This is a genomic window from Pseudoalteromonas sp. MMG013 (genome assembly GCF_018100885.1).
GTDB lineage: Bacteria > Pseudomonadota > Gammaproteobacteria > Enterobacterales > Alteromonadaceae > Pseudoalteromonas > Pseudoalteromonas aurantia.
Genome location: NZ_JAGJEE010000027.1, coordinates 1 through 57,671, shown reverse-complemented (window position 1 = coordinate 57,671; position 57,671 = coordinate 1). Strand labels below are relative to the sequence as shown.

The 57,671-nt window shown below is 41.5% G+C and carries 50 protein-coding genes and 1 pseudogene (1 of these 51 running past the window's edge); 35 read left to right on the top strand and 16 right to left on the bottom strand.

Annotation, left to right across the window (positions count from 1 at the left end; genetic code table 11):
• The 5 genes from carB to J8L98_RS19065 form a co-directional block, all read left to right on the top strand.
• Positions 1-2,994, top strand: the 3' portion of a protein-coding gene (gene carB, locus J8L98_RS19085; RefSeq protein WP_210997749.1) for a carbamoyl-phosphate synthase large subunit. Its footprint begins 225 nt before the window's first position; only the last 2,994 of its 3,219 coding nucleotides appear in the window; its start codon lies off the left edge, out of view; its stop codon occupies positions 2,992-2,994.
• 45 nt (positions 2,995-3,039) lie between these two features.
• Positions 3,040-3,516, top strand: coding sequence for a transcription elongation factor GreA (gene greA / locus J8L98_RS19080; RefSeq protein ID WP_192507972.1), 477 nt, complete (start codon positions 3,040-3,042; stop codon positions 3,514-3,516).
• A 537-nt stretch (positions 3,517-4,053) separates the two neighbouring features.
• Complete coding sequence (locus J8L98_RS19075; RefSeq protein ID WP_210997748.1) at positions 4,054-4,629, top strand: PepSY-associated TM helix domain-containing protein; 576 nt, start codon at positions 4,054-4,056, stop codon at positions 4,627-4,629.
• A 27-nt stretch (positions 4,630-4,656) separates the two neighbouring features.
• Positions 4,657-5,145 carry a DUF2271 domain-containing protein gene (locus tag J8L98_RS19070; RefSeq protein WP_210997747.1) on the top strand — a complete coding sequence of 163 codons (489 nt, stop codon included), beginning with the start codon at positions 4,657-4,659 and terminating at the stop codon, positions 5,143-5,145.
• Positions 5,146-5,150: 5 nt separating this feature from the next.
• Positions 5,151-5,963, top strand: coding sequence for a DUF4198 domain-containing protein (locus J8L98_RS19065; protein ID WP_210997746.1), 813 nt, complete (start codon positions 5,151-5,153; stop codon positions 5,961-5,963).
• Between the two features lie 43 nt (positions 5,964-6,006).
• Here J8L98_RS19065 and J8L98_RS19060 read toward each other — a convergent pair whose 3' ends face one another.
• Complete coding sequence (locus J8L98_RS19060; protein WP_210997745.1) at positions 6,007-6,948, bottom strand: hypothetical protein; 942 nt, start codon at positions 6,946-6,948, stop codon at positions 6,007-6,009.
• A 376-nt stretch (positions 6,949-7,324) separates the two neighbouring features.
• Between J8L98_RS19060 and J8L98_RS19055 the strand changes: the two genes are divergently transcribed.
• Together J8L98_RS19055 and J8L98_RS19050 are read left to right on the top strand one after the other, a co-directional pair.
• Positions 7,325-7,807: a hypothetical protein gene (locus J8L98_RS19055; RefSeq protein ID WP_210997744.1), complete on the top strand. Its 483-nt coding sequence runs from the start codon at positions 7,325-7,327 to the stop codon at positions 7,805-7,807.
• A gap of 13 nt (positions 7,808-7,820) precedes the next feature.
• Positions 7,821-8,693 (top strand): LysR family transcriptional regulator, encoded by an 873-nt coding sequence (locus tag J8L98_RS19050; RefSeq protein WP_210997743.1) that lies wholly within the window; start codon positions 7,821-7,823, stop codon positions 8,691-8,693.
• A gap of 51 nt (positions 8,694-8,744) precedes the next feature.
• On the opposite strand, the gene J8L98_RS19045 is transcribed toward J8L98_RS19050, so the two are convergent.
• The 3 genes from J8L98_RS19045 to pabB form a co-directional block, all read right to left on the bottom strand.
• Complete coding sequence (locus J8L98_RS19045; protein WP_210997742.1) at positions 8,745-10,121, bottom strand: L-serine ammonia-lyase; 1,377 nt, start codon at positions 10,119-10,121, stop codon at positions 8,745-8,747.
• 89 nt (positions 10,122-10,210) lie between these two features.
• Complete coding sequence (locus tag J8L98_RS19040; RefSeq protein WP_210997741.1) at positions 10,211-10,774, bottom strand: CoA pyrophosphatase; 564 nt, start codon at positions 10,772-10,774, stop codon at positions 10,211-10,213.
• 18 nt (positions 10,775-10,792) lie between these two features.
• Complete coding sequence (pabB, locus tag J8L98_RS19035; RefSeq protein ID WP_210997740.1) at positions 10,793-12,151, bottom strand: aminodeoxychorismate synthase component I; 1,359 nt, start codon at positions 12,149-12,151, stop codon at positions 10,793-10,795.
• 157 nt (positions 12,152-12,308) lie between these two features.
• Here pabB and J8L98_RS19030 point away from each other — a divergent pair, with 157 nt between their 5' ends.
• From J8L98_RS19030 to J8L98_RS18985, 10 genes are all read left to right on the top strand, one after another.
• Positions 12,309-13,835: a fumarate hydratase gene (locus tag J8L98_RS19030; protein ID WP_192507962.1), complete on the top strand. Its 1,527-nt coding sequence runs from the start codon at positions 12,309-12,311 to the stop codon at positions 13,833-13,835.
• Between the two features lie 329 nt (positions 13,836-14,164).
• Complete coding sequence (locus tag J8L98_RS19025; RefSeq protein WP_192507961.1) at positions 14,165-15,205, top strand: Glu/Leu/Phe/Val dehydrogenase; 1,041 nt, start codon at positions 14,165-14,167, stop codon at positions 15,203-15,205.
• A gap of 90 nt (positions 15,206-15,295) precedes the next feature.
• Positions 15,296-15,922 carry a CatA-like O-acetyltransferase gene (locus J8L98_RS19020; RefSeq protein ID WP_210997739.1) on the top strand — a complete coding sequence of 209 codons (627 nt, stop codon included), beginning with the start codon at positions 15,296-15,298 and terminating at the stop codon, positions 15,920-15,922.
• Between the two features lie 411 nt (positions 15,923-16,333).
• Entirely contained in the window at positions 16,334-17,104 is a 771-nt protein-coding gene (locus tag J8L98_RS19015) for a DUF3450 domain-containing protein (protein ID WP_192507959.1), read from the top strand.
• A gap of 7 nt (positions 17,105-17,111) precedes the next feature.
• A complete protein-coding gene (locus J8L98_RS19010) occupies positions 17,112-18,476 on the top strand; it encodes a MotA/TolQ/ExbB proton channel family protein (protein WP_192507958.1) in 1,365 nt (454 codons plus the stop codon).
• Positions 18,476-19,000 (top strand): MotA/TolQ/ExbB proton channel family protein, encoded by a 525-nt coding sequence (locus tag J8L98_RS19005; protein ID WP_138593585.1) that lies wholly within the window; start codon positions 18,476-18,478, stop codon positions 18,998-19,000. Before J8L98_RS19010 ends, J8L98_RS19005 begins: the two co-directional genes overlap by 1 nt.
• A gap of 14 nt (positions 19,001-19,014) precedes the next feature.
• The gene (locus tag J8L98_RS19000; RefSeq protein ID WP_192507957.1) at positions 19,015-19,419 is read left to right on the top strand and encodes a biopolymer transporter ExbD; all 405 of its coding nucleotides are present in this window, start codon (positions 19,015-19,017) and stop codon (positions 19,417-19,419) included.
• Entirely contained in the window at positions 19,419-20,033 is a 615-nt protein-coding gene (locus tag J8L98_RS18995; protein ID WP_192507956.1) for an energy transducer TonB, read from the top strand. Before J8L98_RS19000 ends, J8L98_RS18995 begins: the two co-directional genes overlap by 1 nt.
• An 11-nt stretch (positions 20,034-20,044) precedes the next feature.
• A complete protein-coding gene (locus J8L98_RS18990; protein WP_210997738.1) occupies positions 20,045-21,304 on the top strand; it encodes a tetratricopeptide repeat protein in 1,260 nt (419 codons plus the stop codon).
• Between the two features lie 56 nt (positions 21,305-21,360).
• Positions 21,361-22,371 (top strand): hypothetical protein, encoded by a 1,011-nt coding sequence (locus J8L98_RS18985; RefSeq protein WP_210997737.1) that lies wholly within the window; start codon positions 21,361-21,363, stop codon positions 22,369-22,371.
• Here J8L98_RS18985 and J8L98_RS18980 read toward each other — a convergent pair.
• Complete coding sequence (locus J8L98_RS18980; RefSeq protein WP_192507953.1) at positions 22,358-22,711, bottom strand: conjugal transfer protein TraR; 354 nt, start codon at positions 22,709-22,711, stop codon at positions 22,358-22,360. The two genes, J8L98_RS18985 and J8L98_RS18980, sit on opposite strands and share 14 nt — an antisense overlap.
• 35 nt (positions 22,712-22,746) lie before the next feature.
• Positions 22,747-23,733 (bottom strand): tRNA-dihydrouridine synthase, encoded by a 987-nt coding sequence (locus tag J8L98_RS18975; RefSeq protein ID WP_192507952.1) that lies wholly within the window; start codon positions 23,731-23,733, stop codon positions 22,747-22,749.
• Between the two features lie 153 nt (positions 23,734-23,886).
• Here J8L98_RS18975 and J8L98_RS18970 point away from each other — a divergent pair.
• The 9 genes and pseudogenes from J8L98_RS18970 to J8L98_RS18930 all read left to right on the top strand — a co-directional run.
• Positions 23,887-24,213: pseudogene (locus J8L98_RS18970) on the top strand (hypothetical protein); the annotation flags it as partial.
• A gap of 56 nt (positions 24,214-24,269) precedes the next feature.
• Positions 24,270-25,112, top strand: a complete 843-nt coding sequence (locus tag J8L98_RS18965) for a DUF692 domain-containing protein (protein ID WP_210997735.1) — start codon at positions 24,270-24,272, stop codon at positions 25,110-25,112.
• Positions 25,112-25,852, top strand: coding sequence for a putative DNA-binding domain-containing protein (locus J8L98_RS18960; protein ID WP_210997734.1), 741 nt, complete (start codon positions 25,112-25,114; stop codon positions 25,850-25,852). The genes J8L98_RS18965 and J8L98_RS18960 overlap by 1 nt, the downstream gene beginning before the upstream one ends.
• Before the next feature lie 366 nt (positions 25,853-26,218).
• A complete protein-coding gene (gene apt / locus J8L98_RS18955; RefSeq protein WP_192507949.1) occupies positions 26,219-26,764 on the top strand; it encodes an adenine phosphoribosyltransferase in 546 nt (181 codons plus the stop codon).
• Position 26,765: 1 nt separating this feature from the next.
• Positions 26,766-29,162: a DNA polymerase III subunit gamma/tau gene (gene dnaX / locus J8L98_RS18950; RefSeq protein ID WP_210997733.1), complete on the top strand. Its 2,397-nt coding sequence runs from the start codon at positions 26,766-26,768 to the stop codon at positions 29,160-29,162.
• A 59-nt stretch (positions 29,163-29,221) separates the two neighbouring features.
• Positions 29,222-29,548: a YbaB/EbfC family nucleoid-associated protein gene (locus J8L98_RS18945; protein WP_010365021.1), complete on the top strand. Its 327-nt coding sequence runs from the start codon at positions 29,222-29,224 to the stop codon at positions 29,546-29,548.
• A 319-nt stretch (positions 29,549-29,867) separates the two neighbouring features.
• Complete coding sequence (locus J8L98_RS18940) at positions 29,868-31,379, top strand: SH3 domain-containing protein (RefSeq protein WP_210997732.1); 1,512 nt, start codon at positions 29,868-29,870, stop codon at positions 31,377-31,379.
• 131 nt (positions 31,380-31,510) lie between these two features.
• Positions 31,511-32,287, top strand: a complete 777-nt coding sequence (locus tag J8L98_RS18935; RefSeq protein WP_210997731.1) for a hypothetical protein — start codon at positions 31,511-31,513, stop codon at positions 32,285-32,287.
• 308 nt (positions 32,288-32,595) lie between these two features.
• Positions 32,596-33,546, top strand: a complete 951-nt coding sequence (locus J8L98_RS18930) for a DUF1015 family protein (protein ID WP_210997730.1) — start codon at positions 32,596-32,598, stop codon at positions 33,544-33,546.
• Between the two features lie 65 nt (positions 33,547-33,611).
• Here the strand turns inward: J8L98_RS18930 and hisC are convergent, their stop codons facing one another.
• The 9 genes from hisC to J8L98_RS18885 are packed head-to-tail and all read right to left on the bottom strand — an operon-like array spanning position 33,612 to position 45,273.
• A complete protein-coding gene (gene hisC, locus J8L98_RS18925) occupies positions 33,612-34,754 on the bottom strand; it encodes a histidinol-phosphate transaminase (RefSeq protein WP_210997729.1) in 1,143 nt (380 codons plus the stop codon).
• A complete protein-coding gene (locus J8L98_RS18920) occupies positions 34,751-36,136 on the bottom strand; it encodes an MATE family efflux transporter (protein ID WP_210997728.1) in 1,386 nt (461 codons plus the stop codon). The genes hisC and J8L98_RS18920 overlap by 4 nt, the downstream gene beginning before the upstream one ends.
• Positions 36,130-37,116, bottom strand: coding sequence for an ornithine cyclodeaminase (locus tag J8L98_RS18915; protein ID WP_210997727.1), 987 nt, complete (start codon positions 37,114-37,116; stop codon positions 36,130-36,132). The genes J8L98_RS18920 and J8L98_RS18915 overlap by 7 nt, the downstream gene beginning before the upstream one ends.
• A 14-nt stretch (positions 37,117-37,130) precedes the next feature.
• Positions 37,131-38,177, bottom strand: coding sequence for a cysteine synthase family protein (locus tag J8L98_RS18910; RefSeq protein ID WP_210997726.1), 1,047 nt, complete (start codon positions 38,175-38,177; stop codon positions 37,131-37,133).
• A gap of 41 nt (positions 38,178-38,218) precedes the next feature.
• The gene (locus tag J8L98_RS18905) at positions 38,219-39,571 is read right to left on the bottom strand and encodes a lysine/ornithine decarboxylase (protein WP_210997725.1); all 1,353 of its coding nucleotides are present in this window, start codon (positions 39,569-39,571) and stop codon (positions 38,219-38,221) included.
• Positions 39,568-41,034: a DUF3526 domain-containing protein gene (locus J8L98_RS18900; protein ID WP_210997724.1), complete on the bottom strand. Its 1,467-nt coding sequence runs from the start codon at positions 41,032-41,034 to the stop codon at positions 39,568-39,570. Before J8L98_RS18900 ends, J8L98_RS18905 begins: the two co-directional genes overlap by 4 nt.
• A complete protein-coding gene (locus J8L98_RS18895; protein ID WP_210997723.1) occupies positions 41,031-42,431 on the bottom strand; it encodes a DUF3526 domain-containing protein in 1,401 nt (466 codons plus the stop codon). The genes J8L98_RS18900 and J8L98_RS18895 overlap by 4 nt, the downstream gene beginning before the upstream one ends.
• Positions 42,425-43,159, bottom strand: a complete 735-nt coding sequence (locus J8L98_RS18890; protein WP_210997722.1) for an ABC transporter ATP-binding protein — start codon at positions 43,157-43,159, stop codon at positions 42,425-42,427. The genes J8L98_RS18895 and J8L98_RS18890 overlap by 7 nt, the downstream gene beginning before the upstream one ends.
• An 11-nt stretch (positions 43,160-43,170) precedes the next feature.
• Positions 43,171-45,273 (bottom strand): TonB-dependent siderophore receptor, encoded by a 2,103-nt coding sequence (locus tag J8L98_RS18885; RefSeq protein ID WP_210997721.1) that lies wholly within the window; start codon positions 45,271-45,273, stop codon positions 43,171-43,173.
• 368 nt (positions 45,274-45,641) lie between these two features.
• Here J8L98_RS18885 and recR point away from each other — a divergent pair, with 368 nt between their 5' ends.
• The 6 genes from recR to J8L98_RS18855 all read left to right on the top strand — a co-directional run bounded on the left by recR (position 45,642) and on the right by J8L98_RS18855 (position 53,945).
• Positions 45,642-46,244, top strand: a complete 603-nt coding sequence (gene recR / locus J8L98_RS18880) for a recombination mediator RecR (RefSeq protein ID WP_210997720.1) — start codon at positions 45,642-45,644, stop codon at positions 46,242-46,244.
• Between the two features lie 462 nt (positions 46,245-46,706).
• A complete protein-coding gene (locus J8L98_RS18875) occupies positions 46,707-49,508 on the top strand; it encodes a TonB-dependent receptor (RefSeq protein WP_210997719.1) in 2,802 nt (933 codons plus the stop codon).
• Positions 49,509-49,567: 59 nt separating this feature from the next.
• Positions 49,568-50,899 carry a DUF5690 family protein gene (locus J8L98_RS18870; protein WP_210997718.1) on the top strand — a complete coding sequence of 444 codons (1,332 nt, stop codon included), beginning with the start codon at positions 49,568-49,570 and terminating at the stop codon, positions 50,897-50,899.
• An 11-nt stretch (positions 50,900-50,910) separates the two neighbouring features.
• Complete coding sequence (phnX, locus tag J8L98_RS18865) at positions 50,911-51,720, top strand: phosphonoacetaldehyde hydrolase (RefSeq protein WP_210997717.1); 810 nt, start codon at positions 50,911-50,913, stop codon at positions 51,718-51,720.
• Positions 51,720-53,126: an FAD-dependent oxidoreductase gene (locus J8L98_RS18860; protein WP_210997716.1), complete on the top strand. Its 1,407-nt coding sequence runs from the start codon at positions 51,720-51,722 to the stop codon at positions 53,124-53,126. Before phnX ends, J8L98_RS18860 begins: the two co-directional genes overlap by 1 nt.
• Before the next feature lie 126 nt (positions 53,127-53,252).
• The gene (locus J8L98_RS18855) at positions 53,253-53,945 is read left to right on the top strand and encodes a UTRA domain-containing protein (protein WP_210997715.1); all 693 of its coding nucleotides are present in this window, start codon (positions 53,253-53,255) and stop codon (positions 53,943-53,945) included.
• Between the two features lie 131 nt (positions 53,946-54,076).
• On the opposite strand, the gene J8L98_RS18850 is transcribed toward J8L98_RS18855, so the two are convergent.
• Positions 54,077-55,171, bottom strand: a complete 1,095-nt coding sequence (locus J8L98_RS18850; protein WP_210997714.1) for a 2-aminoethylphosphonate--pyruvate transaminase — start codon at positions 55,169-55,171, stop codon at positions 54,077-54,079.
• A 379-nt stretch (positions 55,172-55,550) separates the two neighbouring features.
• Here J8L98_RS18850 and J8L98_RS18845 point away from each other — a divergent pair, with 379 nt between their 5' ends.
• From J8L98_RS18845 to J8L98_RS18835, 3 genes are all read left to right on the top strand, one after another.
• The gene (locus tag J8L98_RS18845) at positions 55,551-56,036 is read left to right on the top strand and encodes a hypothetical protein (protein ID WP_210997713.1); all 486 of its coding nucleotides are present in this window, start codon (positions 55,551-55,553) and stop codon (positions 56,034-56,036) included.
• Between the two features lie 437 nt (positions 56,037-56,473).
• Positions 56,474-56,926, top strand: coding sequence for a hypothetical protein (locus J8L98_RS18840; RefSeq protein ID WP_210997712.1), 453 nt, complete (start codon positions 56,474-56,476; stop codon positions 56,924-56,926).
• 119 nt (positions 56,927-57,045) lie between these two features.
• The gene (locus J8L98_RS18835) at positions 57,046-57,372 is read left to right on the top strand and encodes a hypothetical protein (protein WP_210997711.1); all 327 of its coding nucleotides are present in this window, start codon (positions 57,046-57,048) and stop codon (positions 57,370-57,372) included.
• Positions 57,373-57,671 lie beyond the last annotated feature (299 nt).

Below are 57,671 nucleotides of genomic sequence, written 5' to 3'. Positions count from 1 at the left end.
AAGATTATTGAAAAAGAAAAGCCAGATGCTGTCCTACCGACTATGGGTGGTCAAACAGCATTGAACTGTGCGCTAGACTTAGATAAATACGGTGTATTAGCTAAGCATGGTGTAGAGCTTATTGGCGCGACAGCAGATGCTATCGATAAAGCTGAAAACCGCGAACGCTTTGACGTTGCGATGAAAAATATCGGCTTGGAGTGTCCTCGCGCAGAAATTGCACATACAATTGATGAAGCACACGACGTGCTTACTCGTATTGGCTTCCCATGTATTATTCGTCCTTCATTCACGATGGGTGGAACCGGTGGTGGTGTTGCTTATAACCAAGAAGAGTTCGATGAAATTTGTACTCGTGGTCTTGACCTTTCACCAACGAGCGAATTGTTAATAGATGAAAGCTTGATTGGTTGGAAAGAGTACGAAATGGAAGTTGTTCGTGACAAAAACGATAACTGTATCATTGTATGTGCTATTGAAAACTTCGATCCAATGGGTGTTCACACAGGTGATTCAATCACGGTTGCTCCAGCACAAACACTGACTGATAAAGAATACCAATTGATGCGTAATGCTTCGATGGCGGTTCTGCGTGAAATCGGTGTTGAAACAGGTGGTTCAAACGTACAGTTTGGTGTTAATCCTGATGATGGCCGTATGGTTATTATTGAGATGAACCCACGTGTATCTCGTTCGTCTGCGCTTGCTTCAAAAGCAACTGGCTTCCCGATTGCAAAAATTGCGGCAAAGCTGGCAATTGGCTATACCCTTGACGAACTGCAAAATGACATTACGGGCGGCGCAACACCAGCTTCTTTTGAGCCGTCAATTGACTATGTTGTTACTAAGATCCCACGCTTTAACTTTGAAAAGTTTGCTGGTGCCAATGACCGTTTAACAACACAGATGAAGTCTGTGGGTGAAGTGATGGCAATTGGGCGCAACCAACAAGAGTCATTACATAAAGCATTACGTGGCTTAGAAGTGGGTGCAAACGGGTTTAACCCGATTGTGGCACTTGATGACCCTAAAGCGAAAGAGAAAATCATTCGCGAATTACGCGAGCCTGGTGCGGAGCGTATTTGGTACATTGCAGATGCAATGCGCCATGGTATGAGTGTTGAAGATGTATTTGAGTTGACTAAAGTTGACCGTTGGTACTTAGTGCAAATCGAAGACATTATCAAAGATGAAGCAACTATTGCGGATGTTGGTCTAGCGGGTTTAACTAAAGACTTCTTGCGTCGTCTTAAGCGTAAAGGGTTTGCTGATGCACGTATTGCTGAGATTGCAGGTGTATCAGAAAAAGAAATTCGTAAAAAGCGTCACCAATTAGAAATTTTGCCAGTATATAAGCGTGTAGATACATGTGCGGCAGAGTTTAGCTCAGACACCGCTTACATGTACTCTACTTATGATGAAGAGTGTGAAGCGAATCCGTCTGATAAAGATAAAATCATGGTGATTGGTGGTGGTCCAAACCGTATCGGTCAAGGTATTGAATTCGATTACTGTTGTGTGCACGCAGCACTTGCATTGCGTGAAGATGGTTACGAAACTATCATGGTTAACTGTAACCCTGAAACGGTTTCAACGGATTATGACACATCTGATCGCTTATTCTTCGAACCAATTACGCTTGAAGATGTCCTTGAGATTGTACGTGTTGAAAAGCCTGTGGGTGTTATCGTTCAGTACGGTGGTCAAACACCACTGAAATTAGCGCGTGAGCTTGAAGCAAACGGTGTTCCAATAATTGGCACATCACCAGATGCAATTGACCGTGCTGAAGACCGTGAACGCTTCCAGCAATTGGTTGACCGTTTAGACCTTTTACAGCCTGAAAATGCAACGGTAACGTCAACGGAAGAAGCGATTGCTAAGTCTCAAGAGATTGGCTTTCCACTAGTTGTTCGTCCATCCTATGTTCTTGGTGGTCGTGCAATGGAAATCGTTTATGACGAAGATGATTTACGCCGTTATATGACAGAGGCTGTACAAGCGTCAAATGAAGCACCTGTATTGCTTGACCGTTTCTTAGATGATGCGATTGAAGTTGACGTAGATGCAATTTGTGATGGCGAGCAAGTTATTATTGGCGGCATCATGGAGCACATTGAGCAAGCGGGTGTTCACTCTGGTGACTCTGCATGTTCATTGCCAGCACATTCTTTACCGCAAGATATACAAGACGTTATGCGTAAGCAAGTAACTGGTATGGCGCTTGAGCTTGGGGTTGTTGGTTTAATGAATACGCAGTTTGCTGTTAAAGATGGCAAAGTGTATTTAATTGAAGTAAACCCACGTGCTGCTCGTACAGTGCCGTTTGTTTCAAAAGCAACAGGTGTGGCATTGGCTAAAGTGGCTGCGCGTTGTATGGCGGGTCAAACCTTAGCAAGCCAAGGTGTTACTGAAGAGATTATTCCACCGTACTACAGTGTAAAAGAAGTGGTACTGCCGTTTGCTAAGTTCCAAGGTGTTGATCCATTACGTGGCCCAGAGATGCGTTCAACGGGTGAAGTGATGGGTGTTGGTGATAATTTCGCCGATGCGTTTGCAAAAGCACAATTAGGTGCGGGTAATGCTTTACCACGCGGTGGCCGCGCGCTACTATCTGTGCGTAACAGCGACAAGTCACGTATTGTTGAATTAGCAAAAACCATGAGAGAAATTGGTTTTGAGCTAGATGCAACAAACGGTACCGCAAAAGCCCTTGAAGAAGCAGGCATTGAAGTTCGCCGTGTGAACAAGGTATTTGAAGGCCGACCTCATATTCTTGACCGTATCAAAAATGGTGAGTATAGCTACATTGTAAATACCACTGAAGGTCGCCAAGCAATTGAAGACTCGAAGGTGTTACGTCGTGGTGCATTAAGACATAAGACAAATTACACCACAACGCTTAATGCAGCGTTTGCTAACTGTACTGCGCATGCTGCAGATGACAGAAATGTAGTGAACTCTGTACAAGAATTACACCAACGATTGAACTAAGGACAAAGCCAAGGCCTAGAAACCTTGGCGATAAGTGAGATACTTATGCAATCAATTCCGATGACAGTACGAGGTGAGCAATTACTTCGTGAAGAACTAAACCATTTAAAATCGGTAGTTCGCCCTAAAATAGTTGCCGATATCGCCGATGCGCGTGAACATGGCGACTTAAAAGAAAATGCTGAATATCATGCAGCGCGTGAGCAGCAAGGTTTTTGTGAAGGCCGCATTCAAGAAATTGAAGCGAAGCTTTCCACTTCTCAAATTATTGATGTCACAAAGGTTGCCAATAACGGTAAAGTGATATTTGGTACAACCGTAACGATCGTTAATGTTGATACTGATGAAGAAGTGAAATACCGCATTGTTGGTGATGATGAAGCTGATATTAAAAGTAATTTAATTTCGGTTAATTCACCTATCGCGCGTGGACTAATTGGAAAAGAGTTAGATGATACAGCGAATATTCAAACACCAAATGGTGCTGTTGAATATGAAATCATCGAAGTTGAATATATTTAAGTATTAAACTAAATCAGTAAAAGGCCGAGCAATGCTCGGCTTTTTTGTTTTTAGTATATCGTGTCTTCTGAAGGAGTAGCTGTGCATATAGGAAATAACTTGTGAGAGTACTTAGTTTCCAAAATAGTTGGCGGGTTAGTTTGGCTAGAAAATACTAAGCAGTGGTGTAGATCTACTGATTGGTTCAGAAAAAATGCTTAATAAGTATGTAAATAGTAAAACCGAATTATATAATTTTCTATGTATTGCTTACCTCAAAACCAGTATTACATTAATGGCTTTTCCATTGAATAAAATAACGTGATAACCCCCATTTTTGTGATTGTTATGTGTTTGTTTTGTAAACTATTTGATAAAAACAACAGAGGGGAAATTAATTCGATGTATTTGGGTTTTTTCTCCTGTATTTTGACGGTTAACAATCGTCTGATCAACATATTGTCGCCTGCAGCAAGCTGCGCATTAGAGTAAATAACCAATCAAAAATGGCTTTAAATTGTATGGACGTGTTCGTCGTACACATTAAGGAAACCCCTCGTGCGGATAAATAAATCTTTTCTCAATTACTCTCGTGTGATCCATGTTTATGTATCTATGGCGTTATTAACACTGATGGTGTTTTTTTCCATTACAGGGGTAACGTTGAATCACCCAGAATGGTTTGCAGATAACGAAGCGTATGTTGATGAATTGGAACTTCAATTGCCTCGTTCATTACTTGGGGTAGAGCACCAAGGTGAACTCATAAAATATTTGCATCAACAAAGTTGGTTTAATGGTAAGAGACTTACATTAGAGCGAGATGAGTATGAGCTGTTTATCAGTGATAAGGGCCCGGGCGCACATTTGGCCATTACAGTGGATCTAGAAAGTGGTGACGCGTTTATAGAAAAAACAAATTATGGCATGTGGGCAAAACTCAATGATTTACATAAAGGCCGTAATAGCGGTGCATTGTGGCGCTTTATAATCGATGCTAGCGCCATATTAATGATTTTATTTAGTATTACAGGTTTTGTTTTGGCACTTGCACAGCGACGCGTAAATAAAACCTTAGCGTTGAGTTTAGTAACGACCTTAGCGGTATTTTTTTGCTACGTATTTTATGTGTAGCACAGTTTGATTTTTCGAGGAGGTAAAGTGATAAAAAAATGGGCGGTTTTAGTTGTAGCGTTATTCCTTATGGGGGAAGCGCAGAGTACAGAAATTGAACTATCAATCAACTTAGCGAAACAAACAGGAGAGTACCACAATCCTTATGTTGCGGTTTGGATTGAGGACGACGCAGGTAAAAGTGTGCGTACGTTATTACTCTGGCGTGAAGGGGCTAAGTGGCTTAAAGATATTCGTACTTGGTGGCGAAAAGTAGGGCGACGAGCACCTGAGCTGGTTGATTCTATCACTTCTGCAACACGTCCAGCGGGAGATTATCGTTTGAATTTTAAAGCGAGTGATGATCAAGGGAATAGACTAGAGAATGACAATTATACCTTGAAAGTTGAAGTCGTTAGAGAGAACGGTGGTCGAGCCATTATTAAGAAAAAGTTTAGCTTAAATGGGCAGGCGCAGACTTATACCCTTAAAGCTACCCCAGAAACAAATATCGCAACATTTTCGATTAAGGAATAAAAAGTATGTCTAAATTAAAGTTATTCGCTATTTTAGTATTTTCAATGGCTACCTCGGCACAGGCACATAACCGTTGGATTTTACCTACTCATTTTAGTGTGTCGGGCGAAGAACAGGTATGGATAATGGCCGATGTTACGGCATCTAACGAAACGTTTGACGTCGATAAGCCAATGGGTTCAGACAGGTTTAGTATTATTAAACCAAATGGTGAACGTGCTCGTCCAAGTTCAAGCTTTCGAGGTCACCGTAAAAGCGTAGTGGACATTAATTTAGTGGAAGACGGAACGTATAAAATGTTTTTGGATAGTGATGTCAGTTACTGGACCAGTTATGAAATAAAAGGAAAGGATGGTACGCAGTGGCTACGCAATACAAGCAAAGCGAATCGTGATGCTAAACTTCCCAAAGGCGCTAAAAATGTCAACACGCTGGCCTCTAAATCGCAAGTTATGACCTTCGTAACACTCAATGCACCCACAGAGAACTACCGTTTAACCAAGCAGGGTTTAGAGTTGAAGCCAATTACACATCCGTCTGACATTGCTCAAAATGAAAAAGCACAACTGCAATTTGTGTTTGATGGCTTGCCACAAAAAGGCGTAGAAGTTGAAATTATTAAAGATGGTGCGCGCTATAGGAACAATTTGGATGCATTGAAATTGACCTCTGATCAAAAGGGGCAGATCTCGTTTACATTACCAGAGGCTGGTAGATACTTATTAATTGCTGAATTTAAAAAATCGCAAAAGAATAACCCATTGGCTGATGAAATGGGTGGCCAAGTATTCTTTACTTTTGAGGCGGTATTGAACTAAGCCTCTGTACATGTACTTTATATCACAGTCATGATTGCCTATATTATTGGCAATCATGTATCGTTTTATTTGTCAGTAAAGAGCGTACAGAAAAAGGTGTTACTTTATTTTTAACATCTACAGTGACTTTGGCGATGTCTAAATACTGAAAGTCACCAGGGCCGTTCAGTTGCCATAACCCAGCAGCTATTTTCGATAAGCAAAATGCTTTTGTATCTCCATGACTGACTAAAATGGGAAAGTCATACGTATTTGCAAGTTTGTTCAATGCCTCTTTATATACTTTAAACCCATCACACTTCTTTTGGCGAGTATCAGTGCAAGCTTTGTCATGTTTTGGAGGAGCAAATATATCTGCTTGCATAAATATCACCGCCGCAGTTAGGTTTTCATTTAAATGAGATGTTAGCCAGTTTAAGTTATGTGAGTCTCTGGCTTGTACTTGCGCGCGTGCGATTTTTTTATCTGAGTTTAAAATTTGCTTACGGCCATTATTAGTGCCAACCACGTGCAAGGTTATAAAACGAACATTATTATGTAGCCAAGCTTGATTCTCAGGTTGCGCTGTTTGCCGTGTGTATTTGTTAAGTTTTGCTGAGGTGTGAGTGAACTCTGTACGAATGAAATCTAATCGTTCGAGCTCGTCATACCTTGGTTTTAGGCTTTTTCTATCGCAGTCAGTCCAATCATTGTCTCCAGGCGTATAAATAAAAGGTTGCGTACTTATCTGGCTAATGAGTGTGTAATTTTCTTTTAGTATCGTGTTTGTGCAAGGTACCGCACCGGATTTAATGTCTCCAACATGTACAACAAAGTCATGAGGTGTACTTTGTGCTGCTTTATAAAGTATGCCGGTAGGTTTACTGAGCATTTTTGCATCCACATCAGAATAAGGCATATCACCATATACAAGAAACTGACTAGGTTGAGCGGAAGTAAACAGGGCCGTGCCAACGAGCGTAAATAACAAGGGTAGCTTGAGCATATGCGTTCTAAGTGGAGAAGTAGAGTTTCTACGATATATCATTAGGCAATGTAAATAAAAGTGTTAAGTGAGAAAAAATGTAGGGTTTGTGCCATCAGAAGCTGGGTTTAATACCAAGGAACTAACGTGGCTATCGCACTTTTAATCGTGAGTAGGAGGGCGGTGTTAGAGTGTTTTTAGTAGATTTTGGAAGTAAGCTCGATAAGATAAACAGTAGAGAAAATCGTTTAGTAAATGCTACCGTTCTATATGCCACCGCTACTCAGGCTTGTCGATGTTGCATATGTGCAACACCGTTATATAAAATCACTCCACGACAGAGGCTACATCGATTGTTATTCTTGTGTCGAAACTTTAATTGGAGCATGAGAAAAATATGAAAGAAATACTGCCTATATTCTGGTTACTTTATATGGCATTAATGTCATTAACAACACAAGCAAAACAAGCTGATGTCATGGAGATTGAAGCGGTATTTGCCGCTTATATGGACAAATATAATGACTATTTACGCCATGGTGAGTTGACGAACAAGACGCAATTGTATCATGATAAAATGATGGTACTTTCTGGCCGAAGTGGGGCAGCAGTTACATCAGCTAATAAATTTAACGAACAGGTTAAAGGCTTTTTAGATAACTTAAAAAAGCAAGGTGTTACACGTGTTTCATGGGAGAAAGTGGGCATTCAACAATTGAGTGACTCAGTTGCAATTGTGAGTAACAGAGCTGTCCGTTATTTGAAAACCGGTGAAGTACATAACCGAGTGGGGGCGACGTATTTTATCAATAAAGTTGGTGCAAGTTGGAAAATATCTGCTTTCACAGTGCACTCACCAAATACAGTATTACCAATATAAAGATAAGGAAAAAATGGAAAACTGGGATGACTATCGGCTGATTTTGGCGTTATATCGAGGCAAAACATTGCGCGGTGCAGCTGAGATATTAACGCTAAATCACTCGACAGTTTCAAGGAGAGTATTGGCATTAAAGAATAAGTACAATGCAGATGTGTTTGAGTCGAATCAATCTGGATTTGTGCTAACCTGTTTTGGCAAAACCTTATTACACTCAGCGCAAGAAATTGAAAAGCTGATATTAAGCGATTTACGCCGAGAGCAAAGTGTCAATGCGGATCTATCGGGTAATATTCATTTATCAGTGCCACCTGCAATTGCGCAATTCTTAATTTTTGACGCGTTACATGATTTTCAATCTCAGCATAAAAATATCTCTTTACATGTACATACTTCATACTCTTTAGCTGATTTAGATAGATCTGAAGCAGACGTTGTTGTGAGGGTATCTAATACACCCGATGAGCATTTAGTTGGACATCGCTTATTTCCCATTTATTTGGGTTATTATGCCAGTGAGGCATATTTAGAAGCGAAGGAGTGTTCACAATATCAGTGGATAACTAATGTGTATCAACAGGCAGCACCGACCTGGATTGCTCAATCTCCCTTCCCTGATGCACCGATTGGATTTACAATCGAAGATTTAGTCTTGCGTCATTACGCGGCTTTAAAAGATCAAGGAATGATACTCGGTGCCTGTTATATTGCAGACACGTTAGGACTTAAGCGTTTAAACGCTCAGTCGTTAATGATACATCAGGATATATGGGTGCTAACTCACCCAGACCTTAAAGATGTTCCACGTATTCGCGCGTTGATGCGCTTTTTAACACACGCGATACGTCAGAAAAAACCGTTAATATTCGGTGAAATTAAACAGTGAAAACCCAAGCACGATTGAGCTTGGGTCAATCAGAACGTTACATTGGCAGCGTTAGCACTCGATAATATTCACAGCCAATCCACCGCGGGCTGTTTCTTTATATTTTGTCTTCATGTCATTACCAGTATCTAGCATGGTTTTAATGACTTTATCGAGCGATACCTTTTGGTCACCAGTACCTCTAATGGCAAGTCGAGAAGCGTTGATGGCTTTGACGGCGCCCATCGCATTTCGTTCGATACAAGGTACTTGCACTAAACCACCAACAGGGTCACAGGTTAAGCCTAAATTGTGTTCCATACCAATTTCTGCAGCATTTTCAACATGTACGACATTGCCGCCCATAATTTCTGTTAATGCGCCTGCGGCCATTGAGCACGCAACGCCGACTTCACCTTGGCAGCCTACTTCAGCACCAGAAATAGAGGCATTTTTTTTGTATAAAATACCAATTGCTGCAGCTGTCAGTAAGTAACGGGTGGCAATTTCTTCGTCAACTTCTCGAATAAATGTGTGATAGTACATTAATACTGATGGTAAAATACCGGCGGCACCATTGGTCGGTGCTGTTACAACACGGCCGCCAGCAGCATTTTCTTCATTAACGGCGAGGGCAAACAAATCAACCCAGTCCATGGCCCGTAATGGATCATTACTGTTTTCTACATTGAGCTTTAAATACAGACTAGGTGCTCGACGCTTAACTTTTAAGCCACCAGGTAAAATACCTTCGGTTCTCATACCGCGCTCGATACACGCTTTCATGACTTCCCAGATATTAAACAATTCAGCTTTAATTTCTGCCTGTGTACGCAATGTTTTTTCATTTGCCATCATTAAAGATGAAACACTCAGGCCAGAGTCTTTACACAAAGCAAGGAGTTCAGCTGCATTTTCAAATAGGTAAGGAGCAGGGTTTTGTTCTCTTATATCTAGCGCCGCTTGCTTTTCACAGTCAAACTGTTCGTCAGTTACAATGAAGCCACCGCCGATTGAATAATATACTTGGCTATGCAGACGTTCGTCACCATTAAAAGCAACAATTTCCATTGCGTTAGAGTGCTTTGGAAGGGTTTTTCTACGGTGAAATACGATGGCGCCTTGCTTAGGAAAAGCTGCTTTGTGGGTTTTATCTAAGTAGATCACTTGTTCTTTTTCGATTTGATCTAAGATAGATGGAACAGTATCAGCGTCGATGGTCTCAGGATCGTAACCTGCAAGACCTAAAATAACCGCTTTACCTGAACCGTGGCCAATACCAGTTTGACCTAATGAGCCGTATAGCTCGACTTTAACAGCAGTAACGTCTTCGATCATTCCTTTAGATTGTAAATCTTGTACGAATAAACGAGACGCGCGCATTGGACCGACGGTATGCGACGACGAAGGTCCAATACCGATACTAAACATATCGAATGCACTAATCATAATTTATACTCAACATTGCCTTTGAACGGGCGCACATCATAACTTTAAAATGCATAATTGTAACCAGTTCAATTATGAATTTATTATGCTTACTCAACCAATTTAACAAAGTTTTTAACGACACTGGCGGTTGCGCCCCATAGGAGACCATATGGTGTTAAAAAGCCGTCCATCTGACGTGACTTACCGGCATATTCAACATGCATAGTTTGCCAGTTATTATGGTCTATCAGGTGCGAGAGCTTGATGGTAAAAGCATGATCAACTTCAGCACTTTTAGTATGCCATATGGCATGTTTTTCAAGTGTTGCCACGATAGGTCTAATACAAAACCCTGTTAAAGTATTATGCTCGTTGAGCTGACCTATGGGGTTTATGTATTGTGATTCTATTCCCAGCTCTTCTTGTGTTTCTCGCACGGCCGTGTGTGTTTTTGATTTGTCACTGGGTTCTACTTTGCCACCAGGAAAACAAATTTGACTTGGGTGATGTGCCAGATAAGCGGGGCGTTTGCAAAATAGTAAAGCAGCTTCACCGTGTTCTTCAATTAAAGGTAACAAAATGGCGCTGTCACGAACGCTGGTATGTGCTTGATGGTCGCTTGTTGTATCAGCATGAATATGAAATCTGGCAATAACATCAGATAGTTTCACTGTTTCTCCAAACGAGATTCATTGTTTACTAAGTATAGGTAAGATTTTTTGTACTTTATGAAAAGTTTCTTGATATTCTAAATCAGCTTCCGAATCTGCAACAATGCCGCCACCGGCCCAACAAAATATTGTATTGTTGTGGCATATTAGTGTTCTGATGGTAATGGATGTATCCATTCGACCACATGCACTTAAATAGCCAATTGATCCACAATATACACTGCGTCGGTGCGGCTCTAGCTCTTCGATGATTTCCATGGCTCTAATTTTTGGTGCGCCTGTTATCGACCCTCCAGGGAATGCTGCATATAATTGATCAACCGCGGTTTTTCCTTGTGCAAGTTCACTGGTAACGGTGCTTACTAAGTGGTGCACCGCGGGGAAGCTCTCAATGGCAAACAGTTTGGGGACAGATACGGAGCCAGGCCGAGCAACTTTACCAAGATCATTTCTTAATAAGTCGACAATCATCACATTCTCAGCACGATCTTTCGCACTATTTTGCAGTGTTATGGCTTGTTGGCGATCTGCATCGGCGTTTGCAAGTCTGGGTAGAGTACCTTTGATAGGTTTTGATTCAACTTTGTTGTGATTAACGAGCAAAAACCGTTCTGGTGATACCGATAAAACAGCGCCATAAGGCAAATTAATATAGGCAGAAAAGGGGGCTTTATTTTGAGTTTGCAAGCGTTTATATGCTGCCCAGGGATTGCCAGAGTATTGTGCACTGAAGCGTTGTGCGAGATTAATCTGATAACAGTCACCACTTTTTAAGTAAGCTTGAATGTGTGAAAATTTATCAAAGTACTCTTGTTGTGTAAGGTTCGATGTCCAATCGCTGTTTAATGAGAAGTCGTTGTTACTCTCAGCGCTGTTTGTCGGTGTAGATAAGTCGAAGTAATCGGATAAGTTATCGACGTTTGGTTGCGACACATAATACCAAGTATCTGTTAAGTTATCTTTGATCAACGCATCTAGGTAGAGGCCAACGACCATATCAGGTAACGCAATATCTTGTTGTGCTGATTCAGGCACTCGTTCTATATAACGGCCTAAATCATAACCAAAATAACCTAACCAACCGCCTGAAAATGGCAATTCAAATGGCGCGGGATGTTTAGATAACATATTTAAGTGGGTATTCATGGCCTCGAACCAATTTAACTCTATTTTATTTCCATCTAGAAAAATTGCTTGAGATTTGGCTTCAAGTATATGTGTCGGGTTAATGCTGATAATGTCATAGCGACTATTTTCATGTTGAGCATGACTAGAATCGAGCAAAATTGCGTATGGTAAGTGGGCAAATTGCTCAAAAAGTGCCACAGTGGAGAGTGATATATCTAATTTTTTACAATTGATTTGCTCATTTATCATTTACTTGAACCTGAAAACTAGCCCGAAACGGGCGGGGAGGGTATCATACTTATCTCGTTTTCTACAGTCACCGAAGGGTCACTGTAAACCGTCATTATCGTCTAGATGTATTCTGTTATTGACTATTGTGGTTAATAGCACAAATTAAGGAACCGTCATGAGTATGATCCGTCAGCAAGATTTCATCGACAGTATTGAAGATGCTTTGCAATATATCTCTTTTTATCACCCGTTGGATTTTGTTCAAGCATTAGAGAAGGCTTATCACAAAGAAGAAAGTAAAGCTGCAAAAGATGCCATTGCGCAAATTTTGATAAATTCTCGCATGTCTGCAGAAGGCAAACGCCCGCTGTGTCAAGATACAGGTATCGTGACCTGTTTTGTTAAAGTTGGCATGGATGTGAAATGGGATCAAACGGATTTAACTGTTCAACAAATGGTTGATGAAGGTACTCGTCGCGCATATTTAAATCCAGACAATCCTCTGCGAGCTTCTATTGTAGCAGATCCAGCAGGAAGTCGTAAAAACACCAAAGACAATACACCATCGGTTGTGCACATTGATATGGTGGCTGGCGCTGAAGTGGAAGTAATGATTGCCGCGAAAGGTGGTGGTTCAGAAAATAAAACAAAAATGGTAATGCTGAACCCATCAGATGATGTGGCTGCATGGGTTGAAAAAACACTGCCAACAATGGGGGCAGGTTGGTGCCCACCGGGTATGTTAGGAATAGGTATTGGTGGTACTGCGGAAAAGGCCGCTGTACTGGCAAAAGAATCGCTGATGGATCCGGTTGATATTCATGAATTACAAGCTCGAGGCGCTGAAACTGCAGAAGAAAAATTGCGTCTAGAGATTTTCGAGCGAGCGAACAAACTAGGGATCGGTGCTCAAGGTCTTGGTGGGCTAACAACAGTGGTTGATATAAAAATCAAAACAGCGCCTACCCATGCGGCATCAAAACCTGTGGTTATGATCCCAAATTGTGCAGCTACACGCCATGTACACTTTACGCTCGATGGTTCAGGACCTGCAGATTTAAAAGCGCCAAAACTAGAAGATTGGCCTGAAGTGACATGGGAAGTGGGTGAAGATACGCGTCGCGTTAACCTTGATACGCTGACAAAAGAAGATACCCATGACTGGAAAATGGGTGAGACAGTATTACTTTCAGGCAAAATTTTAACGGGCCGTGATGCTGCACACAAACGTTTACAAGATATGATCAACTCAGGTGAAGGTTTACCTAAAAATGTAGACTTCAATAATAAATTTATTTATTACGTAGGCCCTGTTGATGCTGTCGGTGATGAAGCGGTGGGCCCTGCTGGTCCAACAACGGCAACGCGTATGGATAAATTCACTGACTTGATGCTCGAAAGTACTGGCATTGTTGGTATGATTGGTAAAGCAGAACGAGGCCCAGCGACCGTTGAATCAATTAAACAAAATAAATCAGTGTATTTAATGGCTGTCGGTGGTGCTGCATACTTGGTTGCGAAGGCAATTAAAAAAGCGCGGGTCGTTGCTTTTGAAGATTTGGGAATGGAAGCTATCTATGAATTTGAAGTAGAAGATATGCCGGTAACTGTTGCGGTAGATAGCACTGGTGCCAATGCGCATGAACAAGGCCCTGCAATCTGGAAAGCAAAAATAGAAGAGTTAGATAGTAAGTTAAAATAAACTTGTTAACAGTTTAATCATAACCGCATATAAGGTCACTTTTATGCGGTTTTTTTTGTAATTATATCTGTACATTGGGGTCGAGCTTTACGTTTACGTAAAGGGTCCTTGCTGATAATTAAGATATTTTAACTGTATAAGTTGTTATTTAAATAAATATTGAATTATTTACCTCTATTTTTGGTTGCATTTAAAATAACAATTTAAATATGCAAGCAATTGTAGGTTGATCATCTCATTTCCTAGTAACACCAAACAGATAGTGATAGAGTTTTGCCAGTTTCAGCGCTACTCACCCCAATGGGGCAAAAATTTCGGAGAACTATAAAGTGGCTGTTTTTAACCAAGTTGAATTTGATAACCATGAACAAGTGGTGTTTTGTGCCGATGAGGCGTCAGGCTTAAAAGCCATTATAGCAGTACATAGCACTAAGCTAGGTCCTGCCGTAGGCGGTTGCCGCTTGTGGGATTATGCAGAAGATGAAGATGCGGTGTATGATGTACTGCGCCTGTCAAAGGGAATGACATATAAAAATGCGGTTGCTCGTTTACCATTTGGTGGCGGAAAATCAGTCATTATAGGTGATGCTAAGACAATTAAGTCGGATGCACTATTTAAGGCTTTTGGCAGACACCTTGAGCGTTTAGGTGGCAGCTATTATTCAGCAGAAGATGTTAACATTACTACCGGTGATGTAATGGTTATGAATCAAGAAACTAATTATGTATTAGGTCTTGAAGGTAAAAGTGGTAACCCATCACCATTTACTGCTCTAGGTACGTTCTTAGGGATCAAAGCGGCATATCAGCATAAGCATGGACATCAAGATTTAGCGGGTGTTAAAGTCGCAGTACAAGGGCTTGGCGCGGTTGCTTATGGCTTGTGTAAGCACTTACATGAGGCGGGCGCAGAGTTGTTCGTGACAGACATAAATATGGCGTCCGTTGATAGAGTGGTAACTGATTTTGGTGCAACTGCTGTTGGTATCGATGAGATTTACGACCTTGATGTGGATGTTTACGCTCCATGTGCTTTAGGCGCAACGGTAAATGATGAAACTATTCCGAGAATTAAAGCGAATATCATTGCAGGCTGCGCTAATAACCAGCTTGCAGAGTCTCGACATGGTGAGATATTACGTGAAAAAGGCGTGTTGTACGCACCTGATTATGTGATTAACGCTGGGGGTATCATTAATGTGTTTTATGAAACCCAACCACAAGGGTACGATGAAGCACTTGCAACTAAGCATGTTGAAGGCATTTTTGAGACATTAGCAGAGATTTTTACTCGCTCTGAGTCTGAACAAAAGTCTACTCACATTATTGCGGATGAATTGGCACAAGAGATAATAGCAAACGGTTTATAATCGATAGACTATAATTTCAATGAAAAATGATAAGGCATGCTCTGGCATGCCTTTTTTATGTGAGAGTGATGAGTATTGAAAACTTTGAATATGAAAACATGGCCTAGAGCAGACCACTTTAGATTTTATCAAGCGTTTTCGGAGCCGTTTTTTAATATAACAGTTGAATTAGAGCTTGGTAAGTTACACGCGTGGTCGAAAGCGCGCAAAGTGCCGTTTTCACACTGTTATTTATATTGTTTGTCACGAGCGATAGATGCTTATGAGCCCATGCGCTATCGAATTGTGGGTGATACGGTGGTGGTGACTGATGATGTGGTTTTGAGTACGGTGTTTTTAAATGATGACGAGACCTTTCGCTTTGTGCCATTGAATAAGGGCACCGACTTATTCGCGTTCTCTCAAAGTACGGTGCTCGCACAACAATTCCATTCAAAACAGCCCTTGATTAACGATGTTTTTTTGTCAAGGTCCACTGATTTAAACCAGGTGTATGTTTCCATTTTGCCTTGGTTCAAGTTTTCCAGTTTTAGCCATGCCCGTACAGCAAGAGATGTAGAAAATGGCATTCCAAAATTTGTATTTGGGAAATATGATTCTATAACTAATACAATACCGTTAAATATTGAAGTCCATCATGGCCTTATGGATGGGCTTCATGTTGCTAAATTCCTCACGGAAATTGAGGTTCAAATAGCGAAAGCAAGTAAAGAATAAGCTCGTTTTTTAGTCGTTTGAAGCACTCTACGTTTGTTGGTGAATAAATTGCAATAATTTTTTTGGAGTTAACATTTTGACCCCTTTAGAATCAGTGAGTTGCATGTGAAATTTACCAAAATAATATATCCATTACAATATTTTGTGCGGTTGTAATAAATTGTAAAGAAGATTGGTTAAGTGCTTTATAATCAACGGCTACAGGCGCTGGGGTAGAAAATCATTGTTAATTTTTTGTTTTCTATCGAGTTTATTTTTTCTTGTCAACAAAAATTGTTTTGCCCGTGAAGTTGACACATGGACTTGCATTTAGCATTATTGGACAGTTGATATCTGTTAAAAGATATCAGGGTTGCTCTTTTAAAGAGTGATAAAATTATAAAAGTAACATTACTTAATTGGTTGGGAACTATGTCTGTTAAAATCAGAAAGAGTCTTGTAGCTACAGCACTTTTAGGTGCTACAGCATTTGCAAGCAGCAATGTGATTGCAGATCCTTTGAACGACGTACAAAAAGTAGGTCAACAAACTCAAAAGGCTGCTCAAAAGTCTCAAGAAAAAATCGACAACATTTTCGGTCAGACGCAAGAATTGGTCGGCGAATATCGCAGTGTTGTAGACGAAACAGAACTTCTTAAAGTTTATAATGATCACGTTGAACGTTTGGTTATGGACCAACGTGCAGGTATCGAATCTTTCGACCGTCAAATCGGAACTATCGAAAAGACCAAACAAGACGTTGTGCCTTTGATGTATCGCATGATCGATACGCTTGAGCAATTCATCAAAGCGGACGTTCCGTTTGATACTGAAACTCGTATGGGTCGAGTTGAAAAACTACGCGGATTACTTTCTAACTCAAAAGTAACGACTTCTGAGAAGTTCCGCCAAGTTCTAGATGCATATACAATTGAAACTGGTTACAGTTCAGGTATTGCTGCATCACAAGGTTCTTTAGAAATCAGCGGAAAGAATATTAACGTTGACTTCGCGCGCTTAGGGCGTATTGCCTACGTTGCTCAATCATTTGATATGAAGCACGCTTGGGTATGGAACAACGATTCAAAGCAGTGGGATGCATTAGGTGAAGAATACCTTAAGCCGATTAAAGATATGATCCGTATCGCTCGTAATCAGGCAGCCCCAGATCTTGTTGCATTACCAATCTTTGGCGCGGAGTAATATAAAAATGAAGAAACTATTTAAAGGTTTTGCAGTTGCTGCAGCACTATCTGTTTCTGCAGGTGCCGCGCTTAACGCACATGCAAACACAGAAGCACTAGACAAAATCCTTCAAGAAGTTAAGCAGTCGCGTATTTCTGAAGGTAATATCAACAAGAAACGTGAGCAAGAGTTCTTATCAGCACGTGCTGATAAGCAAGCTTTGTTTAACAAAGCGAAGCGCGAACTAGCTGCTGAAAAAGCACGTGGCGTTCGTTTAAACAAAGAATTCAAGCAAAACGAAATTACACTTGCTGAGAAAGAAGTTGAACTAAACAATGCAACGGGTACGCTTGGTGAGATGTTCGGTGTTGTTCGTCGTTCTGCATCAGAAGCAATTGGTTCAATTGAAGCGTCTTTAGTGAGTGCTGAAAAACCAGGTCGTGCTGAAGTACTTCGTTCATTAGCGGCGGCAAAAGAGCTTCCGACTACTCGTGAGTTAGAAGAGCTTTGGATTGCTTTCCAAACTGAGATGACTGAGTCTGCAAAAGTTTCTACTTTTGAAGCGCAAGTTGCTGAGTTGAGTGGTGAAGTGAAGGTTAAGCAAGTAACTCGTGTTGGTAACTTCAACCTTGTAACGAAAGACGGTTATGTACTATACGATGCGGCAAATAAAGCAATCGTACCTTTAGGTAAACAACCTGATGGATACGTACTAAATCAAGTTAATGAACTACTAGGTACTTCAGCTGGTTCATATGCTAAGTTTTATGTTGACCCGACTCGTGGTTCAATTTTACGTTTGAACACACAGCGTGCAACAGTTGAAGAGCGTTGGCATCAGGGTGATACAGTTGGTTATATCATTACTGTATTACTTATTATTGGTGCGTTGTTAGCGCTAGTTCGCTTTATTGATTTAATGATCGTTGGCGGCAAAATGAAAGCGCAAATGAAAAACATCAATACACCTAACGCAAATAACCCGCTTGGTCGTATCTTGAAAGTTTACCAAGATAACAAGAACCAAGACGTTGAAAACCTTGAGCTTAAGCTTGATGAAGCTATTTTACGTGAAACACCACGTGTAGAAGCTGGGATCAACATTATCAAGATTCTTGCAGCTATTGCACCTTTACTAGGTCTACTAGGTACGGTTGTAGGTATGATCATGACGTTTGAATCAATCACGTTATTTGGTACTGGTGACCCGAAAATCATGGCAGGTAACATCTCTCTAGCGCTAGTAACTACAGCACTAGGTCTGATTGCTGCTCTACCTCTAATCCTATTACACGCTATCGTTTCAGGTCGTAGTAAATCTGTACTACATATCCTTGACGAGCAAAGTGCTGGCATCGTTGCAGCACATGCGGAGAAGGAGAAAGCCTAATGCTAGTCCTGATGGAGACCTGGGAATCTATCAGGGATTTTGTTGGCACAGGCGGCCAAGTATTATACGTGGTCGCGATAGCACTCTTTCTTATGTGGGTTTTAATGATAGAGCGCTATTGGTTCCTACTTGCTGAATACCCGAGAATGAAAGCGGATATTGTAGCTAAGTGGGACGCCCGCCAAGACACAACGTCTTGGTACGCACACAGAATTCGTGATGCATGGATTTCTGAAGCGTCTGAGAAATTAGATGAGCGTATGTTGATTATCAAAACATTGGTAGCTATGTGTCCATTAATAGGCTTACTAGGAACCGTAACAGGTATGATCACAGTTTTTGAAACTATGGCTACCCAAGGTACTGGTAACGCACGTTTGATGGCATCAGGTATTTCAATGGCAACGGTACCAACGATGGCTGGAATGGTTGCGGCACTGTCAGGTGTTTTCTTTAGCACTCGCCTTGAAGCAAGAGCGAAAATGGCTAAAGCAAGCCTTGTGGACAGTCTGCCACATCACTAGAGAGAGAAATAAATATGGCACGTAAACAACGTTTTCGTGAAGACGAAGAAGCAGCAGTAGATATGACACCGATGCTAGACATCGTATTCATCATGCTGATCTTCTTCATCGTTACCACTTCTTTCGTGAAAGAAGCAGGTATTGAAGTTAAGAAGCCTAAGGCTGCTCAAGCTCAACAGACCAAGAATGCTAATGTCTTTATCGCTATCCGTGAAAATGGTGAGATTTGGATGGATAAGCGTCAAGTAGATGTTGAGCGTGTTAGTGCGAACCTTGAAAGTATCATTGCTGAACAACCGACTGAAACCATCATTATCCAAGCGGATAAAGGTGCTAAACACGGTGTAGTTGTGAAGGTAATGGACCAAATCAAGGCGACTGATGACGGCCTTAAGATTTCAATCGCTGGAGCTAAGTAATGATTCGTTTTCTGTTTTCACTGATTGCAGGTGGGGCAGTTACTTTCGGCTTGTTCTTTTTTATGTCTTATTTGATCTCCGGCGGTGCCGATAGATCAAATGAGCAAAAAGAGCAGATAGTTGTCGAAATTTTGACGAATCCGCCTGAATCAGAGGTGCAGGAGCGGAAACGTGTTCCGCCTCCACCGCCACCTCCACCGAAGCAGCCGCCTAAACCGCAGCCGCCTCAACCTGAAAATGCAAACCCTGCAGCAGGTGCTATTGGCTTTAACATGCCTAGCATCAACTTAGGGGGAACAGCTGGTGGTCTTAGTGGTCCTGGTGCATTTGGACGCGATGGTGATGCTACACCTATCGTTCGAATTGAGCCTAAGTACCCAACACAAGCTGCGCGTGATGGTAAAGAAGGTTGGGTACAACTTTCATTTACAATTAACGAGCTTGGTGGCGTTGATGACGTAAAAGTTATTGCCGCAGAGCCAAAGCGTATATTTAATCGAGAAGCGATTAGAGCGTTACGTAAGTGGAAATACCGACCTAAAATTGTTGATGGAAAGCCACTGGTACAGCCAGGGTTAACTGTTCAACTTGACTTTAAACTTAACCAAGATTAAGGAGGCAAGAAATGACGCACTTAAAGAAAGCTACAGCTCTTGCTTTACTTATGTCTTTATCGGGTACTGTTTACAGCACAGCTGCTGTTGCAGCACCTGATTATGCTAAGATTGAAGAACGTAAAAACGCCAAAACCAAAATCATGGGTGAACGTACAGGTAAAAAAGTGGTTAAAGCTTTTGACTTGTACAACGAAGATAAAGTTGATGAAGCAATCGCATTGCTGAAAGAGCTGGAGCCTTCAAGTGATTTTGATAAAGCAACGGTTAATCGCTATCTAGGTAGCATGTATGCGCAAAAAGAGAACTATGCTGAAGCGATCAAATATGGTCGTTTAGCAATTGCGCCTGATGCACTGAACTTCAAAGATCAAGCTGACTTATATAAGTTACTAGGTGATTTATTAGCTGGTACTGGTAAGTTTAACGATGCGATTAAATCGTACAATGACTGGATGGACTTTACTGGAGAAGAAGACAGTAAAGTGTATGCGCGTATTGCTCAGGGTTATTATGAACTTAAGCAATACAACAAAGTTGTTGAGCCTGCAGATAAAGCTATTGAGCTAGAAAAAGAACCTAACAAACAATATCATATGATAAAGATTGGGGCGTTCTTTGAGCTTAAGCAGTATCAAGAAGCAGTTAAAGTTGGTGAAACTCTCGTTAAGTTATTCCCTGAAGATCCGCAGATGTGGACTCGTTTGGGTTCTTTTTACATGCAGACTGAACAATATAGTAAAGGGCAGACTGTGATGGAAATAGCGTATAAAAAAGGCTATTTTGAAAAAGAAAACCACTACAAGATCTTAGGTAGTTACTATTCTTTAAACGAAATTCCTTATAAAGCGGCGATTGTGTTTGAAAAAGCAATCAAAGAAGGGAAGATTGAGCGTGTTAAAAAGAATGTAACGGCGGTTGCAAGTTACTTTCACCAAGCTAAAAACTTGATTAGTGCAGCTAAGTACTATGAAGAAGCAGCAAAGTTTGACGATGATGCTGAACTTTATAGGAAAGCGGGTAGTCTTTTACTTTCTAAGCAAAAATATAGTGCTGCAGTTAAAAAACTGAATAAGGCACTAGAATTAGGCACTGATAAGAAAGGGATGACATACTCAGACTTGGCTGAAGCTTATTTGTATCAAGAAAAATACAAAAAAGCATACCAGTCTATTGTTAAAGCACAAGAAGATCCTAGAACTCGCAAGTTTGCAAGAGGTTGGGCTACGTTTATTAAAGACAAGGCAGAACGCAAAGGCGTTAAAATCTAGAAATAGAAGCCCCGAAAGGGGCTTTTTTATTGGCTCTGTTTTAATACGATAATATTATGAACCCTAAAATTACTTACCTTTTAACAACCTTGATGCTGTTAGTTGGCTGTGATGCTCATACACCTGCGTCTTTGTCTTTTAATGATGTACGCAATGAGCTTAAAGCGAACAATCGCGTGCTTGATGGCCATACAAAGACGGATGACATCATTACGTTACCATTTAGTGAGGCTTACTTAGCGCGCCGGCATCATTTGTATGGATCGGTTGCTGTTGATGTGTTGACGCAAACACAGCAACAAGAACTTGAATTTCTTCAAATTCAGGAGCGCTACCCTGAGCGTTTTTTACCTTGGCCTGTGCAAGTCAATATGCTCGAGAACTTAGGCACTAACAATGAAAAATTAGCTGCGTGGTCACACTTAGTACAGACGCGATTGCAGCAAGCGATAGGCAGTAAAATTTATTTATCTCGCTATGAACGTGACAGGCTATTGCAATATATCACGACGACAACGCCTCAGGTAGGATCAATAGTTTCGTTGGAAACGTATTTAGACACATATAAGCCCAGAACAGCTCTAGGTTTGTATCAATTGCCAAATGGTAAGGAATGGTATCAAAGTAAGCTAAATTACTACTATGGCCTTACTAAGGCACCTAGTAAAACGCTCAATGTAGTTCAACAAGCATTGGCGAGCCAAGGAAAAAAGAGTTTGATTGATATCGATGATAATACTGGAAGGCATTTTACACTGCACTATTTACAAGCGCACTGCCAGCTGATAAATGGGTTAAATTGGATTGATAGTTATATCAATTTACCTGAAACGGCACGCCACTGCGCATTCAGTATTAAACCAGATACAAAGCACTTGATTTTGGCATTAATGGAGATTGACCTCGGGATTCATTATCAAGGTTGGTCACACAAGCAGGCGAGTGTTACTTTGCAAGCGCGGATAAAACTCGTTGATGAGCAAACAGCGGCACTGATTGAAAGTGTGCTCTTATACCCAGGCAGTATTTTCTCTTTGGCGAACATCGCTGGCTTTAACTCACTTTAGATTGGCATTGATGGCATCGCTGAGTAGCCGCATCTTTTTTGAGTTCTTCGTACGTTAGTGGTACTTCACAGTCACAACAATAGCCAAATTGACCAATGTCGATTTGGCACAGCGCGGCTTCTAATTGCACTAACCGTTGGTAACGTGGAAATTGTTCAGGAGTCACTTTACTTGCAATAAGGTCAAGCCAATCTGCGGGCGCGTTTTGTTCTAATACTAGCGCGAGCTCCCCTGTATATGGATGCTTTGATTGCTTTAGTTCCAATAAAAACCGATTGCGAACGAACTCAAGCTCATTCTTCAATTGAAGTTGATAGTTTCCAGTTTGTTCTGTATTCATAGTTGCTCTCCTGTGAACAACTATTATCATCAGCTTTAGTCAATTATATTATGATTTGAATCAATACTTGGCTGTTTTGCGTATTTTTCTAACACATTCACAACATCTTGTTTGGCTTTTAAGGTTTTTATTTCATCAAATAACTCATGGGCTTGTGGGTATTGACGCTTCAAATAGCCTAACCATTGCTTTGTTCTGGATGAAAAGTATTTCTCGTTAGACGCTGGGTCTTGGTGCATAGATGAGTGCAGTATATGATAAATAATATGCTCCCATTGTAGCGGAGTATAGTCATATCCTTGCATTTTAGCTTTAATTTTTGCCGCTAAATCAGGTGTTGCAAGCGCACCTCGGCCTAACATCAAATCTTTACAACCACTGCGTTGTTGGCACAAGAAAGCATCTTCAACTTGCCAAATTTCTCCATTTGCGACAACTGGTATTGAGAGCCTTGATAATAAGGGAGGGATCTTTTCCCAATAAGCAGGTGGTTTGTAGCCATCTTTTTTGGTTCGGGCATGAATCGCTAAACTAGATGCGCCAGCACTTTCAACGGCATCAATAATCTCGCTGCTGTTACTGTCATCATCGAAACCCAGTCGGATCTTAGCACTCACTTGATGTTCGCTTGGTACTGCGTCACGTACGGCTTTGATGATTTGATACATTTGCTCTGGTTCTTTGAGTAAAACAGCCCCACCTTTACTTTTATTGACCGTTTTAGCTGGGCAACCAAAATTTAAGTCAATGCCATGAGAGCCGAGCATAACGGCTTTTCGGGCATTATTCGCCAAAGCATGTGGTACCTGCCCTAGTAGCTGAATACGAACGGGTGTGCCAGCGCGTGTTTTACCTTTATTGAGCAACTCAGGGCAATAACGAGTGAAAACGCGTCGTGGAAACGTTAGGTCGACAACGCGAATGAACTCGGTGACACATAGATCAAAGCCGCCAATGTCAGTTAATAACTGGCGCATTTTAAAATCGACGACGCCTTCCATAGGGGCTAACACTAGTTTCATCAGGTTACTTCATACAGCAAAAGGGCGGCCATTTTAAACGACTCTGTAGAAGTTTCTAAGTACAAATTTGCTTTTTTTGAGTTTTTAGTGAAAGATTTTAGTAGGGCATATGGTCTATTCAATGAATCAATTATTTCACAGAGAGAATCCAGCATGAACACAATTAAGAAAAACTCTATTGCATTAACACTAGGTGCGGTTGTTGTAGGTACTGCGAGTTTAGCTGCTCCAGAGGCGAGCGCTAACCCATTTGCATTTGAAACAATGACTGCGGGATACCAGTTAGACGCTGGAGAAGGTAAATGCGGCGAAGGAAAATGTGGCGGCGACGCAAAAGGTAAAAAAGAAGGTAAATGCGGCGAAGGCAAATGTGGTGGCGACGCAAAAGGTAAAAAAGAAGGTAAGTGCGGCGAAGGCAAATGTGGTGGCGACGCAAAAGGTAAAAAAGAAGGTAAGTGTGGTGAAGGCAAATGTGGTGGTTCACACTAAGAAATTAACACTGGGGTAGCGCTGGCTGCCCCATTTAAGGAGAAAAGATGCTGCAGTCCCAATTAGGAAAAGTCGGCCTTGGTTTAAGGCGAGAGATGTTAGATGACTTTTTACTTTCTCCACCGTCTGAGGCGCAGTTTTTTGAAGTGGCACCAGAAAACTGGCTTAAGATGGGAGGTAAGTTTGGTCGCCAGTTTAAACAATTAACACAGCGGCATCAGTTTATTTGTCATGGTTTATCACTGTCTTTAGGGTCACCGAATGCTCTTGATGTTGCTTTTGTTAAAGAGTTAAAAGCATTTTTTGATGAGCATAATATTCTGCTTTACAGTGAGCATCTTAGCTACTGTTCCGGTAGCGGGCATATGTACGACTTAATGCCTATTCCCTTTACTGAGGAGGCGGTAACACATGTTGCGAGCCGTATTCGGCAGGTACAAGATATTTTAGAGCGAACTATTGCAATAGAAAATGTCTCGTACTACGCAGCGCCGGGTCAACAGATGTCAGAGCAGGACTTTACTTTAGCTGTTTTAGAAGAAGCAGACTGTGACTTGTTATTAGATGTAAATAACATTTACGTTAATAGCGTAAACCATCAATATGATGCGCTTGAATTCATGCGTGCAATGCCGCAAGCACGCATAGCGTATGGGCATGTGGCAGGGCACTTTGTAGAAGCAGAAGATTTACTTATTGATACACACGGCGCACCGGTTTGTGATCCGGTTTGGGACTTATTGGATAAAACATACCAATATCATGGTGTATTTCCCACTTTACTAGAACGCGACTTTAATATTCCCGACATTGTAGAGCTTAGGGGAGAATTAAATCAAATTCACAGCTTGCAGGCCCAAGCACAACTTAATACGAAAGGGGTTGCATAATGTCATTTGCTGAAGTGCAACAAGCATTTATGGCCCACATTCGAAACCCTGAATTAGTTGCTCGGCCAAAAGGTGTGTCAGAACGGCGAATAAAAATTTATAACGAACTGTTTTTTAATAATATTGAAGGTTTTGTTGCGTCGGCGTTTCCGGTATTAAAAAGCCTGTATGAACGTAAAGATTGGCTGGCATTAGTACGCCAATTTTTTACTGTACATAACTGTCAGAGCCCCTATTTTTTGGAGATTAGCCAAGAATTTTTATCGTTTTTACAGCATAGTTATGAGCTGACACCGAACGACCCTGTCTTTATGCTGGAGCTAGCGCACTATGAATGGGTAGAGCTTGACGTATCTGTGTGCCTAAGTTCAGACAATTATTGTGCAATAAGTGATTGGCAGACGCAGCCTTTATACTTAAAAGACACCGCCCGTAATTTAAGTTATACCTTTGCGGTTCATCAAATTAGTGAGGAATTCGTGCCACAACAGCCAAGTGAGCAACCCCATTACTTTGTGGTATATCGGGACGCAGATGAAGAGGTGGCATTTATTTCTTCTAATCCGATGACGGCTTTACTGCTAAACGAGTTAGAACAAAACCCAGGGATTGTACTGCCCAAGTTAGTTGAAGCAGTGTTGACTCAGGTTCCTCAGTTTACGTATGAACAGCTAAGTGTAGGTGCACAACAAACACTCAGTGCAATGGCCGAATTAGGAGTTGTTGCGTCAAAAAACTAACATTTACATCTTTATTGACTATAGTAGATCGATTATCATGTGCTGCGTTTTGTCGTGCTAAAAATTAAGGTAATTACTATGTCTGAAGGTGATTTCAAAGACCCATTTAATGCAACATATTTTTTTGCATTTTTAGCGGTGTTTGCAGTGGTAGGGTGTTTAAATGGGATTTTAGGTTGGATCAGCCTAAGCGCATAAACCCAATCACATTGTTTATATCATAAGGCTGCCAATGTGCAGCCTTTTTTGTTGTTTGTTTGAGCACTCAAACGTATTAATTTGATAAACATAGCAACGGGCATTTCATGTTCAGCCATTCTTGTTATAATCACTTCTTTGATAATTTATTTAACAAAGTTCCTTATTATGACGAAAGCTAATTTGTCTTTAATTGCAGACAGTATTGTAACTATTCCAGATTACCCTAAGCCTGGGATCATGTTTCGCGATGTAACAACGCTACTCGCTAACCCTGAAGCACTTAAAGCAACCATCGATTGCTTTATTGAGAAATATCAAGGGCAAGGGTTTACAAAAATAATAGGGACAGAATCCCGCGGCTTTATTTTTGGTGCACCTTTATCGTACGCATTAGGTATTCCATTTATTCCAGTACGTAAGCCAGGCAAATTACCACGTGAAGTGATCAGTCAATCTTACCAATTAGAATACGGTGAAGACACCTTAGAGTTACATACCGATGCAATCGTAGAGGGTGATAAAGTACTCTTAGTTGATGACTTACTAGCAACAGGTGGCACAATTGAAGCAACCGCTAAATTGGTAGAGCGCTTAGGCGGTAAGGCAACGGATGGCGCGTTTGTTATCTCATTACCGGGCCTTGGTGGCGAGAAGCGTATTAAAGAACTTGGTATTAACGTGTTTACGTTGGTCGAGTACGAAGGCGAATAATATGAGTTATCAGGTCCTAGCTCGAAAGTGGCGTCCACAAACCTTTCATCAATTAGTTGGCCAAGCGCATGTAAAGCAAGCACTGGTCAATGCACTCAATGAGCAAAGGTTGCACCACGCTTATTTATTCACTGGGACCCGAGGCGTTGGTAAAACGACCATCGCCCGTATTTTTGCAAAAAGCCTTAATTGTGATCAAGGGATCACGTCTAATCCGTGTGGACAGTGCAGTAGCTGCCAAGATATCGAAGCTGGTAAGTTTATTGACCTCATTGAAATCGATGCAGCGTCACGCACAAAAGTAGAAGATACACGGGAAATTTTAGACAATGTACAATATTCACCGACAAGAGGCCGATATAAGGTTTATCTAATAGATGAAGTACATATGCTGTCAAAGCATAGTTTCAATGCATTGCTTAAAACGCTTGAAGAGCCTCCCGAGCACGTTAAGTTTTTATTGGCGACAACCGATCCACAAAAGTTGCCAGTCACGATTTTATCGCGATGTTTGCAATTTAATTTAAATGCATTGTCTCAAGGTGAAATCACTGCTCAACTAGAGCACATTTTACCGCAAGAAAACGTGACCTTTGACGAGCAGTCGTTACAAATATTGGCCAAAGCAGCCGATGGCAGTATGCGAGATGGCCTCAGTTTAACAGACCAAGCTATAGCACAAACCAATGGTGACTTAAATGTGGTTGCAGTCCAACAAATGCTCGGACTGATGGACAGCCGCCATGCTTTACTCTTATTGTCAGCTGTTTTATGTCAAGACGGCGAGTTATTACTCACTGAAGTCGCAAATATAGCTGTAAAAAATGGCAATTTCATTAGTGTGCTAGATGATTTAATTGCGCTATGTCATGTGATCCAATTAGCGCAGCTTGTGCCTCAGGCCGTGCAATTTAGTCAATTTGAAGAAGCTGATGTTCTCGCTATTATGCAGCAAACTGATGCACATCAAGTACAACTATTTTACCAATTATTACTCAATGGTAAAAAAGACTTAAAATGGGCGCCAGAGCAAAAACTGGGTTTTGAAATGGTGATGCTACGTTTGTTGGCGTTTGAACAAAGTGATATATCACAATCAAGCACACCATCCACAGAACACGTCACAACAAGTAAGTCAAAGGTAGGTGATTTACGTGCGTTATTTAATAAGCCAGCAAAACAACAAAGCCAACCACCACAGCCCTCTGTATCCGACTCTCAAGCAGCATCTCAAGTAATACAGTCACAAGTTGATCAGCATACGAAACAGCAAACAGCAGAGCAACAACCACAGCATGAAGTCACTGCACCTGCAATCGCTGAACATGGCGTGATAGAGCACACCTCGGTTAACCAGGCTGCGGCTTTTGAATCAGCAACATCTAACAATGTTAATACAGTTGATATGCACTCTCCAGAGTTGTCAGCTAATGCACCTGACGTAGTTGAAAGCTTTGCAGCCACCCCTGCGCTGGATAAGGCATTTATTGGACAGAATAATGACCAGCCCGCTGAACACAGTGCAGAACAGAATATTGCAAATGAATACAGCGAGCTAATGTCGCAAGCGGTTGAGCTAGGGTTTAGTGAATCTCAAAATACCCAGAGTACTCAGCAGCCTGCAGACAATAGCAATACTCAATCGTCTACAGTGCCTCAGGTAGAGGGTGATTCCTTACAAGCTAAGCAAGCGAATGCGAATTCGGCAATTGCTAAAATATTGCAAAATCGCAATATTTCTGGGGCAGGGCAACTCTTACAGCCAAAAGGCGAAGAGCCAAAAAAGCCGACGGCGCATAGTGCGCCGCATACACACGAGCATAAACGCGCGGTTACTGTTGAAAAACCTGAAAAGAAAATTCCGTTTGCGCAAAAGCATCAAGCGAAAACTGAAAATTTAGCACCGGAACTATTAGAGCAAATAGCGCCAGTGAAAAAGGCAGAGCAACCAGAACCAGCTGCTCAAGTAGTCGAAATACCTGAAGATTTTACCAGTCCAATTAGTGATATTCGTTTTGCTCATCAACAAGATGAATGGGCACATTTAATTAAGCGAATGGGGCTTGGTGGTAGAATGCGACAATTTGCGTTACATTCTATTTTTAATAAAGAAAATAACAGTATTAAGTTGGATGTAGATGCGTCTCAGCAACACTTAGACAGCGCAATTTTACGACAGAAATTGATTGCTTCATTAAGTGAAATATACGGGTATGAAGTTGAGGTAGACATTGTGTTTGCCCCAGGCGTAATAGATTCCCCGTTTTTGATTCAGCAAAAAATAGACGCACAGCGCTACCAGCAAGCTGTGGATGTTATTAACCAAGACGAGAATGTCGTGCAGTTCGTACAAGAATTTGCTGCGATCATTGATGAAAATACGATTCAGGCGTTGTAATTCGTTACAATAGCCCTTATCTTTTAGCCAGTTTTGATTTGATGTAAGAGAGAAAGTTTATGTTTAAAGGTGGAATGGGTAACATGATGAAGCAAGCGCAGCAAATGCAAGAGCGCATGCAAAAAGCCCAAGACGAAATTAAAAATTTAGAAGTAACAGGTGAAGCCGGTGCTGGCCTAGTTAAAGTGACTATGTTAGGTAGCCACAATGTACGTCGTGTTGAAATTGATGAGAGCCTAATGGAAGACGACAAAGATATGATTGAAGATTTACTGGCAGCAGCAGTGAATGACGCAGTACGTCGTGTAGGTGAAGCGTCAGAGAAGAAAATGGCCGACGTAACAGGCGGTATGCAATTACCACCTGGTATGAAAATGCCGTTTTAATAATTTGGATTGATATGAAAGCCCAAGCTAATGCTTGGGTTTTTTTGTAGGTTATTTTAGTAGAGGAAGGTTCATAAAAAACATGCTTCTGTATTAGGGTTTGATTCATTATTGCAGTCTGCATATAGTTTAGTGCTTTGAACGTATGCATTGTTACTTAGCAATAGCCTCGGTATATCTTATCTTCTTGATTTACAACTTGAGAGCGGACTATTCTAAAGACTGAACTTTAACTTAATAAGATTGAATAATTAATTTCACATGGTGATATTTTTAAAATATCATATGTCGATTTTTGACTTTATGGAAGAGGCAGTTTATGAATTTTAAGTGTGTTTGGTTGCTCTGTATTTGTATTCTTTTTGGCAATGCAGCTGTTGCAGCGAGTACAGATTTACAGTGCTCTATCATGGAAGTAGCAAAAAACGTTAATGTACGTTCAATGCCAACTAAGAATAGTAAGAAAATAGGATATTTGCAGGTTGGGCAACAATATGTTGAAACTGAACAGCAAGGAAATTGGAGTCGTGTTTGGTTTAAAAATAAACAATATTGGGTCTATAGAAAGGGTTACTTAAAGTCTGTATCGGGGCAATGTGTTCAAATTATGAATACAGAGACTGGCCATGTTAATGTCAGAGAAAGTAGCAACAAATATACGCAGAAAATAGGCGTGGCTCCTGAAAAATCTTTGTGGGCATTACAAGCGAAAGAAGGGATGTGGGCCAAATTATGGTATGACGCTAAACCAGCATATATACATACAAAGTATGCAAAAGATACCAACCCACTTTTAAAAGATGTAATCGCAGATCCTAACTTCTTAAAATGCTTAAGTGAAAATCACACCCGGGCTTCAGATGTTACAAGTATAAATTGTGCACGAAGAAAAATTGAATCAACTCGCGGTATAGAATTTTTACGTTTACTTATTGAAGCCAGATTAAGCGGTAATCAGATTAAAGAAATTGACACTAAACATAATATTAGATTAGAAGTATTAGACCTTTCAGTAAATCAACTTTCGTCTGTAAACGTGACGGAAAATCCTGAGTTAGTAGAATTGTCTGTTACTTATAATGAACTTGTTGATATTGAACTATATAGGAATCAACGGCTTAAAAATTTATCAGTAGGCAACAACAACCTGCAAAAAATAGATATAACAAATAACGTTCATTTAGTTGAATTTTACGCAGAGTATAACGAGCTTACAACACTTGATGTTAGTAAAAACCTAAAACTAAATAATCTAGATATCAGTAATAACAATATCGCTGAGGTGGATTTGAGCTTGAATGAAAACCTCAAGACTTTAATCGTTGAAAGTAATCAGCTTCAGGAACTTAATGTTAGAAATAATTTAGAGTTAACGTCGATTCTTGCGAATAACAATTTTCTTAATGAAATAGACGTTTTTAATAATGTTGAATTAGTCTTTTTTTATGCTGAGCATAATGCGCTGGAAAGAATAAATGTAGAAAACAATAAAAAGTTGGTCAGTTTATTTCTTGGGTTTAATGCGTTAGCTGAAATAGATGTGAGCAATAATTCTGAACTGAAGAGGTTTAGAGCGCATGTTAACCAGCTAACAAAGATTGACTTAGCTGAAAATAGTAGTCTGATAGAGCTAGTACTAGATAGAAATAAAATTGAGAATATTGATTTCAGTAACAATCTTGAGTTAGAAATTATCGGTCTAGAGCGTAACCGAATTTCACAACTTGATATAAATAACAATATTAAACTTAGGTTGCTAGGGATAGATGAGAACGTAATTTGTGTCGGTGCTCGGTGTGTAATAAGAAAAGTGTGGATGAAGCAGCTGTGAAGAAAAATCCTCTCAATCCCGAGCATGCCGCCTACTTTCTTTTGCAAAGAAATAACGCTGATTAGACTGTTTATGACGTATTGGTATGTGTTTAATATAACTAAAATTAAGTTAACAACAAGGAATATATTTTGAAGTTTGTATGGGTGTTAATTACTGTATTGAGTTTAAACGCATTTGGGTTGACCTATAAGTCAGATAATTTCACGGTGGAATATGATGCAAATGTGTCTAAAGAAATAGTCGCAAAACTTGCGACGCAAATAGAAAAAGAGCGGGCGATTGTTTTGAACTATTTGAATCAGTCGACAAGCTATCATGGTACGCCAATCAAAGAGCCGCTCATTGTTTATATCTCAAAGAAAAAACGTATACCTTATCAAGATTGGAATACCATCCATTTACCTGAAAAAAGAGTGCTTCAAACATTTTCTGAGGAAGTATTATCAGAGAAAGTTAAAGGGACTAACGCAGGGCTCGCCGTTATTCATGAGCTGACTCATGTTTATGCTGTGAGTGCGTATAGGAAGCAGAAGAAAAATGGCTATGAAGATAGGTTCTTTGATGATGGAATTGCGGTATTTTTGCAGCATAGATTTGGTGCTGTGCCTGAGTACCCTGATTTTGGCCACGACCTTTATCGTGCGGTTGCCGTGGCAGCAACGGAATATGGCCAGCTAATTCGCCTTGCTGAGGCTGAAAACATCAGGCACAGTGCTAAAACGGGGTTAGGTAGAAAGCTGGCTTATTTACAAGAGGGGGCGTTCACACAGTTTTTAATTGAGCGATTTGGACTGAGTACTTACCTCGAAATATATGCTGGCGCAGACGTAAAAGTGAAAACAGGGTATTCATTGATTGAGCTTGAAAAGCAATGGGCGACGTTAATATCGGTGTTTATGTCATAGTAATAACAAGGGTGGAGGCATAGTGTACTCGGCTTGAGGGCGCTATAAATAGACTAGGTGGCGGTACTCCTATTAATCTTCAATAACTATTGTTTTTTGTCTGCCTTAGCCATTTAGCCCTTCAAAAGAGGGGCTAAATGGTGCTTGTTTATTCTTTATACGAGCGCTTTTTCATTATTTATCACATGTCTTCTGTTAGGCCATTTAATGTTGGTTAAGTCTGGCTCACTGATCTCGTTTAATTGTATCTTCAGTCATTGATTTGATATGTTATATTGTATCTATATTTGGAAGGATACAATGATAACATGGCAATTAAACCACATAGAGATAAACGCTTTTCATTTTATGAAATTGATATCAATGGGTATAAAGCAGTAGGGATATTGGCACTTTATTCACATCAAGACGCACATGAAGGAAGCTCGTCAATACGTCTGCTAGGGCATGAAGCGGTGAGTGTCTCTCACGCGCTGGCTTTGAGAAAGTCGCTGACGCAGTCTGCTAACACATTACCGCCTTGCATGTTAATTGCTGATATTGATTTTAGCGTATTAGACTGGCACTCGCAGTGTACGTTAGTGAAAACATGGTTTGAGCCGAGTGTGGGAGGGCGTGGTAAAAGCAAACACCGAGTGTATGATATTAACAATGAACAGTTGCAGTCTAGGTTGCAAAATACGTTATTACAGCAACAGCAGCTGCTGATTGCTGACGGACATCATCGTGTATTTGCAGCGAGTTTACCGGGTAAACATAAGATTGACTTGCCAATATGGATCACCTCTAAAACTCAAGCATGGGTTGATAGTTTTACTTTGCAAGTACACTTGTCAGCGCCAGTGAGCGTTGACTATATTGATCAACATTTTAGTCAATATGACATTACACGCACGGTTGATAACGCCACACCTCACTATATGTTACAGATAAATGGTCAATCTTATCCGTATTGTCTTAATAACGACGAAGTAGGCCCAAGTACATTGCAGATATATCAGTCTGACTCACTTAAAATTCAGCGTGTTATTCGCTGCGCCATCGCTGCATTACCGCAGGTACTTTATTGTCAGTCAAGTAAAGAGTGTCACAAAGACAGCAGTGGGCTATTTATGCATATTGGTATTCAAGCGCCTTTAGTGTCTGATATTTTTAATGCGGCGCAACATGGAGAGTACTTTCCTGAAAAGTCGACGTACTTTATACATAAACCCGTATCACAAGCGGTATTAGAGCGTATTACAGTTGATTGTGCCTAACGCATTGAGTGAACAGTGTGAATGTGCATGATGGATATCATGCACATAGTTAGAGCTCTTGTACCTTACGTTTCGTGTAAGGCCAATTTTGAAAGTAGCTTTATAACGCGGTCATTGTGCTCTGGTAGGCCAATGGTAATGCGTATAAATTGCTCGAACCCAGATTCTTTCCAAGGCTTTATCATGATCCCATTTTCTAAAAATATATCTGCAACATGCGTTGCTGGTTGACGCACATTGATAAAGAGAAAGTTTGCAAGACTTGGTGCAACAAAGTAGCCAAATGATTCTGCTTCATTGCGAACTCGCTCTCTTTCGTTGTTAACCAAGTCAACGGTATCGTTTAAATAACTGCTATCTTCCAGTACCGCGATAGCCGCCGCTTGTGCGAGGTTGTTGACATTATATGGGGTTCTCACCCGATCTAGATAATCAACAATATGGGTGTCAGACATAATACCGTATCCTACACGCAGCCCAGCTAAGCCATATGCTTTTGAAAAAGTACGCAGTATTGCAAAGGGTCGATTTTGCTTTTTGAGTATTGCTAAGCTATCAGCGAACTTATGGCTGTTGTTAGAGAATTCACAATAGGCTTCGTCAATTAAAATAAAAGTGTCTTTCGGGCAGGCATCAATAATATCTTGCAATCCAGCATCGTCTAACGTGCATCCGACAGGGTTTGAAGGATTGGCAATCATCAGCATTGTGAGGTTAGGGTGTGCTTTAATGGCACTTACCCACGCTGTGACATCGTAGTCCAAGTGCTCATCCATTGGGATGTTGGTCACATTGGCTCCCATCATATTGGCGTAAATGGGGTGTAAAGCAAAGGCAGGTTTGGCCACAAACACAGCATCGGCCTGGTTGATAAAAGCTTTACACAGCATAGATAGAATATCTTCTGAGCCGTTACCAATAACCAGATGTTCTCTGGGTACGTTGAGCTTGGCGGAAAGTGTACTTTTCAATTCAGTACATTGGCTATCTGGGTAATAACTCATGTCGCTAAGCTTACTTTGAACCAAATTGAGCGCGGCAGTGCTGGCGCCAAATGGATTTTCATTTACAGACAAATTCACCATATTTTTAGCAGGATACAGCATGTCAGCTTGCACTAACGTTTGACCTGCGCCATAAGCGGGAAGTTGTGCAACTTCTTGCCTGACTTGCTGGTCGGTAAAGGCGATAGAATGCGTGGTTATCATGCTTGTTGTCCTTGTATTTCAGCGGCAGTGTCTAAGCTTTTGACGCGATAATTAAACATCCATAATTGTGATAACGCGGTGACACTCAATCCAAGAGTGAGTGCGTACCAGACCCCATTTATGCCAAGGTTCATATAACTGCTTAGTAGCCATGCGACCGGCAGACCAATAACCCAATAGCCAAGAATCGATAAGAAAAATGCACTTTTAACGTCACCGACACCACGGAGTATGCCTACACCAATATTTTGCGATGCATCAAAGACTTGTAAAACAGCCGCAATCAATAACAGCTGAGTGGCAATAGCAACGACATTTGATTGTTGTAATTCAGTGGCACTGAGAAAGGGGGCTAAAATAAATTCGGGCAGTAATACATATGTAATTGCTATGACACCCATGATACTCGCACCGAATAGCAAACCAAAGTGGCCAACACGTTTGGCATGGGTTTTGTCAGATTTCGCATGGGCTTCACTGACATAAATTGAACATGCAGAAGAAAGTCCAGCGGCTATCATGAATACAATGTAGACAATTTGGCTCACGACGTTGTGTGCTGCAAGTTCACTAATACCTAACGTGGCGACAAATAAGGCCAGTACGGTAAAAAAGCCAGCTTCAGAGCCATAGGTTGCGCCAATGGGGTAGCCCATATGCCATGTTTTTGAGAGTGACTCTTTGTTTGTTTTCCATACTTTCCATGTGATATAGGGTTTGAGCACCTGATTTTTACAGGCAATGATCACAAACAGAAAAAATGATAGGTAGAGCACGATACAGGTTGCAACCGCCACACCAAGAAAACCTAATTCAGGTAGGCCAAAATGACCAAAAATAAAACCGTAGTTTAATATAACAGTCAGTATTACTGATACGCCCGTGATCATCATGAGCGGTCCGGGTGATTTTAAGCCAACACTAAAATGACGGATGCTTTGAAACCAGAAACAAGGCACTAAGCCCAGCGCAGCAACTACTAAGTAAGTTTCTGTTTGCTCAGCAAGCACCTCAGGTGTGCCTATGAATAGCAAAAAAGGTTTTATATTCGCCATGAGTAAAGCAAATATAACGCCGATGAGTGTACCGATCAGTAAACTGGCATTGAGCAAAGGGGTTATTTTTTCGGTTTGCGCTTTGCCTTCGGCATAAGATACAAGGTTGCCAGTGGCGGTCACAACCCCAGTCCCCATGGTTCTAAATTGGTTAAAAATACCGATGGCTAACCCACCAGCAGCTAAGTCGAGTGGGCTGAGCATGCCTAGCATCACCAAATCAATAGTGGCGATAGCCACATATAATAGATTGGTTAATATCAGCGGGCCAGCGAGTGTGCTGACCTTTTTCAGGTCATCAAATATAGAGGGTGATGTGGCTACCATAATGACACTTCCTCTACTCGAGTACTTGCTTTAGCGAATTCAGCGACAGCACGACCCAAGGCAACATCAGTAATGATCATACCGCTGTTATAGACAAAAATAATGTCGTCTGGGTGGTTACGAGCCGGTTTTTCGCCATTGAGAATGTCAGTGAGTGTGGCATCAACTTCAGGGAGTTCGCCCTGTTCATTGAGTAAATCGTCACCGGTGACTTTCATTTGTTCAGCATCAGTGGTGATCAATCTATCCGCTTTGTGTAACACGTCTTTGTCGATGCCATAGCCGACTAATATGACGACTGCTCCGGGTTTTAACCATTCATATTTAATGTTTTCTTTTGCGGATAAACCTGTCACAGCGAGAATAATGTCTGCTTGTCGTACTGATGCTTCTAAGTCGCTCGAAACCTCAACGTCATAGTCAGGGTGGTGGTGTTTAAGTTTGTTTTGAACATTAGTAATACCCGCTTCATAACTGCCATGTACCGCTAATTTATTGAGTTGTGGCATTGCGCTCACTAACATGGGTAAAGCAATTTGACCTTGCACGCCAGTACCAACGACGAGTGCGCTGCGTGCGTCTGAAGTGGCTGCGGCTTTTGCGAATAACGCGGAAGTGGCCGAGGTACGCATAGGGCCAAGCTCTTTTACATCCATTAATGCCACAGGGGTACCCGTGCTGTCGTCACATAAAAAGATAAATGAATAGAACTGGTAATTGCCACGACTTCTGTCAGGGTCAAACTCATACACGACTTTAAAGCCGACGGTATTACTGGAAGCATCTCGCCCTGCCATACTATAGGCAATGGAACGGCCATCCTCTGGGGCCATGATGACTTTTAGTGGGTTGGCTGAGTCGGGGTGATCGATGGCTTTGAAAGCGTGTTCAACGACATCAATAACTTGCTGATATGGAAAGGCAAGTGACTCGAGTAATGCAGCGTTGAGTATGGGCAAGTTGGTTTGTGTAGTTGTCATAATATGTCATTCCTTTAGGCTTTAAGTTGTTGCAGTAGGTCACTGAGTTGTTGATCTAATTGGGGGTCAAATAATTGATGCTCGGTCATCCATTGATCATTAAATACGGTATCTAAATACTTTTCACCACCATCACACACAAGTACCACAAATATGCTGCCTGCAGGGGCTGATTGGATAGATTTTAATGCTTCATATATGACACCACCTGCTGAACCACCTACCATTAATGCGTAATGCTTTGTGAGGTAACGCGCGGTGTTAAATGCATGTTTATCTGATACTTTGACACCCTGATCTATCAAGTCGTATTCGATTAAGGCACCAATTTCTGCGCCTTCAGGTGTACCAGTACCTGACTGATGATAACTGGCCCCTGGGCCGCCAAAAATGACAGAGCCGATTGGCTCAACGCCCAATGTTGTGAGCGAATGGCAACCTAGGTCGCGCAGCGCGCGAGTCGTGCCACACAATGACCCGCCAGTGCCGACTGCGCCAACGAGATGAGTGATATCAGTACCAATTTGATTTACAACTTCTTTGGCCAGTTCAGTATAACCACGGCTATTGGCAAAATTGTTATGCTGTGCCGTCCAAAGCGCGCCTTGTTCTTTGGCAACTTGTTCAGCCATTGCATCACGCACGTCGGTAGCTAGGCCATCATTACCTTCGTCGCTAACACAAACGACCTCAGCACCAAATGCACGCATATTATTAATTTTGTCCTTTGCAGCATGGTTATCAACAAACGCGGTGAAATGATAACCACGTTCAGCGGCGAGCATAGCAAGACCGACACCTGTATTGCCTGAGGTCGATTCAACAATGCGGCCACCTGGTTTAAGTAAGCCGTTTTGTTCAGCTTCATCAAGCATGGACTTAGCCATACGAATTTTGGCGCTGCCGGTGGGGTTAAATTGTTCTAATTTTAAATACATTCGACTGCCATTTGGCAGAACGATGAACTCCATTAAAGGTGTATTGCCGATGCTTTGAGAGACCTTGCGATAGGTCGAAGTTGCTGAATTTTTTGTGCAGTTTTCCTGCGTATTTATAATCATAAATATGCTCCTTATAATGTCTATAAATTGTCAGTGAAAGGCTAGCGCTCTAATTGCCAGTGTATGTTTGGTGAGTCCCACCTCACTGTTATTTTTCTAGGTATTGGCATGGAATGAAACTCAGATTCGTTAGAGTCCATTTGGTAGCCAGCGGTATTGATATAAACCATAAGGTCATGGCCTGTTGGTAAATGCGGTAGTGGAATATAGCGCCAGCTGATCATGTCATCTTCTAAACATGTTGCGCTGCCAAAGGCAACTCTGACTGGGCTCGGTGACGAAGGCGTGGCTTTTGAAAGCAACCTTGGAGAAGGCAAAAACTCACTATTGAACCATTGTTCTGATAATGACAAGCTGGTACCTGAAAGTGTTGCAATATGACAATCTGAGGTACCGTGTAATGGCTTGCTACCTTGTACAGAAAACAGACTGACACCAGCTTGATCAAGCAAGGCGCGGCCAGGTTCTAGCATGAGCGTGAGCGATAGCGAGTTGATTGCGTCAGCTGCGGTTTGCCCAGCTTGGTTGGGCGTTAATAGAATTTGCGCCAATGCATCAGCACCTGGTTGGGCACAGTGATATGGGTAGAAGCCACTGAACTGTCTGTTTTTATGAAAATATTCATAATCTAATGCATCTTGCCATTGTGTGGAGTCCAAATAAGAGACAGGCAAACCGCCGCCAATGTTGATCACATCGGCGTTTAAGTTTAGGTGGTTTGCACGCTTAATACAGTCACACATATAATGAATAGCTTGTCCTCTTTGCTGGGTATTGTAACCACTTAAATGGCAACTAAATCCTTGTAACAATGTATGATTTTTATATTCAACACAGTACGAAAGTGCCTCTTCTATTTCTGCGTGCACCAGACCAAAGCGGCTGTTTGTGTCTTTGCTGGGGTGTACTCTGAGTAGAATACGTATCGGCATGTTCTGGGTTGCATGTTGGGTGCGGCGTACAATCTCAATCGCGCTTTTTAGTTCATTGATAGAATCAATTGCAACCAATGCATTGTGTCTTATGGCAAGGGTGAGTAATTCGCGAGATTTATGGGGTCCAGATACCCCAATTTTCTCCCCACAAACCCCGCCCGCTAACGCCAATTCAAACTCTTCAATACTGGCCACATCCACGCCTAAGCCTAATGCACAACTTTGCGTTATAAAACATTGAGACTTATTGGCTTTTTTAGCATAAAGAATTTGATGCTTCAGTTGATGAGTTGTGAGTACCGATGTAATACGTGCCACATTCTCCGCAAATATCTGCGGAAAAAGCACATGCAGGGGGGCACCAAGCCCGTACGCCCACTCAAACATTTTCTCCTTATGAGTATCAAGCAATTGTTCAACCAGAGGGTGTGTTATTGCTGTAAAGTGCTCCTTGCTCATACTCGTACCTCTTGAGATTGGGCAGAGCCGATTTGTATCACTCTTTGGTTGGTTTTTAAGCTGAGGGCAAATATAGCCAACACCAATAATATTAATGACCAAGGGGGGGAAGACGTGTCGTTAACCGTATTTTTAAACTGTGGGATCACTGTTAAATCTTTAAGCGTTGGTCTTGCATTACAGCCACGACAAGGCGTGAAATCACCGCGCTGACTGGCAGCAACAATCTGTGTTTTATAGAACTGTTGCAGCGCTTGATGATGCTGTGCAACGGCTTGCATAAAGTCTTGCTGTCTGGTTAAGCCATTTCCAGAAAAGTCCACTAAGGCCGAGTAAACTAAAGTAGCTGGAGACAGTAACTTAAATGTTTGTGCATACTGAGATTGTTGATCTTGAATTTGTAAAAACGCCTGATCGAAAGTATGCATAGCTTGCTCAATGGCAATGATTGTGGCAATTTTTTTTGTGGCATAGTCACTGGGGTTGTCGTTAGCTGACGCCAATTCTGGATGGTCTTGGAAAAACTTAGCTAACGTTTTCTCGCTGGCTTTTTTCGCACTGTCTGCCTGCTCACGCAGTGAATCAACGTAGTGTATTCTCGAAGGCGTTGGATTTGCTGCTCCGTTCAGCGTATTTAATGTGGCGGGGATAATAATCACAAATGCCAACCAACATGCGACTAATATAGCCGCATTTGTTGCGGTACTTTTACCTTTACTGACAATAAAGCCGGCTAGATAGCTCCAAAATAGACAATACAGACTGACAATGAGGGAAAAGATCAGACTATTTTGAATAGTGAAATCTTTATTGCTCAATAGCAATAAGCTGTTGCTACAGAGTAAAAATGGTACCAGTACCAGTGAAAGTCTGACAAGTAGCTGGTTTTTTAATAAATGTTGCGGATTGATCCCCTGCAATAACAGTATTCTTAGCTGACCTGTTTGCTGTTCTTGCGTTAACGCATTATAACTTAGCCCAATGATGAGCAATGGGAGTATGTAAATAACCACAAACGCTAGATCAAATTGTCCAAGTAATAATTGTAATGGGTTTACATAATCATATTGCTGTACCACATTTTGCTTTTCACTTATGAGCATCCGAAAGTAGTAGGGGAATACATCAGCTTGACCTACCGCGATAGGTGCTGTTGCTAATGGCGGCTTGGTGGCATAGTTGACCATCAAATAAAAAGCTTGGCCTCGTAAATCATAAATGTCTTCCCACCATTTAATAGACCCTTGCTCTGATAGGCGTTGCGTGAGTGAATTTTGTGCGGCCTCTATTGCGCTGAGTTGCTCCTGCTGAGCGATGTCAATAACCGCATGCTGTGCTTGACTAAACTGATATCCGTTGTAAAAAGACAGCGCTGCAAAAATCAGGGTAATAGATAGCACCGCAACAGTGAGTTTTTCGCGCCATAAGTTTTTGAGTTCAGTGGTAATAATTAATCGGTTCATCTTTGTACTTCCTTGCGCAGTAGGTAAAGCGAGTAACTTCCCAATACTCCAGAGAATAGTAACCAGCCAATAAGCGCGCATAGCGCAACAAGGTAATGTCCGCTCATCAGAGAAAATGAGGGCGGTTGATATACAAACTCAGGAATAGCTTGCCATAGCTGCTTATCGGCAACGTAGTGGCTGGTGGCTTTATGAGCATGGTCGCGTTGATTGAAGTTCAGTGTTTGCTGCATTACTCGGCGGTATTTTTCTGCCGCAACTTCAAAATTGTGATGGTGGGTGTGGTCTGAACCAGCGAGCCCCATAGAAATGGTTTGTATTGCGATAAATGGACTTAATAGTGCGGTACTTTGATAGTATTGGAACTGTGCGTTTAGCTGCTCTGAGCGCGCGCCAAAGAGTCGATCAAAGACTTTATCTGAATACTGTTCGCCGAATTGTAATTGCGCACCAGACCAGTCAAAAGGTAGGTCATCGGTTGAGCTAACCCCATAGGTAGTTAATGTCTCTTGCTTGAATTGGGCAATGGCCTGTTGTCGCTCCGGGGTATACACCTCAGATTCAAGTTTAGATTGAAACGCTTGACCAGATTCAATGGGGTATTGGTTGCTGGCATGAGTCATTGCTATTTTGGGTATTAATAAGCAGCTGATTGCCCACAGAGCTAATAGTACAATGAGTGTGCGTCGAGCGGTAGATAACCAACAAGAGATTGCAACCACCATGACGCACCAAGTACTCAGGTACACTAAATAACTCAAGGCATATAAAGCACTGCGTAACACTTGAGCATGTTGTTCGCTGATGCTGCTGTAGAGTAAAAATGCAAACAGCGGAATAAGGACAATTGCGGCAACCGAAAATAGCGCTGCTGATTTGGCAATAAACAGGTGTATTGAAGAGCAACCTGACGCGAGGAGCTGCTTTAAAGTGCCTTGCTCACGTTCACCTGAGAAAGCTGGGTAACCCACCAGTATGATTAACAAGGGTAATAATATTTGCAGTACAAATGACGGTGACAAGCTGCCAAAGCGTTGCATGGGAATAGTATCTTGAATAGGGCGAAATAACGTGTCATTACGCTTATGGGCTTCTAATCGAAGCACATTGCCTTGAAAGTCTCGTAAGCCAGGGTCAACCATGGCCAGAGGTAACTCTGGTTTTAATACATAAACACCGTAATGCGCAGCAGAGTGAGGGCCCTTTTCCCCTTGCTCTAGCCAGCGACCACGTTCTGACTGAGCAACGGCTGATTTGGTTGCTGATTGAACTTGAAAGCTTTGCCAGCTCGTAACGCAAGCTATCAGTAATAGCATTAAAGCAATCAAACTTATCCACAATGCATGTCCTTGCCGCCATGAATCAAGCCATTCCTTTTTCATGGTGATCATTAACATGACGGTTCCGCCTTAATGTGTTTTAAATAAACAGACTCGAGCTGCACAGTTTGTATTTGCTCAAAGTTAAGATAATCGACCAAGCGACCTTGGTTTAAAATGGCGACTGAATGGGCATCTTCTTGTGCTCTAAATAAATCATGGGTTGCCATTAATATAGCAACGCCTTGTTTGGCGAGTTGCTGAATTAATTGACTAAATTCATAACTGGCTGAGGGGTCAAGGCCTGAGGTAGGCTCGTCTAAAATTAATGCTTTGGCTTGTTTTGCAATGGCGATTGCAATGCCCACTTTTTGTCGCATGCCCTTTGAGTAACTATTGACTGGCTTATTGAAGGCGTGTGCTGGCAAGGCAACTTGTTCTAACAGTGCTTTGAATTCTTGCTCAGATTTTTCAACTTTTGCCACTTTACTGAAATAAACTAAGTTCTCCAAGCCACTCAAACGTGGATACAACGCAACTTGCTCGGGAATGTAAGCTAAATTTTTTCTGGCATTGACCACATTCTGCTGAGGATCAATCCCAGCTATCCGAACTTGCCCATTATCGGGTTTTAAAAAGCCCAAAAGGCAATTAATTGTGGTTGTTTTACCTGCACCGTTAGGGCCTAGCAATGCTAAGACTTCACCCTGTTTGACCGTTAGAGTGACATCATTAAGCGCTTGATAATCACCAAAGTGCTTACTGAGTTGATTGATCTCAATTATTACGTCCTGATTTGTTGTCATTGATTTATTCCCTAAAAACTAAACGTTGTTGAAGCGCTAATTAATCTGCCTCGACCAGGAGATACGCCCCAGTCAATGCCCTTTGCACCACCAGATAACCAGTATTGTTTATCAAAAACGTTTTCAACCCTGAGTCTTACAGTGGCATTAAGCGCAGATAGCTGGTATTTGAGCCCCAAATCAACGCGGGTATACGCAGGGAGAGTGAGTGTATTTGACACATTTTGCTCGCGCTCACCGACATGAAAAATACCTGCATTAATGCTGAGTGATTGATAGCTTGGAATGGTGTAATCTACGAAGGTATTTGCTTGAAATTTAGGAACATTGGCCGGTCTATTGCCATTGATGGTGTTGTCTCCCCCTAATTCATCAAGCGTTGGGTTCATAAAAGTCACCGAGGTAACGGTAGACAGGTGAGCGTTTATTTCACCGCTGAGGTTGAGCTCTAACCCTTGGTGTGATTGAACCCCATCTTGTACGAAGTAGTTAGTATTGCGGTTATGATACTCGAGCATTTTCTCTACTTGAAATAGCGCTGCGGTATAATTGATACCCGCATGTTGGTATTTAATCCCCGCTTCAATTTGTTCACTTTCTTGTGGACCTAATGACTCCCCTTCGTTGATAGCGCCACTGCCAATAACAGCAACTGCCCCTTCTCCAGCACCTTCTGAATAGCTGAGATAAAATGCGAGTGTGTCACTGGGGTTATAGTTAATCCCCAACATTGGCGTGTTAAAGCTGCGATCATCTAATGTCACCCGTGCGCTATTCGGTGCGCGTTGTGTCTTATCATACTGTATGTGACGTAACCCAAGCGTGGTATAGAAAACGTCATTGAAGTGCAGGGTATTGGTGATAAAAAACGAACTTTCACTGGTGTCGGTTATGTTCGCATCGGGATAGTCGGGATAGTTCGGTTTTTCAGTGTAGGTTGGGTTGAATATATTGCCAACCGGATTGGTGAGTTCAAACCAACGGCCGTCTTTAGATTGATATTCTCTGGCGCTGAGGCCAATAACCAGTTCATGTTCAATTCCCTGAGTCTGAAATGCACCTTTAACAAAGGTGTGGGCAGACACTGTCTGATATTCCTCGTCAGGGGTAACATGTATTGCGGATGATAAAACATCTCCAGCTTGATTGACGCTATAAATGTCAGGAAAAATGGTAAATCTATCATTGCTTGAATAAGCAACTTGATTCACCCATTGCCATTGGTCATTGAACCAAAAATCCGCGCGCAGGGCACTATTAAAGGTTTGAGTTTCATACAAAGCCCATGGCTGCCCAAGGAGTGTCTTGCTGGTATCTACGTAGGGTGGCAAAATGGTTTTGCCAGTACTTGGGTCAGTAGATAACCCAATAAGGGGTTGTGAGACGGTTATTTTGTCTTGAAAGTCACTGTCTAGTCTGAGAAACAACTGATCAGATAATTGCCAGTCAAAAGCAGCACTGACAAAAGTCCGTTTTAGGTCGTCACCGCCAGTAAAGTCGCCATTTTTTTCAAACGCGGCGTTGAAACGATAGCCCATGTCTTTGTTGTTTGAGAGTGGGCCACCAAAATCAAGGTGTAAAAATTTACTGGCTCGATTTTTTAGCTCAATTGTGACATCGAAGAAACGCGCTTGAGTAGGGCGCTTGGTGACATAATTAATGGTGCCACCGGGGTTATTAAATCCAGAAACAAGGCTAGATGGCCCCTTAATCACATCAATGCGTTGGATATTTTCAAGTGGTACATCTTGATAGGGTGCCAACGCTAAACCATCACGCCTAAGCCCGTTGGTCCAATCAAGTTGAAAACCGCGTAGGCTGACAAAATCAAATACGGTGCCAATAGAGGTATTCTGTACTGATGCGTCATTTGCCAGTATTTCCCCTAATGTTTTCGCTCTTTGGTTCGCGATAAGTGCTTCTGAAAATGATTGTATGGAGATGGGTAATAGCTGTGTGTCTTTAGAGCCAAGGGCTGACGCATTAATATCGCGAGTGCTATATAAAGGCGCGCGCGTGCCTATCACTTCTACTTTTTCTATTTCTTGAGATGCTAAGCTATCCGAGCTTATTAAACCGACCAAGGTGCTGGCCGCAATCAAAGACCTTTTCATTTTTAGTTCCAACTACTTATGTATGTATTTTCCGTATTTAAAGGCGTCTTATTTGTGAAGATGCCAGCTCGATTTTCGATCAAACGTTATAACATCTCAATACTAGCAAGTTTTAATTTGTTTTGGGAAGAGGTAATTGGAAATAGTTTTCATTACAACTGGAATGTTCGCGTCTAAATTATGACTGAAATAGCGATTTTTGAGTTAAGGAATGTGGGGGGATTGTCGATACTCGCTAGTGCCATCAATATTGATTTTCTGATATCATTGATTAATCCAGTAAAATAGGTTGGCTATTGATTGACTCACTCTCTGTTATGGTGATGTTGTTACCTATTTTAATTCTCTCATTTTAAGTTAACTTTAATATGCAATTATCACCCTCACTTACCGCATTAATAGAAGCATTGCGCTGTTTACCAGGTATAGGTCCTAAATCAGCACAAAGAATCGCGTTTCATTTACTTGAACGAGACCGTTCAGGGGGAACTCAACTCGGCGATAGTTTATTGAAGGCCATGCAAGTTATCGGGCATTGTGAGTCTTGCCGTACGTTTTCAGAAACTCCTCATTGTGATATTTGTTTAAGCGTCAAGCGTCAAGATAGCCGATTGTTATGTATTGTTGAATCACCTACAGATGTTTTAGCAATAGAGCAAACAGGGCAATATCAAGGTCTTTACTTTGTATTAATGGGACATTTATCTCCGCTGGACGGCATAGGTCCTGCAGAAATCGGTTTGGATTTGTTGGCTGATAAATTGTCAAAAGGCAATATAGACGAAGTCATTTTAGCGACAAACCCCACCGTTGAAGGTGAAGCAACTGCGCATTATATCGCTGAGCTATGTCAAAAGCATGGGGTAGAGGCATCGAGAATAGCCCATGGTATGCCGGTAGGGGGTGAACTCGACTTGGTGGATGGTATGACATTGATGCATGCTTTTTCAGGTCGACGTAGTATTCGTTGAGGGGCGGGTACACATCACAGTGTGGCATATTGATTGCCTTATGGCTTGCCCAACATTTTACTGGCGGCTATAAGGCTATTGTAAATTAATTATCTCGTATAATTAATTGTGTTCTTAGCCGGTTTTTCTATTCAGGCGTTTTAGTAGCATTACACGCATCATTTCCTCAATTGACGAAGTCTCGTCAAAAATTTATTTTATCGTGCGATACGCCTTTAAGTTACCCGTATTTAAATGGGTGACTAATTGCAAATGGCTATCAGGAGGATGCTAACGTTAAGTTCTCAGTTACATATTTTTAGCGGTATAGCATGTCATTTCCTTTAATGGGCCATCCATTTAAATCATAGCTCCATAAACGTTTAATTAAACCGTCATGAATTTGTAAACAATCAATACTACCATCTCTTTAATAAATCTGGACTAGACCAGAAATAAAACCCAACATTAGAGATGAAAGCAATGAAAAAACTAACTCAGATCGCTGCTGCTATTTTCCTCGCTACCAGTTCGGGCGTGTATGCATCGAGTGGCAAACTTGTCGGTACCGTAAAGGACTTTCAGGGGAACCTGTCAGGTGCATCCATATCGATTAAAAACACCCATGTTACTGCAGTCACCGACTATAGAGGCCGTTTTGAATTACCGAAACTGGCATCCGGTGAGTATACACTCGTGGTTAACTATTTTGGTTATGAGAATTCACAGATGAATGTCACTGTGGTTGAAGGGAAAGTGACCACAGTTGCGCCCATTGTGTTAAATACTCAGCAAGAGATAGAGGAAGTTGTTAGTGTTGGCCAGATATTTCGCGGTGCAATGGCTGCGGCGAATAATCAAAGAAATGCCTCTAATATCATCAGTGTTATTGCCGCAGATGGCATTGGTAAACTCCCCGATAGAAATGCCGCTGAAGCCGTTCAGCGAATTCCTGGTGTGTCTATTGAGCGTGACCAAGGCGAAGGGCGTTTTGTTGCAGTGAGGGGATTACCATCACAGTGGAGCTCAGCAAGTATTAACGGTAATCGATTGCCAACCGCAGAAGAAGAGACCACCAGTCGTGCCACCGCATTCGATTTCTTTCCGAGTGAACTCATTGAGTTTGTCGAAGTGTCTAAAGCAATAACGCCAGATATGGAAGGAGATGCAATTGGGGGCAGTGTTAACTTTATAACCAAAAAATCAGCGGATGAGTTTTTACTACAAACCAACTTCGCAGTCGGTCAAAATGAACTCGCTGGTGGTAATAACTACTCAGCAAATGTGGTATATGGCGATCGTTTAATGGACGATAAGTTAGGGTTTATTGTTAATGCGACGGCTTGGAAACGAGATTGGGCAACAGACAATTATGAGCCTCGCCGTCGAGGTGAAAGCGAGGACTTTGGCATTTATCGCTTAGAGCTCAGAGATTATACCGGCACACGTGAAACTTATGGGCTCAATGGTTCTATGGAGTATGATTTAGACAATGGCAGTATCAGTGCGAGTGCTTTGTACGGTACTTTGATTGATGATGAAACCCACTATAAACATCGTTTAAGGTTCGATAAAGACAGAGCCGAACTACAGCATATTCGCAACGAGTTGCTCACTCAAATGCATGGCTTTGAGTTTGCGGGTGAGCATGATATTGGCTTTGATAAAACCATCAACTGGCAGCTTGCGACGTATGAAAATGAATTTCGTTATGGCGATAAACCAAACGGCCAAGATAATAGCTATTTTGTGATGCGTTTCGACCAAAAGCAGGTGGGTTATACCGGTTTAAAAGAAGCGAGCAATGGTAAAAAATACGCATATAACTTAATTGATGGTGGCACGGACGCTTGGAATGGGATCAGTAACCACTTTCCAGCCGGTTTTAATATGGACCCCACGCAAGCCGGACTGTCTTGGGTTGAGCTGTATAAAGTTTACGTGAATGAGAAAGACCGTGTGGTTGCTAATTTAGACTTTGAATGGAGCATAGCACCTGAGCTTAGCTACAAATTCGGCGTTAAATATCGTGACAAAGTACGTCATGCTGACTTTGCTGATGAGTTTTACGAATGGAACACCGATGAGTATGGCGCAGCGCCAACATTGGCAGATTTTGCACTGAGTGATCAGCCCGGTCGACATGACTTTTTATCTGACGCGCACTTTAATTATCAAGCGCAGTTTTCTCAAGTGGCCACGACAGAAGCAACGATGGCATTTTGGAATAAAAACCGCAGTAAGTTTCGCCTCAATGAAGACGAGTCAGCATTGATCAGTAACGGTGGTGCACTAGGCAGAAACTTTGATATTGAAGAACAGCATACCTCAATTTACGGGATGGCAACGTATCAAGTTAACCCTAAGTTAGAAGTATTAGCTGGCCTGCGTTTAACCAAAACCGACACCACTGTGTCGGGGCATACCTATTTATCAGATGAAAAGAGAACGGTTGCCACAACACAAAGTAATGATTATTGGTCGCTGCTACCTGCACTGCATTTAACGTATCACGCGACAGACACAACCAATTACCGATTGGCATTAACGCGTAGTTTTGCCAGACCAGATTTTGGCTCTTTAACGCCAGGGGCAACGTATCTTGAAGCCGACAACAAACTTGACTCAGGTAACCCAGCGCTAAATCCGACCTATTCAAACAATTTAGATGTCATGGTTGAACATTACTTTGACCGTGTTGGTCTTGTGTCAGTAGGGGCTTTTTATAAAGATATTCAAGATCCTATTTTCGAAAAACGTTCTACTGGTAACTATAACGGTCGAGATGGCATTAATATTGTTCGCCCTGAAAATGGTGAGCGTGCTTGGCTTGCCGGTTTTGAATTAGCCTTTAACCGTGATCTTGGCTTTATTTCTGCGACACTTGAAAACTTTGGGGTCATGACGAATGCCACGTTTATGGACTCGCAAATGCGTATTCCAACACGTGATGATAAGGTTCATATTCCGCGCCAAGCAAGCGAGTTGTATAACTTTACCCTGTACTATGATGATACTGCATTCGCGGCAAGAATTGCGCTAAATCATAAAGGGGCTTACATAGAGGAGCATGGTAAATCGTCGCAAAGTGATAGTTATTACGGGGCGAATACCAGTGTTGATTTTACGACGTCTTATCAAATCAATGAGCAAACCTTAATTTACCTTGAACTGAATAACTTAACCAATGAAGCACTGGAATACTATATGGGCGAAAAAGGCCGACCACTACAAGTGGAGTATTACGGTATGCGCGGCATGATAGGTATTAATTATCAGTTTTAGGCTGTAAAGGCAGTGATGCAAGGTGTTGCTGAACACCTTGCTGTTATTTAAGGTTGATTATGTATTCTTTAACTGTTTGGCAGCGCACGCCGAACTGGCTTAAGCCAGCGCAAGGTGCTGCATTTGTGTTATTTGCAGCGTCTAGTGCTTTTATGACTTATTTTTGTATGTATGCGTTTCGAAAGCCTTTCTCGGTCAATAGTTATACTGATTTTGACCAAGGACATTGGGCTATTAGCTTTAAAGTGGCACTCATTTTATCGCAAGTGTTTGGCTACTTAATTGCAAAGTTTATAGGCGTTAAATTTATTGCCGAAATGCAAAGAGCAAAGCGCGCAAAAACCATTCTATGGATGATAGTGGGAGCGGAGTGTGCGCTTATTTTATTCGCGCTTACACCGGTACCTTTCAACATCGTGTGGTTATTTTTTAATGGCTTAGCCTTAGGCATGATCTGGGGCCTAGTGTTTAGTTATTTAGAGGGACGCAAAACTGCTGAATTACTGGGGGCTGTATTAAGTGTGACGTTTATATTGGCATCAGGGCTTGTGAGAACCGTCGGACAATGGCTGATCATTGCATTGGATGTATCTGAGCTTTGGATGCCAGCCGCAACGGGTGCTATTTTTTTGCCGTTATTGGTATTGTCGGTGATGTGTTTAAATAGTATTCCTCCTCCAACATCTGAAGATGAAGCGGCTAGACAGCAGCGTTTACCCATGAATGGTGCACAGCGTTGGGCGTTTTTTAAACGCTATTGGTTTGGGATCACAGTGCTGATTTTGAGCTTTTTACTTTTCACTGGGTTTAGGGATTTCCGTGATAATTTTTCTGCAGAAATATGGCAGGCTTTGGGGTATGGGCAGGAACCGGCCATATTCGCTTATGCGGGCATACGGATTGCGCTGATTGTTTTGATTGCACTGGCGGCTTTGGTATTGATTAAAAACAACCGCACCGCTTTTTTCGTAAATCATGGCGTTATATTGCTAGGTACTGTTATTTTAGCGAGCTGCACATGGGCTTTTGAAGCCAATCTAATCAGTGCTAAAGCGTGGATGGTGGTATTAGGCGCGGGCCTTTACATTAGCTACATACCTTATAACTGCTTCTTATTTGACCGGATGATTTCCGCGGTAGGCTCTACGGCAAATGCAGGGTTTTTATTATATTTGGCAGACTCCGCAGGTTACATCGGATCAGTGGGTATTTTACTTTACAAAACCTTCTCATCTCCAGATCTGAGTTGGTTACAATTTCTTATTCAAGCCTGCTACTGGGTGGCAATGATAGCCAGCATCTTGGTAGTCAGCTCTTTGATTTACTTCAGTTTAAAACTAACTTCCGCGAAAGCAGGCAACATAGTTAAGCCTGTTATGTCGGCAACTTAATAGGAAAAAAGATGAAAAATATTGAAGCGCTCATTTTAGATTGGGCTGGCACTGTGGTTGACTATGGATCAATTGCACCGACGCGTATTTTTGTGGAAGCGTTTAAAAAGGGCTTTGATTTTGACATTAGTCTTGAAGAAGCGCGTACGCCAATGGGTTTAGGTAAATGGGATCATATTAATACACTTTTGAATACCCTAACAATTGCACATCGCTGGCAACAACAATTTGGCCGTTTGCCATCTCAGCAAGATGTTGATCATATTTACCAAACCTTTATGCCGCTTCAGCAAGATAAAGTGGCGGAACGGGCAGCACCTATAGAAGGGGTACTTGCGGTAATTAATAAGTTACAAGCAGATAACGTCAAAATAGGCAGTTGTTCAGGCTATCCAAAGCCTGTAATGGATGTGCTCGTACCTGCTGCACAGGCGCACGGCTATAAGCCTGATTGTGTGGTGGCCAGTGATGAATGCGTGGCGGGCTCCCGGCCTGGCCCTTGGATGGCGCTAGAAAACGTGCAACGTCTTGGAATTTCTAAAGTAGCAAATTGCGTTAAAGTGGATGACTCTGTGCATGGTATCACTGAAGGATTAAACGCAGGCATGTGGACAGTAGGGATAGCTGTTACGGGCAATGCGATAGGACTAAGCGAACAAGAGTGGCAAGCCTGTGATGCAGATAAACAAGCCTTATTGACACGCGAAGCTTATCAGCAACTGTCTTGTGCAGGCGCGCACTTTGTTATTGATTCACTTGCCGATATTGAGCCGGTACTTAATGAGATTGAAGCAAGACTGGCACGCGGAGAACGCCCTTAATGCGCTTTACTCCTTTTTGGTTTGATGAAGCAATCAACGAGGCTGACATACGCTCAGCCTTGCCCCTGAGGCAAAATATAGACACCAATATCTGTATCATTGGGGGTGGTTTTACCGGACTTTGGACTGCGATTAACTTAAAGCAATCACAGCCTGAACTGGATGTTGTGATCATTGAAAAAGACTTATGTGGGCAAGGGGCATCAGGTCGCAATGGTGGCGCCATGCTAACTTGGTCAACCAAATTTGCCAGTTTAATTAAACACATGGAGATTGATCAAGCGGCGTTTTTAGTTAAGTCATCAGAGCAAGCCGTACATGATATTAAAGCATTTACTGAACAATATGGTATTGCGTGTGATTGTCGCATAGATGGCACGTATTACACGGCATCAAATGCAGCACAAAAGAGCGGATTTGCACCGATTTTATCTTTGTTAGACACGCATCACTTGAATGCTTGGCAGACTGTAGACGAAAGTAACCTAGCAAAAACCGGTTCGTTAGCCAATTTATCTGCGATTTATTCACCGAATGCAGGCAGTGTGCAACCCGCTAAATTAGTCAGAGGCTTATTACGTGTTGCGAAAAAGCTAGGTGTAAAGGTGTTTGAAAATACACAGTACCTTGGTTATCAAGCGGGCGAAACAATTCAAATTACCACTTCAGGGGGCGTTGTTAGGGCAAACAAACTTTTGTTTTCTGTTAATGCTTGGCTGCCTCGCTTAATGAGCGAATTTAAGCGTACGGTGGTGCTAGTGTCAAGTGACATGGTGATCAGTAAACCAGACCCTGAGCGTTTGGCCAGCATGTCGTTAGCGCATGGTGCCCCCATTATAGATAACCGTATTTTCGTGAATTATTACCGTAGCACTTCAACAGGACGTTTGATGCTTGGCAAAGGGGGAAACTACTTTAGTTTTGCTAACAAGGTGACGAAACGATTTGATCAGCCAAGTCAGTATCTGGATATTATGCAGCACTACTGGCAACACTTTTTTAAAAATAGTGGCCTAGAAATAGAACGAAGTTGGACAGGTCCCTCGGATAGAAGTGTGACTGGGCTGCCTTTTTTTGGCTATTTACCACGTCAAACTAATGTATTTTATGGTAGTGGCTATTCTGGTAATGGGGTTGTGCAAAGTTATTTAGGCGGAAAAATACTGTCTAGTTTAATGCTGAATAAACATGATAAGTGGCAGCGTTGTGCACTTGTAAATCAAACACTGTCACAGTTTCCAATAGAGCCGGTGCGAACATGCGGAGCGTATGTCGTCCGAAATGCGATAAGGCGAAAAGAATATGCAGAAGACCGTGGCCACTTCCCAAAATTGTGGGATGTGCACTTAAGTAAACTCAGTGGCTCAGCAGCCAAAGTAGACCCAAATTTAAAAGCAACATCATGAATAAGGCTCTTTTTTAGCGCATTAATAGTGCATCAGTACGATGAGCTGGTGCATATTATGAATAACGCCTTTTTTTGTCATAAAATTGCAGTAAGCTATTAGCAAAGTTTTTGATAAAATTTAACTATGCTTTTATATCAAGTTATTAGAAATCATATTCAGAGTTTGGTGGCTGAAGGCCGTTTACAGGCAGGCTCAAAGCTGTCATCTGAACGGGCGCTCCAAGAGCAATTTAATTCGACGAGAATAACAGTCCGTGAAGCACTCGCGCGGTTAGAATCGGAAGGGGTTATCTTCAGTCAAAAGCGTCGTGGTTGGTTTGTAACGCCAGATAAATTAAAGTGGCATCCAGCTCGAAAAGTGAATTTCAACGCGCTAGCACAAAAGCAAGGTTTTGTACCCTCCACTGAAGTGATTGAAATTCAGAGCCCATCAAATACGCATCAGGTTTCGCATCACTACTTTGACAGTAAACCAGTATATAAGTTAACTCGTGCGCGCTATTTAGATGGCAGAGGAATATTGATTGAAGAGATATATTGCCTTGCAGATAGGTTTGAGGGGTTAGAGCAACAGCCACTCAATGGCTCTATAACCCAAGTAATGCAGCACAGCTATCAAGTGAATGTATCTCACGAAAAATGTGAGATCAGTGTGACGGTGTTACCGGATCGTGCCGCTGAGTTACTTGAAAAGAACAGTGGCGCCCCGTGTTTAAAAGTACAACGTGCGCGATATGATGAACACCAAGCACTCGTTGATTATAATATTGAGTTTTGGTTGCACGATGCCATCGAAATGATCATTGAAGGCAAGTAGCCCTACTTATTTTGTGGAAAGTAGGTCTTAAACGGATCTGTACGGTGCCATTCGCGAGTACTGAAACTAGCCAATGGCACCCATATTCGTGATTGCTTATTTAAAGTCAGTCAACTGATATTGAGTCGTGCTTACCAATCTTTGGCTTCACTGATTGCCTGTAATAAGCCTTCAATATCACTTTGGTATACTTCTCCAATATTGCCGATTCTAAAGCAATCTGAATCTGATACCTTGCCTGGGTAAATCACATAACCGAGTGACTTTAATGTGAGATAAAAGCGTTTAAAATCGTAGTGTTCAACCTCAGGGGATAAAAAGGTGGTGATAATGGGCGAGTGTAATTGCTCGGGTAAAAGAGGCGTAAAACCCAGCTCTTTCATACCACTGACCAATAATGATTGGTTAGCGGCATATCGCTTGTGTCTGGCCGCCACACCGCCCTCGTCATGCAATTCAGTTAAAGCTTGGTCAAATGCTCTGACGACATGGGTTGGAGAAGTAAAGCGCCATTTACCATTGTGCTTTTCCATGGTTTCCCATTGATCAAATAAATCCAGAGAGAGTGAGCGCGCATTGCCTTTGCACTGTGCGATGAGTGATTTTTTACTGATCACAAAGCCAAACCCAGGCACGCCCTGAATACACTTATTCGACGAGCTAATTAATACATCGATATGCAATTTTTGCATATCAATGGGTATGCCGCCAAAGCTACTCATGGCATCTAATATCATCACTTTGTTGAACTCTTTCGCAAGTGCAGCCACTTCTTCTAAGGGGTTGAGCATACCTGTGGTTGTTTCGCAGTGCACCATCACAATGTGCGTGATATGCGGGTGATTTTCTAGTGTATTTTTAATTTGTGATATGTCTGGGTAGTGCGTTTCTGAATAATCTAATGCGATTAGGTTAATAGTGAGATATTCCGCAATTTGTTTAATACGCGCGCCATAAGCGCCATTATTAATGACTAATACTGTGGCGTTTTTATTAATAAATGTGCCCAGTGCCGCTTCAACAGAAGCCGTACCACTGCCTTGCATTAACGTGGCTGTAAATTGATCAGAGGTACTTGCAAGTTGACACAATTCGGAGCGAATTTTTTGTACGATACCCACATTGTACTCTTCATCCCATGTACACCAATCTTTAAGCATGGCTTGTTTGACTGTCGCTGATGTTGTTAACGGGCCGGGTGTGAGTAATAAGTAATTTTTGTCCATTTTTCTAATTCCAATCTGGTCTATACCAATAATTAAAGCACATGAAACATGACTTTTTGATGATGGAATTATGACAGTCTAAGTAATTTGAATAGGAGGCTGCTGGTAGCGGTAGGGAAGTACATTAAGCCATAACTCAATGTCTTGCTTCACAATATCATATAGCAAATGGCTGACCATTTTATTTTTGGCAAGGAGTTAACGATGCGTGTTCTCCTGAACAATTATTCCGAACTAATATGACTGAACATAACAAGTGTTTGTATTTATTTCTTTTATATATTACTTTGATGGAATTAAATAGAACACTAGCTTGATTTCAGTGGTAAAGAATAAAGCCGGTGTCCTTCTGAAAAGCTGTAAACTGGACTCGTGAAAGTTGAGTGTATATTTTGAATCGACAATAAACCCAAGTATCGACCATTTTTTAGGTCTAATCCCTTTTTTTATAATATTGTTTTTGGTACTTAAATTTCCAGTTGTATCTCAAGTAGCCGCTGATATAACAAACATAAAAAGAGAAACTTTGATTAAAGCTTTTTTTGGTATGTGTTTGTTTGCATCTTTAAGTGAAACCTTTAACTACTTTGATAAAGTAGAAGCAAGTAATTTCATTAAAAATAAAGAATTTAAGCAAGTTCAAGGTTGTATAAGCAAGTATGAAAGGCAAACCCCAAAACATGGCACCTTAATTGAGTCATTCAGTATTGAAGAGGTTGAATTTAGTTTCAGCAATTATGATGTTGGCCCATATTTTCATGGAAAGTTGCATAAGGATAGTTTTATTAAAAATGGGCTGTGTGTTTCAATTGATTATGTGCTGGATGGACATAGTAATAAGATCCTTAAAATAGTCGAAGAATAATATGGGACAGGCATAAATTTCTTTGAAGTATGTAAAATCGGGGTCTTATGATTTAACGAAAGGGTTAATTCAAGTGAAGAGACCATGAAATTAGCACGAACGAGCTAGCAGCAGAGCTTGCTGAATTAAATCAACGCGTTAATCTGCTTAAGTGTTCGGGCTATCAAAGTGCGTGCGCGATGAAAATATCATTGATAAATCAGCGAAAATTAGCTCTAATAGCAAGATAAAACGCACTGAGTAATGCAGGGATGGCTTAAGCGCGAAAGACAAGCCGATAAAATAAGTATAAGACACCTTATGTCACTAAAAGTAAATTCCCATAGCATAAATAACACCAACTCTGACACACCGAGCAGGTAGCGGCTCAGTCCAACAAGCGATTATGTAGCACAAACAACGTGCCGCATAAATACTAAATAGTTATACGGTTGTCGATGTACCCAGAAATCACTGAAATTAATGAAACCCAACTTAAGGTAACTTATGATAAGTTGCCTTGGTTCCCGTATTGTTTGATTTGGGCGGGTTACTTTTCTTCATTGTACTATTTAAATTCCTTCTCGCCAGATAGGTGGCTTTTTTCGTTTTTTCTCGTAACGTTAATACTTTTAATCTTTTATATATCAGGTTTTACAACACGTTTCATAAAAAAGGAGATATTCCTTTTTGACTCAATGAAGAAAGAAATATTTAAAAATGGAGAGGTGTATCAAAAGTATGATGACATTAAAGAGATCATAATTGATGAAATATCGGGTGATTGTTCAGATGATTATGAGCTTATATTGAAGTTTTCTAAAGGGAAATTAAATCTTGGCAGAGACATTGATAGGAATAAAGTTGTCGAAAGGCAGAATCAGGTTAATGGGTTTATAAAAACCGTATGACAAACGCTTCAGCCAAGGACACAAAACAGCAGGCTTGCGCTCCTTCGTCGCTAATTTTAGCCTGCTATTTTGCGTCGGTTAAGCGAGGAGTTAGAGCTACCAAAAGGATTGGAGTCAAATTGAAACTTTTTATTTTATTTCTAGCGTGGTTTTCGATTGCTTCAAGTGCTCAAGAAACACAAAGTTCTACTGTTAAAAATATTGGTAATTCTTGCTTTAAAGAGCCGACGTGGCCTAACGAAAGTGCTAGCAAATATTTGTGTGTCTTTGAGTTAAATACTGTTAGTCCATATTTTGAAGAAAATACACGTATGGAAGTTATAAATAGCTTTGTTAAGTCACAAAGCTTAAAGTGCAAAATATCTGACAGCATTGAAATGACTGACCCTAAAGCTAATATCGGTCATGCTATGTTTTTAATTGTCTATCATGTCAGTTGCGGTTAGGGTAGGCTCTCTTTGCGATCTCATCGCTGTCCACTTCCTTATGGACTCGCAGAGACACTATGCTTAAAATGATTTAGGTAGTAGAAAATAATATGGGACAGGCACAAATTTCTTTTAAGTATGTAAAATCGGGGTCTTACGATTTAACGAAAGGGTTAATTTAAGTGAAGAGACAATGAAATTAGCACGAACGAGTTAGCAGAAACGATTTAAACTGACACCCATCCTAAATTGACTGTTTTTCATTCATCACCTATCTTTTAAATTCAGCTTAAAAGATAGGCAATTCTCTCATGGCT

What these genes read in the sequence shown, in the direction of transcription:
- J8L98_RS19050 (WP_210997743.1), top strand. Translation starts at nt 7,821, where the DNA reads ATGGAAAACTGGGATGACTATCGGCTGATTTTGGCGTTATATCGAGGC.
- J8L98_RS19000 (WP_192507957.1), top strand. Translation starts at nt 19,015, where the DNA reads ATGGCACGTAAACAACGTTTTCGTGAAGACGAAGAAGCAGCAGTAGAT.
- J8L98_RS19010 (WP_192507958.1), top strand. Translation starts at nt 17,112, where the DNA reads ATGAAGAAACTATTTAAAGGTTTTGCAGTTGCTGCAGCACTATCTGTT.
- J8L98_RS19045 (WP_210997742.1), bottom strand. Translation starts at nt 10,121, where the DNA reads ATGATTAGTGCATTCGATATGTTTAGTATCGGTATTGGACCTTCGTCG.
- recR (WP_210997720.1), top strand. Translation starts at nt 45,642, where the DNA reads ATGCAATTATCACCCTCACTTACCGCATTAATAGAAGCATTGCGCTGT.
- J8L98_RS18895 (WP_210997723.1), bottom strand. Translation starts at nt 42,431, where the DNA reads ATGTTAATGATCACCATGAAAAAGGAATGGCTTGATTCATGGCGGCAA.
- phnX (WP_210997717.1), top strand. Translation starts at nt 50,911, where the DNA reads ATGAAAAATATTGAAGCGCTCATTTTAGATTGGGCTGGCACTGTGGTT.
- J8L98_RS18995 (WP_192507956.1), top strand. Translation starts at nt 19,419, where the DNA reads ATGATTCGTTTTCTGTTTTCACTGATTGCAGGTGGGGCAGTTACTTTC.
- dnaX (WP_210997733.1), top strand. Translation starts at nt 26,766, where the DNA reads ATGAGTTATCAGGTCCTAGCTCGAAAGTGGCGTCCACAAACCTTTCAT.
- J8L98_RS18920 (WP_210997728.1), bottom strand. Translation starts at nt 36,136, where the DNA reads ATGGTAGCCACATCACCCTCTATATTTGATGACCTGAAAAAGGTCAGC.
- J8L98_RS18875 (WP_210997719.1), top strand. Translation starts at nt 46,707, where the DNA reads ATGAAAAAACTAACTCAGATCGCTGCTGCTATTTTCCTCGCTACCAGT.
- J8L98_RS18900 (WP_210997724.1), bottom strand. Translation starts at nt 41,034, where the DNA reads ATGAACCGATTAATTATTACCACTGAACTCAAAAACTTATGGCGCGAA.
- J8L98_RS19060 (WP_210997745.1), bottom strand. Translation starts at nt 6,948, where the DNA reads ATGCTCAAGCTACCCTTGTTATTTACGCTCGTTGGCACGGCCCTGTTT.
- J8L98_RS19055 (WP_210997744.1), top strand. Translation starts at nt 7,325, where the DNA reads ATGAAAGAAATACTGCCTATATTCTGGTTACTTTATATGGCATTAATG.
- J8L98_RS18870 (WP_210997718.1), top strand. Translation starts at nt 49,568, where the DNA reads ATGTATTCTTTAACTGTTTGGCAGCGCACGCCGAACTGGCTTAAGCCA.
- J8L98_RS18905 (WP_210997725.1), bottom strand. Translation starts at nt 39,571, where the DNA reads ATGAGCAAGGAGCACTTTACAGCAATAACACACCCTCTGGTTGAACAA.
- J8L98_RS19015 (WP_192507959.1), top strand. Translation starts at nt 16,334, where the DNA reads ATGTCTGTTAAAATCAGAAAGAGTCTTGTAGCTACAGCACTTTTAGGT.
- J8L98_RS18930 (WP_210997730.1), top strand. Translation starts at nt 32,596, where the DNA reads ATGGCAATTAAACCACATAGAGATAAACGCTTTTCATTTTATGAAATT.
- J8L98_RS18850 (WP_210997714.1), bottom strand. Translation starts at nt 55,171, where the DNA reads ATGGACAAAAATTACTTATTACTCACACCCGGCCCGTTAACAACATCA.
- pabB (WP_210997740.1), bottom strand. Translation starts at nt 12,151, where the DNA reads ATGATAAATGAGCAAATCAATTGTAAAAAATTAGATATATCACTCTCC.
- J8L98_RS19020 (WP_210997739.1), top strand. Translation starts at nt 15,296, where the DNA reads ATGAAAACATGGCCTAGAGCAGACCACTTTAGATTTTATCAAGCGTTT.
- apt (WP_192507949.1), top strand. Translation starts at nt 26,219, where the DNA reads ATGACGAAAGCTAATTTGTCTTTAATTGCAGACAGTATTGTAACTATT.
- J8L98_RS19065 (WP_210997746.1), top strand. Translation starts at nt 5,151, where the DNA reads ATGTCTAAATTAAAGTTATTCGCTATTTTAGTATTTTCAATGGCTACC.
- J8L98_RS19030 (WP_192507962.1), top strand. Translation starts at nt 12,309, where the DNA reads ATGAGTATGATCCGTCAGCAAGATTTCATCGACAGTATTGAAGATGCT.
- J8L98_RS18940 (WP_210997732.1), top strand. Translation starts at nt 29,868, where the DNA reads ATGAATTTTAAGTGTGTTTGGTTGCTCTGTATTTGTATTCTTTTTGGC.
- J8L98_RS19005 (WP_138593585.1), top strand. Translation starts at nt 18,476, where the DNA reads ATGCTAGTCCTGATGGAGACCTGGGAATCTATCAGGGATTTTGTTGGC.
- J8L98_RS18910 (WP_210997726.1), bottom strand. Translation starts at nt 38,177, where the DNA reads ATGATTATAAATACGCAGGAAAACTGCACAAAAAATTCAGCAACTTCG.
- J8L98_RS18960 (WP_210997734.1), top strand. Translation starts at nt 25,112, where the DNA reads ATGTCATTTGCTGAAGTGCAACAAGCATTTATGGCCCACATTCGAAAC.
- J8L98_RS18885 (WP_210997721.1), bottom strand. Translation starts at nt 45,273, where the DNA reads ATGAAAAGGTCTTTGATTGCGGCCAGCACCTTGGTCGGTTTAATAAGC.
- greA (WP_192507972.1), top strand. Translation starts at nt 3,040, where the DNA reads ATGCAATCAATTCCGATGACAGTACGAGGTGAGCAATTACTTCGTGAA.
- J8L98_RS18855 (WP_210997715.1), top strand. Translation starts at nt 53,253, where the DNA reads ATGCTTTTATATCAAGTTATTAGAAATCATATTCAGAGTTTGGTGGCT.
- J8L98_RS18860 (WP_210997716.1), top strand. Translation starts at nt 51,720, where the DNA reads ATGCGCTTTACTCCTTTTTGGTTTGATGAAGCAATCAACGAGGCTGAC.
- J8L98_RS18840 (WP_210997712.1), top strand. Translation starts at nt 56,474, where the DNA reads ATGTACCCAGAAATCACTGAAATTAATGAAACCCAACTTAAGGTAACT.
- hisC (WP_210997729.1), bottom strand. Translation starts at nt 34,754, where the DNA reads ATGATAACCACGCATTCTATCGCCTTTACCGACCAGCAAGTCAGGCAA.
- J8L98_RS18945 (WP_010365021.1), top strand. Translation starts at nt 29,222, where the DNA reads ATGTTTAAAGGTGGAATGGGTAACATGATGAAGCAAGCGCAGCAAATG.
- J8L98_RS18890 (WP_210997722.1), bottom strand. Translation starts at nt 43,159, where the DNA reads ATGACAACAAATCAGGACGTAATAATTGAGATCAATCAACTCAGTAAG.
- J8L98_RS18980 (WP_192507953.1), bottom strand. Translation starts at nt 22,711, where the DNA reads ATGAATACAGAACAAACTGGAAACTATCAACTTCAATTGAAGAATGAG.
- J8L98_RS18985 (WP_210997737.1), top strand. Translation starts at nt 21,361, where the DNA reads ATGAACCCTAAAATTACTTACCTTTTAACAACCTTGATGCTGTTAGTT.
- J8L98_RS18975 (WP_192507952.1), bottom strand. Translation starts at nt 23,733, where the DNA reads ATGAAACTAGTGTTAGCCCCTATGGAAGGCGTCGTCGATTTTAAAATG.
- J8L98_RS18990 (WP_210997738.1), top strand. Translation starts at nt 20,045, where the DNA reads ATGACGCACTTAAAGAAAGCTACAGCTCTTGCTTTACTTATGTCTTTA.
- J8L98_RS18965 (WP_210997735.1), top strand. Translation starts at nt 24,270, where the DNA reads ATGCTGCAGTCCCAATTAGGAAAAGTCGGCCTTGGTTTAAGGCGAGAG.
- J8L98_RS18915 (WP_210997727.1), bottom strand. Translation starts at nt 37,116, where the DNA reads ATGACAACTACACAAACCAACTTGCCCATACTCAACGCTGCATTACTC.